The following is a 55,391-nucleotide window of genomic DNA, read 5'->3' as shown; positions in this document are numbered from 1 at the left end:
TCGTCCGGGTAGGCCTCGCTGGCCACCGTGGCCAGCCCGACGATGCCCGGCACCTTGGTGTTGGAGTGGTAGAACATCACCCCGTCGCCGACCTTCATCCCATCGCGCATGAAGTTGCGCGCCTGGTAGTTGCGCACGCCGTTCCAGGGCTCACGGCCCACGCGCTGCAGATCGTCGATGGAAAAGGCGTCCGGTTCGGACTTCATCAGCCAGTAGCGCTTGCGTGCGGTCATGCGGAGTCTTTGATTACGGTAGGTGCCGACCGTTGGTCGGTACGCAGACAAGGGTGGAGACGTCGGTGCAGATCGCATCCACCGCGACGTCCCAGGATTGCACCGGCAGGTCATCGACCTGCTGGACCGAGAAGCCGACCCCGACCAGCCACGGCGGCGCCGGGCGCTGGTGGCGGAATGCGAAGCTGCGATCATACCAGCCGCCTCCCATGCCCAGCCGGCGACCCAGTGCGTCGAAACCCACCAGCGGCGCCACGACCAGCGCCATCTGCTCCGGTGCGAGCGTGTCGTCCAGCGCGAGATCGGGTTCGGGGATGCCGAAGCGGTTGGTGGTCAGTGCCTGCCCGGGGCGCCAGGGCGCGAAGCGCAGCGTCTTCTCGTGCAGGACCGGCAGGCAGTAGGTCAGGCCGGCGGGCAACTGCATCTGCCAGCGGTGCAGCGCGATCTCACCATCCATCGCCCAATAGCCGGCGACATGGCCCTGCGTGGGCGCGAAAGGAAGGGCGAGCAGGCCATCGGCCAACTGTTCGGCGGCGGCCAGGCGCACGGCGGCGGGGAGATCACGGCGGCGTTGGCGCAGCTGCTGGCGCAGTGCGGAGCGCGGGTCGGTCATGCCTGGGTCCGGAGCGTGCGGGGGAAGCGGATAAAACAAGAGCGACGTCCCAAGGGAACGCCGCTCTTGCTGGAATATTGCATTCTCCGCCGTGACGATGCATGCGAAACGACCTTGAACCCGGGGTTCAAGTGGGTACGCTGGGGTTCCATCGGGCTTCCCGCTACAAGGCGGACTTGCACTCCCGGCGCCGTCGCGCACCCGTGGTCGTAATTAAGGGACAAGGCGAATGTTTGCACACGCCGTCGTTCACAGCAGAGAACGCGACGAGGATTATAGCCCTCTTGTGCGATTCGACCAGTCCGTTCGTCGGTCGAATTGCACATCAATTCAGATCGATGAAGACCGCGCGATGCACGTGTGCAATCAATCACCGCGTGGAACCGGTCGCGTGGATCAACCCGCGCTGTCGAAAGCCCGATCCAGGCGGCGATTGAGATCGCTCAGGGTCTGCTGCAGAGCAATGGCCTGCCGGGCGTGCTCATCACGCAGCTGCTGCAGCTCGTGGGCCAGGTTCAGCGCGGCCAGCACCGCGACGCGGTCGACCGCGGCCATCCGGTTGCTGCCGCGGATCTCGCGCATCTTGGCATCCAGCAGCCGGGCAGCGGCGGTCAGGCTCTCGCGTTCCTCGGCCCCCACCCCCACCGTGTATTCACGATCCAGGATGCGGACACTGACCGGTTCGGTCTGGCTCATGTGTGCTGCTCCAGGGACTTGAGGCGGGTGATCATCGCTTCGACCCGGGAGCGGGCCTGTTCGTTCTTGGCCAGCAGCTGGGAGCGCTCGGCCACCAGCTGCTCCTGCTGATGGCGCAGGCTGCGGTTCTCGTCGGCCAGGCGTTCGTTGCGCTCAAGCAACGCCTCGACGCGGGCGGCGAAGGCCTGCAACTGGGCGATGGCGTCGGCGGGTTCCATGTCCGGCACCATAGGCAAGGGCGGACGGGGCGGTCAAGCGAATAATGACGGGGCCTGCTGGCAGTCGGCCCGCCGGTGCCGGGGCGGGGCCCGGGGCGGGCCATGGCAACCCGGTGGACACAGGTGGATTGCTACACTGTGGCGCTCACAAACCGTAGCCCCAAGATGACCGAACTCCCGAGTGTCGACGACGTAAACCAGGCCAGCCAGGCCCTGGGCCTGGGCGCCAGCGCCGCTGAACTGCACGGCGGCCTCTGCGGCTGGCTGTCCGCCGGCGGTGCGCCGGTGCGTGAATGGCCGGCCCGCGTGCTGGCCGATGACAACCTGCCGACCCCGGCCGAAGGTGACGCCCTGGCGCGCCTGCTCGATGCCAGCGTAGCGCAGATGGAAGACCGCGATTTCGCCTTCGAGCTGCTGCTGAGCGATGCCAGCGATACCGCCGCGCAGGCCGATGCGCTGTTCACCTGGGCGCGTGCGTTCCTGGGCGGCTTCGGGCTGGGCTCGGGCCAGAACCGGCCGGCCTTGTCCGAAGAGGGCGATGAAGCCCTGACCGATCTGGCCAAGCTGGCCCAGGCCTCCAGCGAAGACTTCGAAAGCGGCAACGACGACGATGAAGACGCGCTGGCCGAGATCGAGGAGTTCATCCGCGTGGCGGTGCTGCTGCTGCACGGCGACTGTGTGATGGCCGCGCGCCACCGGCAGCGCTTGAACTGAGATGGATATCCGGCAGCTGACCGGCATCTCCGCCGCCGAATACACCCGCCGCCGCCAGCAATTGATGGAGATGGCCGGCGATGACGCGATCCTGGTGCTGCCGGCCGCATCCGAGCGGGTGCGCAGCCTGGATACGCATTATCCATTCCGCCAGGACTCGGATTTCTGGTACCTGAGCGGCTTCCCGGAACCGGAGGCCGTGCTGGTGCTGATCCCGGGCCGTCGCCATGGCGAGGTGATCCTGTTCTGCCGCGAGCGCGACGCCGACCGCGAAGCCTGGGATGGCGCGCGCGCCGGCCAGGAAGGCGCGGTTTCGCAGTACGGCATGGACGATGCGTACCCGATCGACGATCTGGACGACATCCTGCCCGGCCTGCTGGAAGGGCGCTCGCGGGTGTACTACCACTTCGGCCGCGATGCCGAGTTCGATCTCAAGCTGATCGGCTGGGTCAACCGGGTGCGCTCGCAGGTGCGGCATGGCGCGCAGCCGCCGCATGAATTCCTGGAGCTGGGCCACCTGCTGCACGAACAGCGGCTGTTCAAATCGACCGCGGAAATCGCCGTGATGCAGCGCGCTGCCGACATCAGCGTGCAGGCGCACCGTGCGGCGATGCACGTGGCGCGGCCGGGCATCCATGAGTACGAACTGCAGGCCGATCTGGAGCGTGTGTTCCGTGCCAATGATGCCTGTGCGGCCTACAGCAGCATCGTCGGTGCCGGTACCAACGGCTGCATCCTGCATTACCGCGACAACAACGCGCGCGCGCACGATGGCGATCTGGTCCTGATCGATGCCGGCGCCGAGTACCGCGGCTACGCCAGTGATATCACCCGGACCTTCCCGGTCAACGGCCGCTTCACCGCCGAGCAGCGCGCGCTGCATGATCTGGTCGGTGCGGCGCAGGCTGCGGCACTGGCCCAGGCCCGCCCGGGCACTGCGTACGAGGCTGGCCATCTGGCCGCGGTGGAGACCTTGACCGAGGGCCTGCTGCGGCTCGGCCTGCTCAAGGGCACGCTGGAAGAGAACATCGCCGAAGCGCATTACCAGCGCTTCTACCGGCACAAGACCGGGCACTGGCTGGGCCTGGACGTGCATGACGTAGGCGACTACCGCTTGGCAGGGGACTCGCGGATGCTGGAGCCGGGCATGGTGTTCACCATCGAGCCCGGCCTGTATGTCTCACCGGACGACCGCAGCGTGGAAGCGCGCTGGCGCGGCATCGGGATTCGCACCGAAGACGACGTGCTGATCACCGAGGACGGCCATCAGGTGCTGACCGCAGCGTTGGCGCGCAGTGCCGATGAGATCGAAGAAGAAATGGCCAGGCGCTGATCCGCGCCAGGGTAGCGCCACCCCATGGGGTGGCTCTACGCGGATACCGGGGCGGCGATCAGCGGCCGGCGGCTGCAGGTACCGACCGTGGGTCGGCACCCGCATCGCCGCTCAGCTGGCGGCCGCAAACACCGGGCGGGTCAGGTTGTCCGCATCGCCCTCGGTGCACAGCACCTCGTCCTCGATCCGCACACCGCCATACGGGCGGAAGAAATCCACGCGCTCCCAGTTGATGCTGGCGCCATTGCCGGCCTGCTTCACTTCGTCCAGCAGCATGTCGATGAAGTACACGCCCGGTTCGATCGTGACCACCATGCCCGGCTCCAGCACGCGGGTCATGCGCAGGTACGGGTGACCCTGCGGGCGCTCGATGCGGCCACCGCGGTCGCTGGCGGCAAAGCCGGCCACGTCATGCACCTGCAGCCCGATCAGATGGCCCAGGCCGTGCGGGAAGAAGGCCGCGCTCACGCCGGTGGCCAACGCCGCTTCCGGCGAGACGTTGAGCACGCCGAAGTCCTTGAGGATGCCCATGAGCGACAGGTGTGCGTCGATGTGCAGCTGCTTGTAGTCCACGCCGGCACGCACAGCGGCGCCCATCTGCTGCTGGGCCGCATCCACGGCATCGATCAGCGCCTGGAATTCGTCATGGCCGCTGGCCGCATAGGTGCGCGTGATGTCGCTGGCATAGCCGTGGGCACTGGCACCGGCGTCGATCAGGAAGCTGCGCAGTGGGGTCGGCGCGCTGCGGCCCAGATCGGTGTAGTGCAGCACGGCCGCATGTTCGTTGAGGCCGATGATGTTGCCGTAGGGCAACTCATTGGCGTCCTGGCCGACCGCACGGCAGTACGCCATGTGGATCTCGAATTCGCTGGCGCCAGCGCGGAAGGCGGCTTCGGCGGCACGGTGGCCGCGCACGCCCAGCCGCTGCGCTTCGCGCATCAGGGCGATTTCATACGGCGTTTTGTAGCCGCGCTGCCAGTCCAGGTAATCGATGACCGGTGCGGGATTGTTCGGCACGAAGGCGCCCAGTGCACTGCGCGGTTCACCGAGGATCGCGCAACGCGCCGCATCCTTGGGCAGCAGCGCCAGCGCCTCGTCGGGCGTGCGGATGATCTGGATATCGACATGCTCCACCCACCAGCCATTCGGCGCACCCGGCACCACGTGCCAGTAATCGAAGGGCTGATGGAAGATCAGGGTCGGGCGCTTGCCGGGGGTGTACACCAGCCAGCTGTTGGGCAGCTTGGTCAGCGGCAGCCAGGCCTTGAAGTTCGGGTTCACCGCATACGGGTAATCGCGATCATCAAAGGCCTGGTAATGCAGGGTGCCACTGGGAATCACCAGATGATCGAAGCCGCCACGGGCCAGCGCTTCATCGGCGCGCTGGCGCATCACGCTGGCATGGTGGGAATACAGGGCGCCGAGGTCTGGCTGGTTCATGGCATGAAGCTCGCTGGCAGTGCGGAATGCAGCCCTAGATTCTGCCGCAATCCGCCAGCGGGCGCTGTGCCGGAACCGGCGCTCAGACTGCCGAAGTTTCCTCGGCGATCCACTGCCGCAGCTGCTCGCGTGATTCGCGGGGCAAGGTCAGGAAGCGGAAGCCCACCCAGGCCTGGCCCGGTGCATGGGTCTGCTCGCTCCAGAGCAGGTGCACGCCGACGTCGATCAGCAGCGGCTGACCCTGCGGGCCGGGAATGGTGAACTGCAGCTGGTACAGCGCATCGTCCTGCATCGGCACCGAGGCCAGCATCAGCATGCCGGTTTCGGAGACATTGCCGAGCCGGCCGATCACGGTCTCGGCCATCAGGTCGGTGACGGGCACCAGCTCGGTCACCTGGCGGCGCGGCGCGCGGCGGGTATCGGGTGTGGTCATTCGGTGCTCTCCGCAGGCGTGCCGGCCAGCGAGCGCAGGGTGCGCAGGGTGGCCTGCCACGCACGGTCAATCAGCCTGCCCTTGTCTTCGGTGACGATCCGCACCTGGCCATGGGCCATCAACCGCGACAGGGCATCCAGCGAGTACTCACCCACCTTCTGCCCACGTTGATTGACGAACAGCGCGTTGTCGGTGATCAGGCTGTACCAGGACAACCGCTGCCGGCGCACGTCGCCCTGCTGGTTGGTGGTGAACTCGAACCAGGTCCCGAAGGGCAGGGTGCGCAGCTGGCGATAGCAGTCGTCCTCGGCGGTGCTGCGCGCGAGCGGGGCGACCTTGCGCGGATCACTGGCATCGGCCTGCTCGCCCAGCCGCGTGCGGGCGCGCAGGCGGGCGGTGAGCTCGGTGCGTGAACTGCTGTCATCCTCGCCGCCGGGCGTGGACAGGCGCCGCGCGATCGCGGCCGCCTCGTCCTGGTGGTAGCCGACCTGCAGCAGAGCGGACTCGACCTGCTGCCCCAGCACATCATCACGCTCGGCCATGCCCGGCGCCAGGCAGGTCACCTCGGCGATCCGGGCAGTTTCCTGCTGGCGCTGCTGCCACTGCGGCGAGGTCTCGCCGTTGCGCAGCAGGGTGAGCGTGAGCACGTCCGACCACGCCTGTTTCAGCAGCGCCTGCACGAAGCGCGGGGGCGCGGCCTGTGCGCACAACTGCTCGATGCTGGTGCTGGCCTGCTGCTTGGCCGCCTCCAGCCGCTCCTTGCCGCGGGCGGCTTCGACATGCCGCCGCTCGGCCAGTTCGGCCTTGTGGGCCAGCGTGCGGAAGTGCTGCTGGATCTCCTCGTTGGCGGTGTCGAAGACCGCCACATCGCCGTCGTACTCGTTGACCACCTGGTCGACGGCGTGGCCGAGCTTCTGCACCAGCTGCGGGTCCACGTCTTCCTCGCCCAGCCAGTTGGCGCCGGCCTCGGCCACCGCATTGAGCAGTTCGCGCGCCGGGTGCTGGTCGCGCACGAAAAAGGCCGGGTCGGACAGGGCCGCGCGGGCGACCGGCACCTGCAGCCGGGTCAGCAGGTCGGCGGCCACGGCCTCGGGCCGCACCTCGCGCTGGATCTGCCCGTAGAGCATGTCGAGCAGATCGAAAGTGTCGCTGTCCTTGACCGTCAATGACGCCTGCGCGCCATGTTCGGCACGGACCTGGGCGAGCAGCGCGTTGTGCAGATCGGCCATGCTGCGGCGGGCGCCGCCGGGGGCGACCGCTTGGCCCTGCAGCCTGGCCAGCGTGGCGTGCACGGCGTCGGCCGGTACCGCCAGCGCGGGAGGCGCCTCGGGCGCCAGGAAGGCGTTTTCCGTGGGGGTGGCAACGGGCTGGGCCGAGGCGCCGACGGCTTGCGCGGCCAGCGCTGCGCCGCCAGGTACCGCGCCGGCCGCATGTGCCTGCCGGGCAGCGCCCAACAGCTGGTGCAGCGCTGACATTGCCGGTGCACCGAGGTCGGCCGCAGCGGGGCTGGTGGGGGCGCTCGGCGCTGACACGGACGCCGATGCCGTTGGCGGTGCCGCCGCCGCGTCACCGATGGGTGCGGTGCCGTCCGGCGCGGCGGACGCCGTGGCCAGTGCCATGGCTTGCTCGGTCATCGCTGCCCAGCCGGTACTCGGCGCGCTGCCGTTCCAGCCGGTCAGGGGCCGCGCCGCCGCGCCGCCGCGTGCGCCGGGCAGGCCACGCTCGGGACCGGTGATGATCCGGCGCGTGGTTGCCGAGCGGGCGAGATAGGGGGTGTACACCAGCCCTGGAAGCACGCCTTCGTGCGCGAGCAGGATGTTGGCGCGTTCGAGCAGTTCACCCAGCCGCTCCAGCAATTGACGGTCGAACACGCGGTACAGCGCCAGCTGTGTTTCCAGGCCCAGCGCGAAGTCTTCACCCAGTTCGCGCACGATCCGGCACAGCGCCTGCGGCCCGAACGGCAGGTCATCGACATCGAAGGCCGGTCCGGCGGCGAGCACCCCGAAGCGCTGGCCGAGCAACTGCAGGGCGGTGGCCGAGCGCTGGGCTTCGCGGCGGATGATGTCCACCAGCACGATGTCGCGGTCCACGTCGGTGTCGTTGACCAGGGTCAGCGCGGTAGCCGAAACGGATACCTCGGTCGGGACGATGCGCTGGGTGTGGCGGGGGCCGCGCAGGCTGGCCAGGCTCACCGCCACCGCCTCCAGGAAGCGGGGGCCGAACTGCGCGTTGACTTCATGCAGCTGGCGCGCCTGCGCGAAGATGTCCGCCTGGATCTGGCTGTTGCGCGCGCGCTCGGCATCGCGGAACAGCTCGCGCTCGAGCTCCACGATGGTCAGCTTGAGCGGCGCGGTGAGGGTCTGCACTGCCAGCCCGTGCAACGCGGCCAGCAGGCGGCGCACGCGCGGCGGCGCGGCCACGTCCGCAAAGCGGGTCATGTCGGGCTGGGACGACGAAGGTGCGGGCGCAGACATCCGATGTTCTTCCAGCTCCCCTGAGAACACGGAATCTAACGGTTTCGCCCGGTCCCTGCCAGAAGCGACACGGTTCGGGGTTCCCGGCGCCGGCCAGCGGCCGGCATTACCGTCCGGGCAGGCGCCGCCTGCTCAAGGCAGGAACAGCTCGACCACGTCGTTGGTGAAGCGCCGGCCCAGTTCGGTAGGGATGACCTCATCGCCGGTCACGGTCATCCAGCTCTTGGCCACGGCAATGCGCAGCGGCTCGGCGATCCGCGCCCGGTCCAGGCCGGTACGCGATTCAAAATCCTTCAGGCTGAAGCCTTCATGCAGGCGCAGCAGGTTGAGCATGTACTCGAACGGCAGGCGCTCGGCGCTGATCACATCGTCGCCGCCGATCGAGGCTGCGGTCCCGGCAGTGTCCATGAAGGTCTGCGGATGCTTGTGCTTCCAGCGGCGCAGCACGTGTTCTTCGGCGCCGCTGCTGATCTTGCCGTGTGCACCGGCACCGATCCCCAGGTAATCGCCGAAGCGCCAGTAATTGAGGTTGTGCTGGCTCTGTCGGCCGGGTTTTGCGTAGGCGCTGACCTCGTACTGCGCATAGCCGGCCTCGGCCAGCATCTGCTGGCAGTGTTCCTGGATGTCCCATGCCGAATCTTCGTCGGGGATACCCTGCGGCGGCCGCGCGAAGAACACGGTGTTCGGCTCCAGGGTGAGCTGGTAATGCGACATATGCGTGGGCTGCAGCGCGAAGGCGCGCTCCAGGTCATGCTCGGCCTGGGCCAGCGTCTGCTGCGGCAGCGCGTACATCAGATCGATGTTGAAGTTGTCGTAGCCGGCGTCCTGCGCCAGCTTCACCGCCCGCTCGGCCTCGCCACTGTCGTGGATGCGGCCCAGGCGCTTGAGCGCCTCGTCGTTGAAGGTCTGGATGCCGAAGCTGATCCGGTTCACACCGGCGGCGCGGTAACGGTCGAAACGACCATGCTCGGCGGTGCCCGGGTTGGTCTCCAGCGTCACTTCCAGGTTCGGCGCGAAGCGCAGCCGGGCCGAGGCGGCCTGCAGGAAGCGGTCGATCGCCTCCGGCGGGAACAGGCTCGGCGTGCCGCCACCGAAGAACACACTGCTCACCACCCGGCCCCAGACCAGCGGCAGGTCCTGATCGAGATCGCGGATCAACGCGTCGATGTAAGCCTCGAACGGCAGCTCACCCTTGGCCGCATGCGAGTTGAAATCGCAGTACGGGCATTTGCGGACGCACCACGGCAGATGCACGTACAGCGCCAGCGGCGGCGTCACCAGCCGCGGTGCGTGGTCGTGATCACCCGTGCAGGTTTCGCCGGGCAGGTGGGAACAGTGGTCGTGTGCCATCACAGCAGGGCGGGCAGCTTCTGCTTGAGCAGCTGCAGGGCTTTGGCGCGGTGGCTCATCGCGTTCTTCAGGTCCGGTGCCATTTCAGCCGCGGTCTGCGCCAGCACCGGGTCCAGGAACAGCGGGTTGTAGCCGAAGCCGTGGCTGCCACGCAGCTCATCGAGGATCACGCCTTCCCAGCTGCCTTCGCAGATCAGCGGCTGCGGATCATCGGCATGGCGCAGCAGCACGATCACTGCATAGAAGCGGGCCGTGCGGCGTTCGGCCGGCACCTCGCGCAGCGCCTCCAGCAGCTTGGCGTTGTTGGCGGCATCGTTGGTCGGGCTGCCGGCATAGCGCGCGCTGTACAGGCCGGGTGCGCCGTCGAGCGCATCCACGATCAGGCCCGAATCGTCGGCCAGCGCGGGCAGGCCGGTGCTCTGGCAGGCATGGCGCGCTTTGATCAGGGCGTTCTCGACGAAGGTCAGGCCGGTTTCCGGCACGTCGCTGACACCCAGCTCGCCCTGCGCCACGATCTCCAGCGGCAGGCCGCCGAGCATGGCCTGCAGTTCCTTCAGTTTGCCGGCGTTGCCGCTGGCCAGTACCAGTTTCATTGCTTGGGCTCCAGCAGATCCCACGTGTTGCCGTACAGATCGCCGAACACCGCGACCGTCGCGTAGACCTCCTCGCGTGGGGTTTCGAGGAAGACCACGCCCCGCGCGGTCATCGCCGCGTGGTCGCGCCAGAAATCATCGGTGTTCAGGAAGAAGCCGACCCGGCCACCGGTCTGGTTGCCGATCCGCGCGCGCTGCTCGTCGTTGCTGGCACGCGCCAGCAGCAGGGCCGCCGCGCTGGCGTCGGCCGGCCCGACCACCACCCAGCGCTTGTCGCCCTGGTCGATGTCCTGGAGCAGGCTGAAGCCCAGCGCGCCGGTGTACCAGGCGATCGCCTCGTCGTAGTCGGCCACCACCAGGGTGGTCAGGGCGATGCGACGGTTCATGCCTGGGCCAGGGCTGCCTGCTGCGCAGCGAACAGATCCTTGATGCCCTTTTCGGCCAGGACCAGCAGCGCATCCAGCTCATCGCGGCGGAAGGCATGGCCTTCGGCGGTGCCCTGCAGTTCGATGAAGCCGCCGCCGTCGTTCATCACGACGTTCATATCGGTATCGCAGTCGCTGTCTTCGGCGTAATCCAGATCCAGCACCGGGGTGCCGCGGTACACGCCAACCGACACCGCCGCGACCGCGCCGAAGATCGGGTTGCGCTTGATGTCGCCGCGCTTGATCAGGAAGTTCACCGCATCCACCAGGGCCACGTAGGCGCCGGTGATCGCCGCGGTGCGGGTGCCGCCGTCGGCCTGCAGCACATCGCAATCGAGCGTGATCGTGCGCTCGCCGAGCGCGCCGCGGTCGATGCAGGCGCGCAGGGTGCGGCCGATCAGGCGCTGGATCTCCAGCGTGCGGCCACCCTGCTTGCCGCGGGCGGCTTCGCGGTCGTTACGGGTGTGGGTCGAACGCGGCAGCATGCCGTACTCAGCGGTCACCCAGCCTTCGCCCTTGCCACGCAGGAAGCCCGGCACGCGGTTTTCCACGCTGGCCGTGCACAGCACGCGGGTCTCGCCGAAGCTGACCAGGACCGAGCCCTCGGCGTGGCGGGTGAAGGCGCGCTCGATGCGCACTTCGCGCAGCTGGTCGGCCTGGCGGCCACTGGGACGGGAATCAGTCATGCTCAAGTTCCGGTAAGACGAGGGATGCGGGGCCACGCCCGGGCCGGGGACCGGCGGGCGAGGAGGCTCTAAGGAGACCGCTAGGGTACCATTTGCACTTTGAGAGCACCGGAAACCCGCATGATTCGAAGCATGACCGCCTATGCCAACGGCGAGCGCGCCACCCGCTGGGGCACGCTGGCCTGTGAGCTGCGCTCGGTCAACCACCGGTTCCTGGAGGTCGGCGTCCGCCTGCCCGAAGAACTGCGTGCGTTGGAGCCGCACCTGCGCGAGCGCGTCGCTTCCCGCTGCAGCCGCGGCAAGATCGATCTGGTCATGCGCCTGCGCGCGCCGGAGGTCACCGGTGCACTGGTGGTCAACGATGCGCTGCTGGGCCAGCTCGGCGAGCTGGCGACCCGGTTGTCCTCGGGCTTCCCGAGCCTGCAGGTGAGCTTCACCGAACTGCTGCAGATGCCGGGCGTGATGCAGGGCGAGGCCGTGGATGCCGCCGCGCTGCATGCCGAGGCCCTGGCACTGCTGGATACGGCCCTGGACGGCTTCGTGGCCGCGCGTGAGCGTGAAGGCGACAAGCTGGCCACCGCGATCCAGGAGCGCGTGGACAGCATCGAGCGCATCGCCGCCGAGGTCACCACCCTGATCCCGCTGATCCGCGAGGGCCAGCGCACCAAGCTGGCCGCCCGCCTGGCCGACCTGCCGCACCCGGTCGATCCCGGCCGGGCCGAGCAGGAACTGGTCATGTGGCTGCAGAAGCTGGACGTGGATGAGGAACTGGATCGCTTGGGCAGCCATATTGCCGAGATCCGCCGCGTCTTCAAGCAGCGTGAGCCGGTCGGCCGCCGCCTGGACTTCCTGCTGCAGGAGTTCAACCGCGAGGCCAATACGCTGGGCTCCAAATCGGTGGACAGCCGCACCTCCAATGCCGCCGTCGAGCTGAAGGTGCTGATCGACCAGATCCGCGAACAGGTGCAGAACATCGAATGAGCAGCCAGATCCCGGCCGTCGGCGCGCCTGCGCGCGGCACCCTGTACATCGTGGCCGCGCCCTCCGGGGCCGGCAAGAGCAGCATCGTCAACGCCACCCTGGCCCGCGACCCGCAGATCGCCCTGTCGATCTCGTTCACCTCGCGCGCCACGCGCCCGGGTGAGATCAATGGCGAGCACTACCACTTCGTCAGCGCCGAGGAATTCGAGCGGATGATCGCCGCCGGTGACTTCTTCGAGCATGCCTGGGTGCATGGCGACTGGAAGGGCACCGCACGGCAGTCGGTCGAGCCACAGCTGTCGGCCGGCCAGGACGTGCTGCTGGAGATCGATTGGCAGGGCGCCCAGCAGGTCCGCCAGCTGGTGCCGGGCACGGTCACCGTGTTCATCCTGCCGCCGTCCAAGCAGGCGCTGCAGGACCGGATGCGCAAGCGCGGGCAGGACAGCGAGGCGGTGATCGCCCAGCGCCTGGCCGCCGCGCGTGAAGAAATGCTGCACTTCAACGACTTCGACTACGTGATCGTCAACGAGGTCTTCGAGACCGCGGTGGACGAGCTGTGTGCCATTTTCACGGCCAGCCGCCTGCGCCGGGAAGCCCAGAAGGTCCGCCACGCGGGCCTCATCCAGGCACTGCTGACCCAGGATCCGGCCACAACCGACTGATTCTCAACGGGGTGCTAGCCGGTTGGCTTGATTTTGTCCAGCCCTGGCCGGTACAATCCGTCCCCTTTCCCTCATTCGATTGAGCAGCCCTCACCGGCTGCCGGGAGCCCGCATGGCCCGCATCACCGTAGAAGATTGTCTGGAAGTCGTGAACAACCGTTTCGAACTGGTCATGATGGCGTCCAAGCGCGCCCGTCAGCTGGCCAATGGCGTCCAGGCCACCCTGGACAACAGCGAAACCGAAGACAAGCCGACCGTGCTGGCGCTGCGCGAAATTGCCGCCCGCAAGATCGACAACGCCCTGATCGACGAAGTCGAGAAGGCCGAGCGCGAGCGTGCCGAGCGTGAAGCACTGGAATGGGCCGCTGCCGAAGTCGTCGCCGACGAAGACATGTCCAAGAACGACGACTGATCGCCTCGCGCGTCCGTTGTTGTTGCTGCGAACAGCCCGCCTTTTGGCGGGCTGTTTCGTTTGTGCCGCCAGTCGCTGTGGTGAGGGCGTGTTGTTGCAGGTGAAACTCCCTGTTCAGGATTTGCCGATATCACGCCGCTGGCATAGTCTTTGAGCATGAACCCAGGCCCCACTGCCAAGGTCGCCACGCCCGCCGGCGCGGCCGTACCCGACTATGTCCTCCAGCTTGAGCGCGCAGCGCACTATCTGCCGCCCGACCAACTGCCACTACTGCGCCGCGCCTGGGAAGTAGGCGCCGCCGCGCATGCCGGCCAGACCCGCAAGTCGGGCGAACCCTACATTACCCATCCGGTCGCCGTGGCCCAGGTGCTGGCCGAGCTCGGCCTGGACGTGGAGGCGCTGATCGCTGCGATCCTGCACGACACCATCGAAGACACGCCGCTGACCCGCGAGGAGCTGGCCGCCGAGTTCGGCGAAGCCGTGGCCGAGCTGGTCGATGGCGTGACCAAGCTGGACAAGCTGAAGTTCCGTGATCGCCAGGAAGCGGCGGCGGAGAGTTTCCGCAAGATGCTGCTGGCGATGTCGCGCGATCTGCGCGTGATCATGATCAAGCTGGCCGACCGCCTGCACAACATGCGTACGCTGGGTGCGCAGAGCCGCGAGGCACGTGGCCGCATCGCCCGCGAAACGCTGGAAATCTACGCCCCGATCGCGCAGCGGCTGGGCATGAGCCTGGTCAAGAGCGAGCTGCAGAACCTGGGCTTCAAGGCGCTGTACCCGTGGCGCCACGCGATCCTGGAAAAACACATCCGCAGCCAGCCGGTGGTGCGCCGCGAGGCGATGGCGCAGGTGGAAGTGCAGTTGAGCCAGCGCCTGGCCAAGGAAGGGCTGGAGCACCGCCTGGTCAGCCGCATCAAGACCCCGTGGAGCATCTACAACAAGATGCACGACGAGAACAAATCCTTCGACCAGGTCATGGATGTGTTCGGCTTCCGCCTGGTCGTGCGCAACGTGCCCAGCGCCTACCACGCGCTCGGCGCGGTGCATGCCACCTTCAAGCCGCTGGATGGGCGCTTCCGCGATTTCATCGCGATCCCCAAGGCCAACGGCTACCAGTCGCTGCACACGGTGCTGTTCGGGCCGTATGGCTCGCCGATCGAGGTGCAGATCCGTACCGAGGAGATGGACCTGATCGCCGAGCGCGGCGTGGCCGCGCACTGGACCTACAAGTTCGGTGGCGACTCGCCCAACAGCGCACAGAGCCGTGCACATGCGTGGATCGTGGAGTTGATCGATTCCCAGCGTGCCGCCGGCTCCTCGCTGGAATTCCTGGACAACGTCAAGGTGGATCTGTTCCCGGACGAGGTCTATCTGTTCACGCCCAAGGGCAAGATCCTGGCGCTGCCGCGCAATTCCACGGCGCTGGATTTCGCCTATGCGGTGCATACCGATGTGGGCAACATGGCGGTGGCCTCGCGGGTGGACAAGAAGCTCGTCCCGCTGCGCACCAAGCTGGTCAGTGGGCAGACGGTGGAAGTGATCACCGCGCGTTCGGCCACGCCCAAGCCGCAGTGGCTGGAGTTCGTGGTCAGTTCCAAGGCGCGCACGGCGATCCGTCATCAGCTCAAGCAGCTCGAGCACGAGGACGCGGTGCAGTTGGGCCATCGGATGCTGGACCGCGCGCTGGAGGCGATGGACAGCTCGCTGGAGCGGTTGCCGAAGGGGCGGCTGGATGCGTTCCTGGCCGAGCACCGGTATCCGCGCCTGGAGGCCCTGCTGGCCGAAGTGGCGCTGGGCAACTGGATGCCGAACCAGGCCGCGCAGGCGCTGATGGCGTATGCGGAGCTGCGCGGTGGGGCGCATTCCAAGCATTCGCAGGAAAAGATCCTGATCAATGGCAGCGAGCGCGGGGTAGTGAGCTTCGCGAACTGTTGTCAGCCGATTCCGGGCGACGACATCATGGGCTACCACACGGCCGGCAAGGGCATCGTGGTGCACCGTCTGGACTGCCCGAACCTGGCCGAGCTGCGCAAGTCGCCGGAGCGCTGGGTGCCGATCGGGTGGGATACGACGGTATCCGGGGATTACGACACCTCGTTGATCGTGGAAGTGGAGAACGGGACCGGCGTGCTGGCGCAGTTGGCGGCGGCGATCGCGCAGAGCCATTCGAACATCGAGCGGGTGGATTATCTGGACCGCGATTTCAATGCGGCGGTGCTGGCGTTCAATATCCAGGTGCGCGATCGCAACCATCTGGCGGAAGTGATGCGGCGTCTGCGGCGGTTGTCGGTGGTGCAGTCGGTCAGGCGCCAGTAACGCGCGAGCTGCTACCCGCCAACGGCGGTTCACGTGCGCCTTCTTCCTGCGTGGGGGATGTGACGGGCAGGCCGGGGCAGGACCCGCTGCAAGTACGTCCCTGTAAGCTCGTGTGTTGCCATCCATGGCAACACACGGTCCTGCCCCGGCCCACCCGTCACCTCCCTGTCAGGGCGTGCGGGGGTGCGGAGAGAGGTGGCGTGGCTACCGCGAACGGATGGGTCATTGGCGCTGCGCGGTTGGGGGGCGTCCACGCATGGCGTGGCGCTACCCTTGGGGGCGCTACAATTGTGTTCCCCCTTTTGAATCGTGGAGCTTCCATGTCCCGTCAGATCATTACCAGTGCCAAGGCCCCGGCGGCCATCGGTCCGTATTCGCAGGCTGTGCGTGCGGGCAATACCGTGTACTTCTCGGGCCAGATTCCGCTGGATCCGGCCACCGGTGACATCGTGGGTGTGGGCGATATCGAGGCGCAGGCGCGTCGTGCGTTCGACAACCTGAAGGCCGTGGCCGAAGAGGCCGGTGGTTCGTTGGATCAGATCGTCCGTCTGGGCCTGTACCTGACCGATCTGGGCGAGTTCGCCAAGGTCAATGCGGTCATGCAGGATTACTTCAAGGCGCCGTTCCCGGCACGTTCGACCATCGAAGTGGCGGGTCTGCCGAAGGCGGCCAACTTCGAAGTCGATGCGGTGATGGTGCTCGACCAGGCCTGACGTGGCGCGGTCACGGGCTCCTGCACCGGCGCTGGCCGCAGCCGGGGAGGCATCGTTGTCGATGCTCTCCGGTATCGGGCCGGCGGTGGCGATCAAGCTGGCCGCCCGTGGCCTGTCGTCGCTGCAGGATCTGTGGCTGCATCTGCCACTGCGCTATGAAGACCGTACCCGGCTGACCACCATTGCCCAGTTGCAGCCGGGGGTGGCGGCGCAGGTGGAGGGGCGGGTGAGCGCGGTGGAGCGCGGGTTCCGCTATCGGCCGGTGCTCAAGGTCGCGATCGAGGATGATTCGTACGGCACGCTGGTGCTGCGTTTCTTCCACTTCCGCGCCCAGCAGGTCGCGCAGTTTGCCGTGGGCACGCGCATCCGCTGCTACGGCACCGCCAAGCCTGGCCATCACGGGCTGGAGATCGTCCACCCCAGTTACCGGGTGATGGGCGGCAATGAAGATGACGAGCTGGGCGACAGCCTCGATCCGGTCTATCCGGCGGTCGAGGGGGTTGGCCCCGCCACGATGCGTAAATTCATCGGCCTGGCGCTGGACAGGCTGCCGGAAGAATCCACGCTGGAACTGCTGCCGGCCGGGTGGTTGTCCGGGCTGGGGTTGCCCTCGCTGCGCAGTGCGCTGCTGACCGTGCACCGCCCACCGCCGGACGCCGATCTGGTGGCGCTGGCCGCGGGCCGGCATCCGGCGCAGCGCCGGTTGGCTATTGAAGAGCTGCTGGCACACCACCTGAGTCTGCGCCGTCAGCGCATGGCGTTGCAGGCGCATCACGCGCCCTCGCTGCGCGGTCAGGGTGCCTTGGTGGCGCAGTTGCGCGACAGCCTGCCGTTCCAGCTGACCGGTGCGCAGCAGCGCGTGTTCGAGCAGATCCGCAAGGACCTGGCCAAGGCGCATCCGATGCTTCGGCTGGTGCAGGGCGATGTCGGCTCGGGCAAGACCGTGGTGGCCGCGTTGGCGGCGATGCTGGCGGTGGAGCGGGGCAAGCAGGTCGCATTGGCCGCACCCACCGAGCTGCTCGCCGAGCAGCATATGAACAATCTGCGCGCCTGGCTGGAGCCGCTGGGCGTGCGCACGGCGTGGCTGGCTGGCAAGGTCACCGGCAAGGCGCGCACCAAGGTGTTGGCCGAGGTCGCCTCGGGCCAGGCGCAGGTGGTGGTCGGTACGCACGCGCTGATGCAGGACAGTGTGGTGTTCAAGGATCTGGCACTGGCGATCGTCGATGAGCAGCACCGTTTCGGCGTGCACCAGCGGCTGGCGCTGCGCGACAAGGGGGCGGGTGGGCGCAGTGTGCCGCACCAGCTGGTGATGACGGCGACGCCGATTCCGCGCACCCTGGCGATGTCCGAGTACGCTGATCTGGATGTCTCGGCGATCGACGAACTGCCGCCCGGGCGCACGCCGGTGCAGACCGTTGCGCTCAACAATGATCGCCGGCCGGAGTTGATCGAGCGTATCGCCGTCGCGTGCCGCGAAGGCCAGCAGGTGTACTGGGTCTGCACGCTGATCGAGGAAAGCGAAGAGCTCGATGCCACGCCCGCGCAGGCCACGTTCGAATCGCTGCAGGCGCTGCTGCCGGGCGTGCGCGTGGGGCTGGTGCACGGGCGGCTGAAGGCGAGTGAGAAACTCGCCACGATGGTCGCCTTCAAGGCCGGCGAGATCGATCTGCTGGTGGCCACCACGGTGATTGAAGTGGGCGTGGACGTGCCCAATGCCTCGTTGATGATCATCGAGAATGCCGAGCGCCTCGGCCTGGCCCAGCTGCACCAGCTGCGCGGCCGGGTGGGGCGCGGCTCGGCCGTATCGCGTTGCGTGCTGCTGTACCAGGCGCCGTTGTCGAACATGGCGCGCGAGCGGCTGGAAACGATGCGGCAGACCAACGATGGCTTCCTGATCGCCGAGAAGGATCTGGAGCTGCGTGGCCCGGGCGAATTGCTGGGCACGCGGCAGACCGGCCTGGCCGGGTTCCGGATGGCCGATCTGGCCCGCGATGCGGATCTGCTGCCAGGCGTGCACGCGCTTGCCGAGCGGCTGCTGGCGGAGGCGCCTGACGTGGCCGATCAGGTGGTGCGACGCTGGATCGGCGCAGCCGTGCGGTACGCGTCGGCATAACGCGTTCCCCACAACGCCGATTACCCACATTCAAGGCCAGCCGGCTTTGTGGCCAACGTGAGGCGTGGGAGGGCACCGCCTTGTATTTGTCATGACAGGGTGCGAAAGTCCCTTGCCGATTATCAAGACGGCAACGATGAGCAAGAAGATTCCGCTGTTGATCGACACCGACCCCGGTGTCGATGATGCCCTGGCCCTGTTGATGGCCTTCGCCGATGAGCGCCACGATATCGTTGGCCTGACCATCGCCGCCGGCAACGTAGGCCTGGACCACACGGTCCGCAATGCCCTGAAACTGTGCGAAGTGGCTGGCCGCGACGATGTGCCGGTCTACGCCGGTACCGCCGACCCGCTGCTGCACCCCTCTGTCGATGCCGCCCATGTACACGGCGCCGATGGCTTTGGTGATGTGAACCTGCCGGCCGCCAAGCGCCAGGCCGAGGCCGAACACGCTGCGCTGGCGATCCTGCGCCTGTCGCACGAATACGCCGGTGAGCTGTTCCTGGTCGCGCTCGGCCCGCTGACCAACCTGGCGCTGGCCCTGAAGCTCGACCCGACCCTGCCGCAGCGCGTGAAGCGCTTCCTGGTCATGGGCGGGGCGGTGACCTGCCACGGCAACATCACCCCGGCCGCCGAGTTCAACATCGCCTTCGATCCGGAGGCGGCGCACATCGTGTTCACCGGCTTCCCGCACATCGAAGTGGCCGATTGGGAGGCCACCGTCGCCCACGGCCTGCTGCATGCCGACGTCGAGCAGTGGCTGGCGGCGGACAGCGACAAGGCCCGTTTCTACGAGCTTATCTCGCGCCAGACCCGCCTGTGGTCCGAAGACAGCCGTGGCGAGCGCTGGTACGCCGCCGATGCCCTGGCGATGGCCTGGGCGCTGCAGCCGGAAGGCGCGCTGCGGGTCGAATCGCGTCCGCTGAACGTGGAACTGGCCGGCGTGCACAGCCGGGGTGCTACCATTGTCGACTGGAACCGCCAGACCGGGCAGCCTGACAACACTCAGCTGCTGATGGCCTACGACCAGGGTCGCTTCGAGGCCCAGGTGAGGGCGGCACTCGGCGTCTGATGACGCCGCTGCGGCGGACCTTTCGCACGGTTGATGGACCCGGCTTGCCCTTTGCGGCGGCCGGGACTATAATGCCGCTCTTGACCACCAGCCCTTATTACGGTGCGCGCCCATGAAGGCCGATATTCATCCTGCTTACCGCGACGTGGTTTTCCACGACGTTACCTCTGATTTCAAGATCCTGACCCGTTCGACCATGTCCACCAAGGACACGATCAAGTGGGAAGACGGCAACGAGTATCCGCTCGTCAAGGTTGAAATCTCCTCGGCTTCGCATCCGTTCTACACGGGCAAGCACAAGGTGATCGACACCAGCGGCCGTATCGACAAGTTCCAGAAGCGTTTCGGCAAGCCGGCGCCGACCGCGGCCTGATCTGTCGACGCAGCTGCTTGAAAACAACGGTCGCCTCGGCGGCCGTTGTTTTTTGTTGTCCCCGGTTTGCTGAACGCCAGGTGAGGCCTGCATGCCCCGCCGACGGAACGCTGTGTCCGTGCGTTGGCGCGAGCCCTTGCGCGCGCTGGCACAGCGCCTGCGGTGCGGCCTGGAAGCTGCGTCTACGACTTCCGTCCTAGGGCGTCGAAAATGTTGCTGTGCGATAATGGCGGGATCCACGATAACGATCGTGGACTTCCTTCACGTGCCTGACCCATGCGCTTGGGCGGGCGCCTTCCCTCGAGGAGCGCACACAGTGTCCGATCTTGATCAGGTCACGCTCAACGCCGGCGACACGTCGGTTGTTCTGCCAGTCATCAAACCCACGCTCGGCAACGATTGCGTCGATATTTCGAAGCTGACCAAGGAAACCGGTCTCTTCACGTACGACTCCGGCTTCACCGCCACCGCCAGCTGCAAGTCCGCCATCACCTATATCGACGGTGACAAGGGCGTGCTGCTGTATCGCGGCTATCCCATCGAGCAGCTCTCGGAAAAGTCGAGCTACGTCGAAGTGGCCTACCTGCTGATCAACGGCGAGCGTCCGAGCGCCGAGCAGCTGAAGGCCTTCACCGACGAGCTGGCGGCCGAAGCCGATGTGGATCCGTCGATCAACACGCTGATCGGCAGCTTCGCCAAGGATGCCCATCCGATGGCCATCCTGACCGCCGCCATCGCGCAGCTGTCGGGCATCTACCACGCCTCGCTGGACCTGTCCGACGCCGAACAGCGTCGCCACGCCGCGGTGCGCCTGATCGCCAAGGTGCCGACCCTGTCGGCCCTGATCTACCGCCACGGCAAGGGCCTGCCGGCCAACAAGCCGGACACCTCGCTGGATTACGTCAGCCGCTTCCTGAAGCAGACCTTCGAGTCCGCCGATGGCCAGTACGAGCTGAACCAGGACGTGGTCAAGGCACTGGATCTGCTGTTCATCCTGCACGCCGACCATGAGCAGAACGCCTCGACCTCGACCGTGCGTCTGGTCGGTTCGACCGGCGCCAACCCGTACGCATCTGTCGCCGCGGGCGTCACCGCGCTGTGGGGTCCGGCCCACGGCGGTGCCAACGAAGCCGTGCTGAAGATGCTGGAAGAGATCGGTTCGGCCGACAACGTCGAGTCCGCCGTGCTCAAGGCCAAGGACAAGACCTCCGGCTTCCGCCTGATGGGCTTCGGCCACCGCGTGTACAAGAACTTCGACCCGCGCGCCAAGGTCATCGGTGAGATGACCGGCAAGGTGCTCAAGCAGCTGGGCGTGCAGGATCCGCTGCTGGACGTGGCCGTCAAGCTGGAGCAGGCCGCGCTGCAGGACGACTACTTTGTCGCCCGCAAGCTGTACCCGAACGTCGATTTCTACAGCGGCATCATCTACAAGGCGCTGCAGATCCCGACCGAAATGTTCACCGTCATGTTCGCCCTGGGCCGTACCTCCGGCTGGGTGGCACATTGGCTGGAACAGCAGGTCGATCCGGAAATGAAGATCGGCCGTCCGCGCCAGGTCTACACCGGCAGCGACGTGCGCGACTACCAGGGCTGATCGCCCCGGCAGGTTGTGATGAAAACGTCCCGCACTGCGGGGCGTTTTTTTTTGGGGTGCCGGACACCTCTTTTCATACTTCTTGCATGGGCCTCACTTCGATCGAGGTACAACCTTGGCGGTCATCCTCACGCCCATGGAGTCCCTCATGAATCGTTTGATCGCCGTTGTCCTCATCGCCGCACCGCTGAGCCTGGCCAGCGCCGGCGCACATGCCCAGTACACCGGCCCTGGCGCGACCAGTGCGGTCACCACCGTCGCCGAAGCACGCGACCAGCGCGATGACCAGCCCGTCGTGCTGCAGGGCACGCTGATCGCCAAGATCGGCCACGAACGCTATCGCTTCAAGGATGCCACCGGCGAGATCGACGTCGAGATCGATGACAAGGATCTGCCTGACCGGCAGCCCGTCAGCGCGACGACCGTGGTGGAGTTGCAGGGAGAAGTCGATACCCATCGCTTCAAGCCCACCGATATCGATGTGGAGCACGTGCGGATCATCGGCACGCGCTGATCTGCCTGCACCGTCGAACGCCCCGCAGTGCGGGGCGTTCTGCGTTCATCGTCCGGCGGCCCTCAGCGTGTTTCCACATAGCGGCTGGGCGGTTCCCCCAGCACGCGACGGAACGCCGACGAGAACGCACTTGGGCTGGCGTATCCCAGATCCAGTGCGATCCGGGTGACCGGCTGCCCGGCACCCAGGCGTTCGATCGCGGCGAGCAGGCAGACCTGCTGGCGCCATTCGGCAAACCCCACCCCGGTGTCCGCGCGGAACTGGCGGGTGAACGTGCGTCGGCTCATGCCCGCCTCGGCGGCGACCTCATCGAGCGAGGCGGCGATCGAGGGCGCATCGAAGAGCCGCTGGCAGGCGCGCGCCAGGCGCGGGTCGCGGAGCAGCGGTGCATGCAGTGACAGCCGTGGCATCGCAGCGATCTCCGCGACCAGCAACTGCATCAGCCGGCCGGCACGCCCCTCCAGGTCGTACAGTGCCGGCAGATCGACCGCATCGTCCATCAGGTGCCGCAGCAGCGCCGATACGGCATGCACGCCGCAGCGGGCCGGCAACTGGACCGCCGCCACTTCTTCGGCCGCTACGAAGACATTGAGCATCGTGACCGGGCCACGCATCGCCATGGCGTGCGCGACGCCTGCCGGCACCCAGCAGGCACGCTGTGGTGGCACCAGCCAGTGTCCTTCGGGTGTGGTGAGGCTGATGGTGCCGCGCGAGGCAAACGCGAACTGACCGCGCCGATGCGCGTGATCGGGGAAGACGGATCCGGCGGCGTAGTCGTTGGCGGTGACCACCACGGCGCGCGGCAGATCTTCAAAGGGATCGAGCAGGGTATTGCGCATGGCCCGGATTCTATCGCCATCGGCCTGGCATCGACGGCGGGCCACGCGCCGCCGCCCTAACATCGCGGCCCAACCTCACGTTTCCATGGTGCCGCCATGACCACTACCTTTCATCGCGTCGGCACTGGCGCCCATCCTGTCCTGGTCCTGCACGGCTGGTTTGGCGACGCCCATGCCTTCGAACCGATCGAGCCGTGGCTGTGCGGCGAGGCCTTCAGCTACATCTTCATGGATTGCCGCGGCTACGGTGGCATGCGCGGGGCGACCGGTGACTACACGATCGACGAGATCGCCAATGACGCACTGACCTTGGCCGACACGCTCGGCATCGAGACCTTCAGCCTGGTCGGGCATTCGATGGGCGGCATGGCCATCGAGCGGATCGCGGTGCTCGCCCCGGATCGCGTGCGCGCGCTGGTCGCCGTCGCGCCCGTGCCGTGCGGTGGCATTGCCTACGATTCCCCGACCCGGCAGTTGCTTGAAGCGGCCGCAGGCAGCGTGAGCATCCGCCGGGGCATCATCGATCGCAGCACCGGTGGGCGGTTGCCCGCCGCGTGGCTGGACTGGAAGGCGCAGTACTCGATGGCGCACGCCTCGCCGGAGGCATTCGCGGCGTACTTCCCGGCCTGGGCGGACACCGATTTCAGCGCGGAAATTGCGGACCGGCATCCGGTGAAGGTGCTGGTCGGCGAGCACGATCCTGTGTTCAACGCGGCATTGATGGGCAGGACCTACCTGCGCCGCTATCGGCAGGCGACCGTGGAGGTGCTGGAAAATGCGGGTCACTACCCGATGAACGAAACGCCGCTGGCCCTGGTCGCGGCGATCGAGCGCTTTCTGATTCCGTTCGCCGAGGCCTGAAGGAGGCCGCGCGTACTCTCAGCGGCTGCCCAGATAGCCCTCGATCTCGCTGTCGGCCAGCAGCTCCCGGACCTGTGCAGCCGACGCACGCCGCATCGGCTTCTCATCGATCGCCGACAGCGGCGGTTGGCGCAGGCCGTCATACGGCAGTACCGCGATGTCGAAGGTCAGGTCTTCGGCGCTGAACACCCAGACCGGGGCGTCCAGGCTGCGCTCGCGGTCCAGCCGCAACCGGCGCGTCCGTGATTCGGCCGGAATGCCGTGCTCATCGAGGTAGCGCTGCACGGCATCGGCATCGTCGCTGTGCACCTGCAGCTGCACGGGGCTGTTGGCGTCGGCGGTGCCGTCCAGTACGGGGCCACACAGGCGGGGTGAGAAACCCTGCAGAAAGTCCATCGCACGCAGGGCGGCCTCGCGGCGCTGGCGCAACTGCGCGCCATGGTCGGCACCGGCGAACAGGCGCTGGTACTCGCGCAGGGCGTCTTCGATCTCGGTGTTGCGGGGCAGGGAGGCATCGTCATGGATGCCGAGCCGGGTGGCCGCCTTGAGCTTGGCTTGGTGATAGTCGCGGATGCCGCCCTCGGCCATCAGCCGGGCGGCTTCGTGCGCCAGCTGGTGGCGGCGCTCACGGGTCTGCGTGGCTGCATGCTGGCGGGCTCGATGCATGACCGGTACTCCTTGGCGACCTGCACGGCAATGTACACCGGCGATGTGACAGGCGGGTAGAGTCGCGCCACAGGCCGACGCCGGGGGACATTCGCCGGCAAGGGCATCGCGGCCCAGCGCCCGACTCCCTGGCCGCCGCGCCTGCAAAGATGCAGAGCGCGCTCCATGCTTGCCATGCTGATGGAAAAGAACCAAAAAAAGGCCGGGCAATGCCCGGCCTGTATTCCATCGCGGCGCCGGGCGTAGCCGGCGCATGCGGTCAGAAGATATCGAACGCGGCGTCGTCGGCCTGTGGCGCATGGCTGTTGAAGTCGTACTCCTCCAGCTTCTCCATGTCCTCCACCTTGACCCACTCGGTCGCGCCGTTGAGCGTGGCCTGGACCATGCCCGAGGGCGGCTCGTTCTGCGCGATCGGGGTGTCCTTCAGCGCCACGCGCATGTACTCGATCCAGATCGGCAGGGCAGCGCGGCCGCCGTACTCGCGGTAGCCGAGCGAGCGGAAGTCGTCGCGGCCGACCCATACGGTGGTCGCGTAGGGGCCACCGAAACCGGAGAACCACGCATCGCGGTGATCGTTGGTCGAGCCGGTCTTGCCGCCCACGTCCTCGCGGCCGAGCACCTTGGCCGCGGTGCCGGTGCCGCGCTGGACCACGTCGCGCATCATGGAGTTGAGCTGATACGCGGTGCGCGCATCGATCGCGCGCGGGGCGACCTTGGCATCCGGGTTCACCGCTACCGGCGTTTCGGCGGCGGCGGTGGACGTGGCCTGCTGCGGCTTGGCCGGCGCGGCATTGGCCGCCGGTGCGGAGCCGAAGTTGAAGCCATCCACCACCTGGCTGACCGGCACGCCGCTGGTGCCGGCGCAGTCGCGGCAGGCGATGGCCGGGTTCTCCTTGAACACTTCCACGCCGTCGCGGTCGGTCACCCGGTCGATCAGCCAGGTGTCCACGCGCGAGCCGCCGTTGGCGAACACCGCGTAACCACGCGCCACCGAGAGCGGGGTCAGCGAGGCGGTGCCCAGCGACATCGACAGGTTCGGCGGCAGCTCGGCCTCGGCGAAGCCGAACTCGCTGATGTACTTGCGCGCGTAATCCACGCCCATGCCATCGAGCAGCCGCACCGAGACCAGGTTGCGCGACTGCACCAGCGCTTCACGCAGGCGCATCGGGCCGCGGAAGCCGCCGCCGTCGTTCTGCGGCGACCAGGTCTTGCCGCGGCGGTCGCGGAACACGACCGGGGCATCGAGCACGATCGAGGCCGGGTTGAAGCCCTTGTCGAAGGCGGCCGCGTAGATGAAGGGCTTGAAGCTCGAGCCCGGCTGGCGACGCGCCTGGGTGGCACGGTTGAACTTGTTGCCGGAGAAGCTGAAGCCGCCCACCAGTGCCTTCAGTGCGCCGTTTTCAGCGTCCAGTGAGACCAGCGCGGCCTGGCCGCGCGGGATCTGGTCGAGCAGCCACTCGCCTTCCTTCTCGCCGGCGCGCACGCGCACGATGTCGCCGCGGGTGACCAGCTTGGCCGGGGTCTTGTTGGTCCAGCGGGCAGCGCTGGCCGGCAACACCACTTCGCTGCGGTTGCCCAGCACTACGGTCGCGCTGCCATCGGCGGCGGTGGCTGCCACGATCGCCGGCAGCAGGCCGGTCTGGGCCGGAATGCCGGCCAGCTTGGTGGCCAGCGCGGCGGCATCGGCGTCGGCCGGCACCTCCACGTGCTGCTCCACGCCATGCCAGCCGTGGCGGTGGTCGTATGCCAGCAGGCCATCGCGCACCGACAGGTTGGCCGCGGTCTGCAGCTCGGCGTTGATCGTGGTGGTCACGTGGTAACCCTTGTTGACCACGTCGCCGCCGAAGCGGGCGATCATTTCCTGGCGCACCAGTTCGGCCACGTAAGGCGCTTCGACCTGCACCGGCGGCTCATGCGCGGTGGCGTGCATCGGCACGGCCTTGGCCGCGTCGGCCTCGGCCTGGGAGATGAAGCCCAGGCTGGCCATGCGCTGCAGCACATAGAAGTCACGGCGCTCGCGGGCACGCTCGGGGTTGCTGATCGGGTTGCCCGAGGAAGGGAACTTGGGGATGCCGGCCAGCGAGGCCATCTCATCCAGGTCCAGCTCGCCCAGCTTCTTGCCGTAATAGAACTCGGCCGCGGCGGCCACGCCATACGCGCGGTTACCGAAGAAGCTCTTGTTGAGGTAGAGCTCGAAGATCTCGTCCTTGCTCAGCTCGCTCTCGATCTTGCGTGCCAGCAGGATCTCGGCCAGCTTGCGGGTGTAGCTGTATTCCGAGCTCAGGAAGAACTGGCGGGCGACCTGCTGGGTGATGGTCGAGCCACCGGGCACGCGCCTGTCACTGGTGGTGGCCAGCAGCCAGACCGCGCGGCCGATGCCCTTGTAGTCCACGCCGCCATGCTCGTAGAAGCGGGCATCCTCGGTGGCGAGGAACGCCTGCTTGAGGCGCTCGGGGACGTCCTTCATGGTGATGGGGGTGCGCCGGGTTTCCCCGAACACCGCCATCAGCTTGCCATCGCTGGCATAGACGTACATGGGCTCCTGCATCTCCACGTCGCGCAGGGTCTGCACGTCCGGGAGCTTGGAGGAGACGGCGTAATACAGGCCGCCGGCAACCGCAGCGCCGATCAATGCCAGGACCAGGAACGCGACCAGCATCCAGCGCAGCCAACGGCGAAGACGTGTCATCAGTGACAGATTCCGATTGCGAATTTCGTGGTCGCAGAGTATAGATTACGCAAGGGAACGGCTGGGGGTGTTCCCGGGGAGAGCAGTCGATCACCGTCTGGGGACGCGTGAAACGAGCCGTAGTGCTCGTTTTACAGCTTGACGGTTGCGATTTGCAAAAAAAACGTTATTAATGCGCGGTCGCAGGTTCTGCGTCCAAGTGCCCATCGGCAGGGGAGAAACCGTGGGGCTTATCCCAAAAAGCCAGTCGCCTCTTATCGGCGTCGATATCAGCTCGACTGCAGTAAAGCTGTTGCAGTTATCCCGCAGCGGCAATCGTTTCCGCGTGGAACATTACGCCGTGGAACCACTTCCGCCGAATGCGGTGGTGGAAAAGAACATCGTGGAGGTTGAAGCGGTCGGGGAGGCCATTCGACGCGCCGTGAACCGCTCTGGAACCAAGGCACGGCATGCCGCCGCGGCCGTGGCCGGCTCTGCCGTGATCACCAAGCTGATCCCGATGCCCGCCGATCTGGACGAGAACGACATGGAAGCCCAGGTCGAGCTCGAGGCGGTCAACTACATCCCGTACCCGATCGAGGAAGTGAACCTCGATTTCGAGGTGCTGGGTGCGATTCCGAACAATCCGGAAATGGTCCAGGTGCTGTTGGCCGCCTCGCGTTCAGAGAACGTCGAGCTGCGCCAGTCGGCGCTGGAACTGGGCGGGCTGGTGGCACGGGTCATGGACGTGGAGGCCTTTGCGGTCGAGAACGCCTTTGCCCTGGTCGCCAGCGAGCTGCCGGTGGCCAGTGATGGCGTGGTCGCGCTGGTGGACATCGGCGCCACCATGACCACCCTGAACGTCCTGCGCGGTGGCCGCAGCCTGTACAGCCGCGAGCAGGTATTCGGCGGCAAGCAGCTGACCGACGAAGTGATGCGCCGGTATGGGCTGACCTACGAAGAGGCCGGGCTGGCCAAGCGCCAGGGCGGGTTGCCGGAAAGCTACGAGATGGAAGTGCTGGAGCCGTTCAAGGAAGCCACGGTCCAGCAGATCAGCCGTCTGCTGCAGTTCTTCTATGCAGGCAGCGAGTTCAACCGGGTCGATCACATCGTGCTCGCCGGCGGTTGCGCGGCCCTGACCGGCCTGCCGGACATGGTGGAAGAGCAGCTGGGCGTGGCCACCGTGGTGGCCAACCCGCTGGCACAGATGACGCTCGGCCCGAAGGTGCAGGCACACGCCCTGGCCCAGGATGCCCCGGCGCTGATGATCGCCACCGGTCTGGCGCTGAGGAGCTTTGACTGATGGCGCGCATCAATTTACTGCCCTGGCGCGCCGAACGGCGCAAGCAACGCCAGCGCGACTTCTACGCCATGCTCGGTGCCGCCGCCATCGGTGGGTTGCTGCTCTCGCTGTTGATCTGGTTCTACTACGACCGTCAGGTCAGCGGGCAGAGCGATCGCAACACCTTCCTGCAGGCCGAGATCGAGAAGGTCAAGGAGCAGAACAAGGAAATCGAACGCCTGGACCGCCAGAAGGACCGCCTGCTGGCGCGCAAGGCCGTGATCGAGGAACTGCAGGCCAAGCGCTCGCAGATGGTGCACCTGTTCGATGCGCTGGTCCGGACCATCCCCGACGGGGTGGTGCTGACCACGCTCAAGCAGGAGGGCGACGTGCTCACCCTGGAAGGCCGCACCCAGTCCAATGCCCGTGTCAGTGCCTACATGCGCAACCTGGAAAGCTCGGGCTGGATGACCAATCCGGAGCTGTCGATCATCGAGGCCAAGGCGCCGGAGCGTGACAAGGCCGGTGCCGCCAGCAGCCCGGTGGCGGACATCAAGTCGCTGCCGTACATGTTCGTGGTCAAGGTCAATCTGCCGGCCCAGAGCAGCGTTACCGAGCTGGCCGCCGATGGCAGCGTGATCGAGCCGACCGCCGATCCGGCACCGCCGGGCGCTACCCCGGTTCCGCCGGTGGCCCCGTTGTCGCCGGCCCCGGCGCCCAACGCACCGGCCTCGCCCGATGCCGCTGATCCGGCCCCGCCGGCCGGCAACAGCCGCATCGTGCCGCCCACGCCCTCCGCGCAACCTGCACAACCGGCGGCGCCGGCCCCGGCCCAGAAGGGGGCCGCCGCATGAGCCAGAAGATCAACCTCAAAGAGCTGGACTTCAACAACATCGGCAATTGGCCGCAGAAGGCCAAGGTCGTGTTCTGCGCGCTGTTGGCGCTGTTCATCGTGATCATGGCCTGGTTCCTGCTGATCAGCGGCAAGCGCGATGAGCTGGCGTCGCTGGAAAGCACCGAGACCCAGCTGCGCACCGAGTTCGAAAAGGAACAGGGCCGCGCGGTCAATCTGGAGCCGCTCAAGCAGCAGCTGACCCAGATGGAACAGGTGCTGCAGCAGATGCTGCGCCAGCTGCCCAGCAAGACCGAGATGCCCGATCTGATCATCGACATCTCCCAGACCGCGTTGTCCAGTGGCCTGTCCAACGAGTTGTTCCAGCCCGGTGCGGAGCAGCCCAAGGAGTTTTACGCTGAAAAGCCGATCGCCCTGCGCATGGTGGGCAGTTACCACCAGTTCGGCGCGTTCGTCAGTGGTGTGGCCTCGTTGCCGCGCGTGGTCATCCTGACCATGCACGACATCAACCTGAAGCCGAAGGATCCCAAGACCGGCATCACCGCCCGCAGCGGTGCGCTGGAGTTGTCCGGAACGGTCAAGACCTACCGGTACCTGGATGATGTGGAGATGGAAGCCCAGGAGAAGGCCGCCGCCGAGAAAGAAAAGGCTGCGAAGGGAGGCCGGAAATGAGCCCTCTGACGTCGACCGCACGGGTAGGTGGTCTGTTGATGGTCGTGCTGCTGGCCGGCTGCGCACGCGGCGTGACCAGTACGCCCGGCGATGCACCGAACCTGGAGAAGTGGGTGGCCGACGTGCGTGCGCGTCCGGCGCCGCCGCTTGAGCCGCTGCCGGTGATGCAGCAGTTCGAGACGTTTGAATATTCCGCGCAGGGGATGCGCGACCCGTTCACCGACGCCTGGACCAATCCGCAAGGGGGATCGGGGCTGCGTCCGGATCCGAACCGCCGCAAGGAGCCGCTGGAAGATTTCCCGCTGGACAGCCTGGACATGGTGGGTTCGATCGGCCGTGGGGGCGGACTCGTCGTGCTGGTGATGGCACCGGACAAGGTCACCTATCGGGTGCGTCCGGGCGTCTATCTGGGGCAGAGCGACGGGCGGGTGACCGGGGTCTTCGAGGACCGGATTGAGCTGATTGAACTGGTGCCGGATGGCGCGGGTGGCTGGCTGGAACGGCCGGCAACGCTCGCGCTTGAAGATCAATGAATGATTATGGGGATAGCACGATGACCTTTTCCAACGCCATGCGGCTGCGTTCCGTCCGGCGCCAGAAGTTGCTCCACCTGTGCGCGCTGGGAGTCGCGCTCATGGTGGCCAACGGCACGCTGATGGCGGCCACGCCCAGCGGCGCAGTGCCCAAGCCGGCGGCCACCACCGCGCCGGCGACCGCGCCGGCCTCGCTGTCGGTGTCCAAGATCGACTTCAAGCGCGGCGACGATGGCGCCGGCCGGCTGATCCTGCAGTTCGATGGCCAGGGCGCGAGCCCGGATCTGCGCAGCCAGGGCAACAGCGTCGTCATCGACGTCGGCAACGCGCGCCTGCCGGAAAACCTGCAGAAGTCGATCAACGTGACCGACTTCGCCACGCCCGTGCAGCGCATCGATCCCAAGCCGTATGGCGGCGGCACGCAGCTGGTGCTCAACACCAACACCGCGTTCGAGTCGCTGGCCTACCAGAGCGGCAACGAATACGTGGTCGAGATCAGCCCGCGCCAGGCCACCCCGGCGACCGGCGCGGTCACCGCCACCTCGGTCAGCCAGGCCGCGGCGGCCCTGGGCCAGCGCGGCTACAGCGGCAAGCCGGTCACCTTCAACTTCCAGGACGTGCCGGTACGCACCGTGCTGCAGCTGGTGGCGGAGGAATCCAACCTCAACGTGGTCGCCTCCGACAGCGTGCAGGGCAACGTGACCCTGCGCCTGATCAACGTGCCGTGGGACCAGGCGCTGGACATCGTGCTGCGGGCCAAGGGCTTGGACAAGCGCCGCGATGGCGGCGTGATCTGGGTGGCACCGCAGCCGGAACTGGCCAAGTTCGAGCAGGACAAGGAAGACGCGCGCATCGCGATCGAGAACCGCGAGGATCTGGTCACCGATTACGTGCAGATCAACTACCACAACGCCGGGGCGATCTTCAAAGCGCTGACCGAAGCCAAGGGCATCGGCGGCGGCAGCGGTGGCAGTGGTGGCAGCTCGCAGGAAGACAGCGGGTTCCTGTCCTCGCGCGGCCGTATCGTGGCCGACGAGCGCACCAACACCCTGATGATCAGCGACATTCCGAAGAAGATCGCGCGCATGCGTGAGCTGATCAGCGTGATCGACCGTCCGGTCGACCAGGTGCTGATCGAAAGCCGGATCGTGATCGCCACCGATACCTTCGCGCGTGAACTCGGCGCCAAGTTCGGCATCAGTGGCAGCCGCCAGGACGTGTTCTTCGGGGCCAACACCGATCAGAACCACAACAACATCAACGACCGCGGTACCAAGGACACCGAGTACCAGAAGGCGATCAACGAGTGGGTGGCCGGTGGCCGCACCGGCGCGATCCCGGTGCGTGGCGCGACCAAGTTCGCCGAAGGCCTGAACTGGAACCTGCCGGTGGCGGCGATCAACAACCCGGGTTCGCTGGCGCTGTCGATCCTCAATGCCGGTTATCTGCTGGATGTGGAGCTCTCGGCGATGCAGGCCGAATCGCGCGGCGAAGTCATCTCCAACCCGCGCGTGGTGACCACCAACCAGCGCGAAGCGGTGATCAAGCAGGGTAAGGAAATCGGCTACGTCACCATCAGCGGTGGTGGTGCGGCCGGCGCCGCGGCCCAGCCCAATGTCCAGTTCAAGGAAGTGGTGCTGGAGCTGAAGGTCACCCCGACCATCACCAACGACAACCGTGTGTTCCTCAACATGGCGGTCAAGAAGGATGAAGTGGAGAGCTACATCCTGCTGGCAGGCTACGGCCAGGTCCCGACCATCAACCGCCGCGAAGTGAACACCGCGGTGCTGGTGGACGACGGCCAGACCGTGGTGATCGGTGGCGTGTACGAGTTCACCGACCGCACCAGCATCAACAAGGTGCCGTTCCTGGGCGACGTGCCGTTCCTGGGCAATCTGTTCAAGAAGCGCAGCCGCAACAAGGACAAGGCCGAACTGCTGGTGTTCGTGACCCCGAAGGTGCTGCGCGTGGCCAAGGCCAATCCGGCCGTCAACTGAGCCGCACCGCTGCTGCAATGACGAAAGGGCCGCCACGTGCGGCCCTTTCTGCGTTCAGCCAATCTTGATGTTGTAACCGGCGCTGTCCTGCCATCATGGCGATGGAACCTCTGCCCACCGTGGAGGTCACATGGATGCCATGAATCTGCCGCCCCCCATGCCCGATACCCCCACGCCCGCTCCGGTGGAGCACGACCGCCTGCACGAGGCCTTCCGCGCGCTGCGTGACGGCCTGTCCTCCGAGATCGTCGGCCAGAGCGCGCTCGTCGAGCGCCTGCTGACCGCATTGCTGGCCGATGGCCACCTGCTGGTCGAGGGCGCCCCCGGCTTGGCCAAGACCACCGCGATCCGTGCGCTGGCCGCCCGGCTCGATGCGGATTTCTCACGCGTGCAGTTCACCCCGGACCTGCTCCCGGCCGATCTGACCGGTACCGAGATCTGGCGCCCGCAGGAAGGTCGCTTTGAATTCGTGCCCGGTCCGATCTTCCATCCGATCCTGCTTGCCGACGAAATCAACCGTGCCCCGGCCAAAGTGCAGTCCGCGCTGCTTGAAGCGATGGGCGAGCGCCAGGTGACCGTCGGCCGCCATACCTATCCGCTGCCGTCGCTGTTCCTGGTGATGGCCACGCAGAACCCGATCGAGCAGGAGGGCACCTTCCCGCTGCCCGAAGCCCAGCTCGACCGCTTCCTGATGCATGTAAGGATCGGTTATCCGGATTCGGAGGCGGAAACCGAAATCCTGCGCCTGGCCCGCGAGCGTGCGCGCGAAGCGCTGTCCACCCCGGCCGCCGCGCCGGCCCGCATGCCGTTGAGCGATGTGTTCGCCGCTCGCAAGGCGGTGCTGTCGCTGCATGTCGCGCCCGCGCTGGAGCGCTATCTCATCGAGATCGTGCTGGCCTCGCGCGATGCCGCGCGTTACGACCCGGCGCTGGCCCGGCGCATCGCCTGGGGCGCGAGCCCCCGTGGCTCCATCGCGCTGGAGCGCTGTGCACGCGCCCGGGCCTGGCTGGCCGGCCGCGACTTCGTCACCCCGGAAGATGTGCGCAACGTCGCGCCCGACGTGCTGCGGCACCGCGTGCTGCCCAGCTATGAAGCCACCGCCGAAGGCTGGGATGGCGAGCGCCTGGTCGCCGAGCTGCTGGCCCGCGTGCCGGCGCCCTGAGCGCGATGGATACGCCCGTGCATACGGCTACGCCGCTGGAAGGTGATGGCCTGCGGCCGAGCCTGGCCGAGCTGGTGGCGCTGCGCCGCAGTGCGCACCGCGCGCCGCCGGCACGGCGTGGCCGGCTGGGTCACGCCGGCAGTGCGCCGTCGCCCGCGCGCGGGCGTGGGATGGAATACGCCGAGTCCCGCGACTATGTGCCGGGCGATGACGCGCGGCATATCGACTGGCGCGTCACCGCGCGTACCGGGCGTGCGCATACCAAACTCTTCCAGGCCGAGCGCGAACGCTTGACGCTGCTGGTCGCCGATACCGATCCGGTGCTGTATTTCGGCACCCGGGTCCGCTTCAAATCCGTGCAGGCCGCGCGCGTCGGTGCGGTGGCGGCGTGGCTGGCGCAGCGCCAGGGTGACCGCCTGGCTGCGGTGCGTGGCAGCACCCAGGAGCCGCCGATCGCACCGGCCGGGGGCACCCGCGGTGTATTGCGCGTGCTTGACGCCCTGACCCGCTGGTATGCCGAGCCGCCTGCCGAAGACGCCGGCCTGGATCGCGCGCTGGAGCAGGCGGCACGTCTGCTGCGCCCCGGTGCCCGGGTGGTGGTGCTGGCCGATCCGGCGCGCGCCGCCACGATCAGCAGTGCACGCTGGGCCGCGTTGGCCATGCACCACGAGGTGGTGGTGATGCTGCTGGTCGATCCGCTGGAGCTGGCACCGCCGGCCGATGCGCTGCCGTTCCTTTCGCAGGGGCGCCGCGTGCTGCTGGATCTGCGCAGCGCCGCGGTGCGTGAGCACTGGCGCGAACGCTTCGTTGCGCCCCTGGAAGCGCTGCAGAGCCGCTTGGCGGCCCGCCGCATCCAGGTGCATGTGGTGGCCACCGACGATGCCAGCGACAGCTGGCTCAGCCCCTTGCCGACGGCGGTGGTGGCATGAGCGCCGCCGCCTCGCTGCCGCTGCGCGATGTGCAGCTGCCGCCGTCACCGCCTTGGTGGCCGCCCGCGCCGGGCTGGTGGCTGGTGTTCGGCGCGATCGTGCTGGTGGTGGCGGGAATCTGGGTCTGGTATTGGCGCCGGCGGCGTGCGCGCCAGCGCTGGCTGGATCTGTTCGATGCACAGGTCGCCCAGGCCGGTTCGCCGGTGCGGGAGGTGGCGGCGATCGCCGAGCTGTTGCGCCGCGCGGCACGTCAGTACCAGCCCGGGGCGGAACGTCTGCAGGGCAACGCGTGGCTGGCGTTCCTGGATGAGAAAAACAGCCGGGCGTTTTCCGAGGGCGATGGTGCGCTGCTGCTCGATGGTGGCTATCGACCGAGCGTGGATGCCGAGGCGGTGCAGCGGCTGCGCGTGCTGGCCCGCCGCCGCTATCTGTCGCTGCTGACGGAGCGCGGCCGATGATCGCGATGACAGTGCCCACGTGGTTGAGCTGGGTGGACAGCCTGGCGTGGCCGTGGATGTTGTGGGCGCTGCCCTTGCCGATCCTGATGCGCTGGTGGCCCTCGCGGCCCGGTGAAGGTGCCGCGTTGCGGGTGCCGTATGCGGCCGATCAGCTGCAATCGCTCGGGGCTGCCTCGGGCGGTGCCGGGCCACGACTGGGGCGCGCGCTGCTGTGGCTGGCGTGGGCGTGCCTGTGCGTGGCCGCCGCGCGACCGCAGCAGCTGGGCGAAGCGGTGACGCCGCCACAGCAGGGCCGGCAGATGATGCTTGCGGTGGACGTCTCCGGCAGCATGAGCGAAGCGGACATGATGCTTGGCAATCAGGTGGTCGAGCGGCTGACCGCGGCCAAGGCCGTGCTCGCCGATTTCCTCGACCGCCGTGTGGGTGATCGTGTCGGCCTGCTGATCTTCGGTGAGCGTGCCTATACGCTGACCCCGTTGACGGCCGACCTCACCAGCGTGCGTGACCAGCTGCGCGACAGCGTGGTCGGCCTGGCCGGGCGCGAGACCGCGATCGGCGATGCGATCGCGCTGGCAGTCAAACGCCTGCGCGAACAGCCGGAAGGGCAGCGCGTGCTGATCCTGCTCACCGACGGGGTCAGCAATGCCGGCGTGCTTGAACCGCTGCGCGCGGCCGAGCTGGCCCAGGCCGAAGGTGTGCGCGTCTATACGGTGGCCTTCGGCGGCGACGGGGGCATCAGCCTGTTTGGCGTGCAGATCGCCCCCGGCGAAGACCCGGTCGACGAAGCGACTCTGAACAAGATTGCCGAGCTCACCGGCGGGCGCTCGTTCCGTGCGCGCAATACCGATGAGCTGGCCGGCATCTATGCCGAGCTGGAACGGCTGGAGCCGGTCAAATCGGCCGGCCCGGCGGTGCGGCCGCGGATCGAACGCTACGCCCCGCCGCTGGCGCTGGCGTTGCTGCTGGCCGGCTTGGCGTGGCTGTTGCCGAGGCGCTGGACATGAGCGCGAGCTGGAACGCCCTGCATTTTGTCCGCCCCGATGCCTTGTGGGCGCTGCTCGTGCTGCCGCTGCTGGTGGCGATCTGGTGGCTGCGTCGCCATCGCGCCAATGTCTGGCGCCAGACGGTGGATGCGCATCTGCTGCGCCATCTCCTGGTCGGCCGCGACCGTCGCGCCTGGGGCGGGTTGATCCTGCTGTTGCTCGGCACGGCGATCGCCATCGTGGCGCTGGCCGGTCCTTCGTGGCGACAGATCGCGCAGCCGCTGTGGCAGACGCCGTCGCCGCTGGTGGTCGCGCTGGATCTCTCTTCGCGGGTGACCGCGACCGATCTGCCACCGTCGCGTCTGCTGCAGGCGCGCGCCAAGCTGGCCACGCTGCTGCGCGAGCGCCAGGGCGGCGAAGTCGCGCTGCTTGTGTACGCCGACGACGCGTATACCGTGGCCCCGCTGACCGACGACATGGCCAATGTCGCGCTGTATCTGGATGCGCTGGCACCGGAGGTGATGCCGCGCGATGGCCAGCGTGCCGACCGTGCGCTGGAGACGGCGGTGAAGCTGCTGCAGCAATCCGGCGCACGCGGTGGCGACATTCTCCTGCTGACCGATCGCGCCGATGCGGATGCCGAACAGGCCGCTGCCTCGGCACGCGCGCAGGGCTTCGTGGTCTCCGTGCTCGGGCTGGGTACGCCGCAGGGCGCGGCCTACCGCAACGGCGAGGGTCAGATCGTGCCGGCGCGCTTGGAGGAGGGCACGCTGCGGGGTGTCGCCAGCCGTGGCGGCGGCCGCTATGCGCGTATCGCCTCCGATGACAAGGATCTCGCGGCGCTCGACGTATTGACCCCGCGGGTCAGTGCCGATGACAGCCGCGAAGGGCAGGGCCGCACGTGGCGCGATGAAGGGTTCTGGCTGTTGCCACCGCTGATGCTGCTGGCCCTGTTCGCCTTCCGGCGGCGCGGCGCGTTGGCGGTGCTGGTGATGATGGCGGCGCTGCCGATGGCGCTGCCGACGACGGCCCACGCCGCCGAGGGAACGTGGTGGCAACGCGCCGACCAGATCGATCAGCAACGCCTGTCCACCGGCGTGGATGCCTACCGCAAGGGCGACTTCAAGGCGGCGCAGCAGCAGTTCGAGGGCATCGATACGGATGCCGGCTGGTACAACCTGGGCAACGCGCTGGCGAAACAGGGCCAGTACGATGCCGCCATCGAGGCCTACGACCGTGCGCTGAAACAGCATCCGGGCATGGCCGATGCGGTCGCCAACCGCGCCGCCGTCGATGCCGCCCGCAAGCGCAGGCCGCCACAGAACAACGATCAGAACAACGATCAGAAGGACGGAAAAAAGCCGCCCTCCGACCAGCCCGATCCCAGCAAGAACCCGGGTCAAGGCAAGGATGGGGACGCGTCGCCGCCGCAGGACAAGGGCGAACAGGGGCAGTCACCGCCGTCCGCATCCGCTGATGCAAAGGATGGCCAATCCAAGGGCGGCAAGTCGCCGCAGGCCGCCGACAGCCAGGCGCAGGCCGAGGCTGACGCGGCCCAGCGCGAGCGCATGCAGCAGGCGATGCAGCACCAGGGGCAGAACGACGGCAACGACAAGGCGCAGGGCCAGGTCAGCGGCACCCCGCAGCAGCGCGAGCAGCAGCAGGCGGTCGAGGCCTGGATGCGGCGGGTACCGGATGACCCCGGCAGCCTGCTGCGGGCCAAGTTCCAGCTGGAAAACGAACGCAGGAAACGGGAAGGGCGATGACACATTCCACGATACAGCGCTGGTTGCGCGCAGGGCTTGCCCTGCTGCTGTGCGCGAGCATGGCCGCGCACGCGCAGACCCGCGCCTGGCTCGACCGCGAGCAGATCACCGACAGCGATACCGTCACCCTCAACATCGAATCCGATGCGGGCGGCGGCGCGCCGGATTATGGCCCGCTGCGGACCGACTTCGATCTCAGCAGCCAGACCAGCAGCCGCCAGGTGCAGTGGAGCAATGGCGCGATGACCGCGCGCGCGCTGTATGCCGTCGCGCTCAGCCCGAAGCGCACCGGCACCCTGCAGATACCTGCCCTGCAGGTAGGTAGCAGCCGCACCCAGCCGCTGACCCTGCAGGTCGGCGCCAGCAGCGCGTCCGCCCCCGCGGCGGCCAGTGGTGATGCTGCGGCCTTCCTCGAAACCGAGGTCGACGATCCCACGCCCTATGTGCAGCAGAGTGTCGGCGTGGTAGTGCGCCTGTTCTACGCCGCGCAACTGCTCAGTGGCGAACTGGTGCTCGATACACCGGCCGGCGCCTCGCTGCAGCGGGTGGGCGATGACCGCACCCTGGTGCGCGAGGTCAATGGGCGCCGCTACAACGTGGTGGAACGGCGCTTCCTGCTGATTCCCGAGCGCAGCGGGCCGCTGGTGCTGCCGGCGGCACAGTTCAACGGGCGCAGCGCGGGCGGCTTCTTCAATGACATGTTCGGCGGCGATGGCCGCCTGCGTGCCGCATCGGCCGAGCGCACGCTGCAGGTCCAGGCGCAACCCGCCTCTGCACCGCAACCGTGGCTGCCGCTGCACGGGCTGCGCCTGCGCTACACCGCAGCGCCCACCACCGGCCGTGCCGGTGAGGCGGCCACGATCGTGGTGGAGGCCGTGGCCGAGGGCGCGACCAAGGCGCAGTTCCCTGAACTGCCCGTGCCCGATGTCGGCCCCGGCGCGCAGGTGTTTGCCGAGCCGCCGCAGTTCGATGAAACCTTCAACGGCACCACCCCGCAGCTCAAGCTGACCCGGCGGTTTGCGATCGTGCCGCGTCAGGCCGGGCCGATGACCGTGCCGGGGCTGCGCATGGCGTGGTGGGATGTGGCGGCCGGGCAGCCGCGCAATGCCAGCCTGCCGGACCTGCAGCTGGACATCGCCGCCGGTGTGGCCGGCAGTACCGCGCCGGCGCTGCCGGTGGACACCACCTCGGCGCTGCCGGGCGAACCGGCGGCGGCCTCCACCGATCTGCAGCTGGCGACGGCGCAGGGCGCACCGCGGCCGTGGGGCTGGATCGCACTGTCGGCGGGCCTGGCCGTGCTGTGGCTGCTGACCCTGCTCTGGGGCTGGCGCCGTCGCGGTCGTCGTGTCGCCGTGCGCGATGCCGAAGCGGGCGTGCCCGCTGCTTCGTCCGGAAGCCCGTACACCCGTGCCGAACTGCGCCGGGCGATGGAAGCCGGCGGCCTGGACGAGATCATCGCCGTGCTGGCTGGCATGGGCGGTGTGCAGACCTTCGAGCAGGTGCTGGAGCGCCTCGACAACGCACAGCAGCGCGAGACGTTGATCCAGATGCAGGCGGTCCGCTGGGGCGGGCAGGGCGGTGATGTGGGCCAGGCAAGGCAGGCGCTGCGGCGCGCCTTTCATGACGGACCGCACTGGCGGGCCCGTGCGGGCACGCAGAACAATGGCCTCGCGCCGTTGTACCCATCCGCGCATTCATAAAAAGGCGTGTCGGTCAGGGCGGCCGGCTTTGCTAAGCTGATTTCATTTTTTCGAGGAACGCCGCTCCATGACTGAGGCCGCAACGACCCGGCAGAAACTGCCTTTGCACTGGAAAATGGGCATTGGCTTCATCATCGGCCTGGTCCTCGGGCTGACCGTCCATGCCCTCGGTGGCAGCATCGACGGCCTGCATACCGGTGCCAAGTGGGTGATGGATTACATCACCACCCCGGCCTCGGGCCTGTTCCTCAATCTGATCTTCATGCTGATCGTGCCGCTGATCTTCTCGGCGCTGATCATGGGCGTGTCGGAGATGGGCGACATCCGCGCCCTTGGCCGCATCGGCTGGAAGACGCTGGCGTACACCATCGTGCTGTCCGGCATCGCCGTGGGCATCGGCCTGGTGCTGGTCAACGTGCTCAAGCCCGGCGTGGGCGTGGACCCGGTCGTGGCCGCGCAGATGCTGGCCGAGAACGCCGAACGCAGCAAGGAAATCGTCGCCGGTATCCATGGCACGCCGAAGGGCATGGACATGCTGCTGTCGATCGTGCCGGGCAACGTGGTCGAGGCGGCCTCCAGCAACAGCGCGATCCTGTCGCTGATGTTCTTCGCGCTGATGTTCGGCATCGGCATGGTGCTTTCGCCTGAAGAGAAGGTGGCCCCGCTGCGTCGTGCCATCGAAGGCATCTTCGAAGTCTCGATGACGCTGATCAATCTGGTCATCCGCCTGGCCCCGTACGCGGTGGCCTGCTTCATGTTCAACCTGGCCGCCCTGTTCGGCTTCGAGCTGATCATCCGCCTGGGCGCCTACGTGGGCGTGGTGGTGCTGGCGCTGGGCCTGCACATGGTGGTGACCTACGGCGTGGCCGTGTGGCTCTCCGGGCGCTCGCCGCTGGCGTTCTTCCGCGACACCCAGGAGGCCACCGTGATGGCCTTCTCCACCGCCTCCAGCAACGCCACCCTGCCGACCGCGCTGCGCGTGGCCGACCAGATGGGCCTGCCGCAGAAGGTCTCGCGCTTCGTGCTGACCGTGGGCGCCACCGCCAACCAGAACGGCACCGCACTGTTCGAGGGCGTGACGGTCATATTCCTGGCGCAGTTCTTCGGCGTGGACCTGAGCATCGGCCAGCAGTTCATGGTCATGGCCGTCTGCATCCTGGGCGGCATCGGCACCGCCGGCGTGCCCTCCGGCTCGCTGCCGGTGGTGGCGATGATCTGCGCCATGGTCGGCGTGAACCCGCTGGGCATCGGCCTGATCCTGGGCGTGAACCACTTCCTGGACATGTGCCGTACCGCGCTGAACGTCACCGGCGATCTGGCCCTGACCACCCTGGTGGCCAAGGGCGAGGTGGACGATGGTCCGGTCGTGGCCGCGGTGGCCCCGGCCCCGGCACCCGCCCCGCGCGACTAAGCCCGCGCAGGCCTGCAGGTTCCCGACGCCCCGCCTTGTGCGGGGCGTTGTCGTTAAGGGCCTGGCCTGTCTCCGGCCTGACCCCGCCGATCACCTGTGGGACAATGGGCTGCCCGCAGCTCCGCGGGAGCCTCCCGACTCCGACAGAACCATGACGCAGCCTACCCGCCGCCAGTTGGCCAATGCCATCCGCTTCCTTGCCGCTGATGCGGTCGAAACCGCCAAGTCCGGTCACCCCGGCATGCCGATGGGCATGGCCGACATCGCCGAAGTGCTCTGGAACGACTATCTCCGTCACAACCCGAAGAATCCCAAGTGGTTCAACCGCGACCGCTTCGTGCTGTCCAACGGCCACGGCTCGATGCTGCAGTACGCGCTGCTGCACCTGAGCGGCTACGACCTGCCGATCGAGCAGCTCAAGCAGTTCCGCCAGCTGGGCAGCAAGACCGCCGGCCACCCGGAGCACCATGAAACCCCCGGCGTGGAGACGACCACCGGTCCGCTGGGTCAGGGTCTGGCCAACGCCGTGGGCTTCGCCCTGGCTGAGAAGCTGCTGGCACAGCGCTACAACCGCCCGGAACACGAGATCGTCGACCACCGCACCTGGGTGTTCCTGGGCGATGGCTGCCTGATGGAAGGCATCTCGCATGAAGCCGCCTCGCTGGCCGGCACCTGGGGCCTGTCCAAGCTGGTCTGCTTCTGGGACGATAACCACATCTCCATCGACGGCAACACCGATGGCTGGTTCACCGACAACACCCCCGAGCGTTTCGAAGCCTATGGCTGGAACGTGGTGCGCGGCGTCGATGGCCACGATCCGGACAGCATCAAGGCCGCCATCGACAGCGCGCTGTCGCAGTTCGACAAGCCGACCTTGATCTGCTGCCGCACCACGATCGGCTTCGGTTCACCGAACAAGGCCGGCAAGGAATCCAGCCACGGCGCCCCGCTGGGCAAGGATGAGCTGGAAGCGACCCGCAAGCAGCTGGGCTGGCCGTACGGCCCGTTCGAGATTCCGGAAGAAATCTACGCCGGCTGGCGTGCCGGCGGTACCGGCACCCTGCGCCAGGCCGAGTGGGAACAGCAGTTCGACAAGTACGCCGCGCAGTTCCCGGCCGAAGCCGATGAGCTGATCCGTCGTTCGCACGGCGAGCTGCCGGCCGATTTCATCGCCAAGGCCGATGCCTACATCGCCCAGGTCCAGGCCGATGGCCAGACCATCGCCTCGCGCAAGGCCTCGCAGCTGGCGATCGAAGCGTTCGCGCCGCTGCTGCCGGAACTGGTGGGCGGTTCGGCCGATCTGGCGCATTCCAACCTGACCCTGTGGAAGGCCAGCAAGTCGGTCGCCACCGATGACCCGAACGCCAACTACGTGTACTACGGTGTGCGCGAGTTCGGCATGACCGCGATCGCCAACGGCCTGGCCCTGCATGGCGGGTTCATTCCGTTCGACGCCACCTTCCTGGTGTTCAGCGATTACGCCCGCAACGGCGTGCGCATGAGCGCGCTGATCCCGGCCCACGCGATCCACGTGTACACGCACGATTCGATCGGCCTCGGCGAAGACGGCCCGACCCACCAGCCGGTGGAGCATCTGGCCTCGCTGCGCTATATCCCGAACAACGATGTGTGGCGCCCGTGCGATGCGGTCGAATCGGCGGTCAGCTGGAAGGCCGCGATCACCCGCAAGGACGGCCCGAGCTGCCTGGTGTTCAGCCGCCAGAACCTGCCGCACCAGCCGCGCAGCACCGAGCAGGTCGCCCAGATCGCGCGCGGCGGGTATGTGCTGGCCGATGCGGAAGGTGGCGTGCCGGACGTGATCCTGATCGGCACCGGTTCGGAAGTGGGCCTGGCCGTGACCGCCAAGGCGGAACTGGATGCCGCCGGCATCAAGACCCGCGTGGTGTCGATGCCGTCGACCGATGTCTTCGAGCGTCAGGACGCGGCGTACCGTGAGTCGGTGCTGCCCAACGCCGTGCGCAACCGCGTGGCCGTGGAAGCCGGTGTCACCGGCTTCTGGCGCCAGTACGTGGGCCTGGACGGTGCGGTGGTGGGTATCGACACCTTCGGTGCGTCGGCCCCGGCGGAGGCGCTGTACAAGCACTTCGGCATCACCGCCGAGCACGTCGTGGCTGCGGCCAAGGCGCAGCTGGCGAACTGATGGTGGCGCCGGGCGCTGCCCGGTAGCTGCAACGCGAAAGGCCGGGGATCTCCCCGGCCTTTCGCGTGTTGAAGGGCAAACACCACGCCCTCCTTGATCGAGGGTAGATCCACGCATGGCGTGGATCTACACATCACCCGGCCGCAGTGCGCGCCAACCCCAGCCGCAGCAACCGCGCCTCGATGCGTTCGCCGAACGTCGTCGGCGCCTCCAGCCCCATCCGCTGCAGATAGGCCTGATCGCCATCGCCGGCGGGTTGCGTCACCGCTGACAGCACCGTGCGCAGCTTGGCCATCGGTGTCTGGGTGTTCTGCTTGAGCCAGCCCAAAGCTTTGACGAGATGCTGCTCGACCTCGGTGAAATCACTGCCCAGCGGATAGTCCGGCAGCAGGCCGGACTGGCGGAACGGTGCCAGCGCGGCACTGACGGCGGCGGCCGTGTTGCGCTGCCCATCGCCGGCCGCGGTGAAACCAGTCGCCAGCTTCTTCGAGGCCTTCGCCTTGTCCAGCAACGCGGCCTGGAACTGTGCATCGGTGATCGCCGCCATGGCGATCACGCAGTCCTCGTCGGTCATGTTGCGCAGGTCGGCGATGCCGTACTCGTTGATGTAGAGGTCGCGCAGATGCCGTGGGATCGTGGCGTGCCCGTAGTTCCAGCGCACGTTGGAGTGCAGGACGCCCTTGTCCTCGCGGGTGGCGCGGAAGATCAGCGCGCTGCGTGCACCGGGCAGGGCATGCGCCATCGCCACGAAGTTGTACTGGCCGCCCACGCCGGAGACCACGCGGCCGTCTTCCAGCGCATCGGAGACGGCGGCGCCGAGCGCGGTGGCCATCATGCAGGAGTTGAAGAAGCGCGCATCGCGGCGCTGCATGCGCTCCAGCGTTTCATCGCCGCCGTAGAGCTGGTTGATCTCGCTGATGCGGCGCATGCCGATCGCGCTGCGTTCCTCATCGGGCAGGTCGCGCAGCCACTGGTAGAACTCCGGCGAGCCCAGGTAGAACGCGCCGTGCAGGTACTCGCCCTCGGCCTCGAGCGTGGCGTAGTCGGTGGTCCACGCGGTGCCGTTCTCGATCCGCTGCAACAAGGCCAGATCGTCATGCACCTTGCGCCGGATCACCCCGGTCTGGACCAGCCGGCGGAAGCCTTCGTTGAGCATTTCGCTGCAGCCATACAGACCGATCTCGAACGGCTCCAGGCCACCGCACTCCAGCACGGTCGGGTGGTTGGCCAGACCGGGATCCAGCGCCTGCAGAATCTGGCGGTAACGCGCATTGTCGGTATGCCGCAGCACCAGCGCATGGCTGAGCGCATCGGCCAGCGTGCCGATGCCGATCTGCAGCGTGCCGCCATCGCGCACCAGCGTGCTGGCGTACAGGCCGATCGCGTAGTCGGCATCGCTGACCGGTTGGCGGGGCAGGCCGAACAGCGCCGGGTAGGGCCCCGGGGGCGTGATCACCAGATCGAAGAACGACACATCCACCGTGGCCGAGCCGGCCAGATAGGGCAGCTGCGGATCGATCTCGGCGATCATCAGCGGGCGTGGCAGCCCGCGCGCGACCATCGCATCCAGTGTGTCCTGGGTGATGTCGTTGTTGCACGACAGCGACAGGCGCCGATCATTCGCGCGCATCGCCACTTTCTGCACGATTGCATGCGGCGCGCGCTGCGCCACCGCATCGGCGGCGTGCGTGTAGTTCAGGCTGGTGTAGCTGCGCTGGGCCTGCGAGGAATTCAACAATGCGCCGGACTGCATGTAGAACTCTTCCACCTGCACATGCGACGGCAGCTGGTCGCGCACCATTGCATCGGCGTAGGCCAGCCGCGGGAAGTCCTCCCCGAAATGACGCTCGGCGAACGGCTTCATGAAGCGTGCTTCCAGCCCGGCACCGCCGCGCGGCGGGTTCAGTGACAGCGCGGTATACAGCTGCAGCGGCCGCGAGGCGTCGTTTTCCACACGGGCATACAGGGCGTTGAGCAGCCGGTGCGGCTTGCCCAGGGCGAGTGGGGCGCCAATGCGCAGGGGGCCATCGACCCGCTGCAGCAGCCAGTCGACGGCGGCGTCCAGGTCGGTCAGGTGTTCGGTCATGCGGCGCTATCCTGCGAAATCATGCGGGTCATTACAGCATTTCCGGTTTGAACAGACGGCGACGCGAGACTTCATCGAATGGTCGGTAGCGTCTCATCGAGGGCTCCGTGGGGCATGCGCCGATGCTGGCAGCGGCTGCATGAACCGGCTGTCGAAGGGTTGACACCGGTGCTGATTACGGGCGTAATCGAATCGTCGATTACGGATGTAAATGATGAGCCAGATCAGTGAAGCCGAAGCCGTGGTGATGGAGGTGCTGTGGCGCAGCCACCCGCTGGGCGCCGACGAGGTGGTCGCCGCGCTGGCCAGCCGGGACTGGGCCGAACCCACCATCAAGACCCTGCTCAACCGGCTGCTGACCAAGGGCGCGATCAGCGCCGGCCGTGAGGGGCGCCGGTATCTGTACTCGCCGGTGCTGCAGCGCCAGGCCTGGGTGGCCGAGCAGAGCGAAGGCTTCCTGGGCCGTGTCTTCGACGGCCGCATCGCGCCACTGGTGGCGCATTTCAGCCAGCGCGGCGAGCTCAGCGCGCAGGACATCGCCGAACTGAAGCAGCTGATCCAGGCGCTGGACCATGACTGAGCTGCTCGATGGACTGCTGCAGGCCAGCGTATGGCTGTCGGTGGCGACGCTGGTAGTGGCCGCCGCCAGGCCCCTGCTGCTGCGCCTGGGGGGCGCAGCGCTGGCCTACCGCAGCTGGTGGTTGCTGCCGCTGATGCTGGTTGTCCCGTACCTGCCGGTGCCGCCGCTGACGATCACCGAGACCGCCCCGATGATGGTCATGGCCTCGGCCCTGCGCGCGCCGGCCGTGCCCACCGACGCCTCGCAGTGGCCGCTGCTGCTGTTGACGGTGTGGCTGCTGGGCGCGGTGGCGATGGCTGGCATCAGTTGGCGCGCGCAGCGCCGCTTCGAGCATGCCCTGGGCGCGCTGCAGCCGCGCACGGATGGCAGCTGGCAGGCCAGTGGCGACCCGGGCCTGCCGGCGCTGGTCGGCCTGTGGCGGCCGCGGATCGTGGTGGGCCCGGACTTCGAGCAGCGCTTCAGCCCCGCCGAGCAGGACCTGATCCTGCGTCACGAACAGAGCCATCGCCGCCATGGCGATCCCTGGGCGAACGCCGCGCTGGCCGCGCTGCGGTGCGTGTTCTGGTTCCACCCGTTGCTGCCGTGGGCGGCGCGCCGCTTCCTGCGTGACCAGGAACTGGCCTGCGACGCGCGCACGGTCGATCCGCATCCGGCCCTGCGCCGGCTCTACGCCAACGCGCTGCTCAAGGCGCAGTTGGTCCACCCGGTTGCACCGATGGCCTGCCACTGGCGCAGCCAACCGATGTTGAAGGAGCGTATTGCCATGTTGAAGGAACACAAGCGGAAGGCATTGCCGTGGATGACCGGCCAGGTGCTGGTGGTCGGGCTGTGTGTCGGGCTCTGCACGGTGGCCTGGGCCAGCCAGGGCGGCGCGGGTGCCGAGCCGGCGCAGGCCAAAGCGGCAACGAGCGATGTGGGCGCGCAGGCCCGTGACCTGACGCCGCCGACGTATCCCAAGGCGGCGTTCGATCAGGGCATTTCCGGCAGCGTGATGTTGCGCGTGGAGGTCGATGCGGCTGGCAAGCCGGGCGATGTCCGGGTACTCAGTTCGACACCGGCCGGCGTGTTCGACGAGGCCTCGATCGCTGCAGCCAAGCAATGGACGTTCGAACCGGCGCGCCGGAATGGACAGGCCGTTGCCTCGGCGTTGAAGATTCCGATGACATTCGAACTCGATGCGTCGGACCCGACGCTGTGAAGCGGGGGCCGCTGGCCGTGGTCCTGTCGATGCTGGTGGCCGGCTGTGCCAGTCACCCCTCGTCGACCACGGTGGACACGCGTGCCGAGAACGTGGATCACCAGCGTCTGGATCCGAACGTCGGCGCTCAGGGGAGCGGAAAGGTGGAGACGTATCAGCTGGGGCCGACCGAAGGTTACCGGATGCCGCAGCTCAATGCGGGGCCGGACCCGGCTGTCGGTGATCGCGATCCGCGCCGCGCGCTGGCACCGACGACGGTGTGCCTGCAACTGGTGATCGATGCGGAAGGCAAGGTCGAACGCAGTCTGCCAGTGATCGATCGCAGTGACTGTGCCGCCGGCAATGCGCCGGAGAACGCGCCCCTCATGCAGGCTGCCCAGGAAGCGGTGGCGATGTGGCGCTTTGTGCCCGCGGCCGTCTGTCATTTCACTCCGCAGCGCGTGCCGACGGATCGGGGCAACTGCGAGGGCGCCGAGCGCATCGAACCGGTGCCGGTGAGTCTGCTGTATGGCTTCACGTTCGAGATCGTGAAAGGGCAACACGTGGTGCGCCGGCAAGGACGCTGAACAGGTAAGGCGTAGTGTGCCAACCGGGCAACAGGGGGGGCCGGCCAGCGCCGGCGCTACCTTTCCGGACCGCCCTGGATGTTGGCCTTGACCGAGGGCTGCATCAGTTTCGGCTCGGGCAGAGTGGCATCACGGGCTTGGCGCGTGGCGACAAACTCGGCTTCGCTGACGCCGTCATGCAGGTGGATGTTGTGCGCGCGCTGCGCGCCGATCGTGGTCTGATTGGCGACCTCGCGGCCCCCTGGGCCGTAGTCATGACAGATGAACACACGGGTCGCATCGGGCAATGCCAACATCCGTTGGATCGAGCGGTACAGCTGCGCCGCGTCACCGCCCGGGAAGTCGCAGCGAGCGGTGCCGCCGTCGGGCATGAACAGCGAGTCGCCGGTGAACAGCGCATCGCCGATGCGATAGGCGACGCTGTCGCTGGTGTGCCCCGGCACTGCGATCACTTCGGCGTCGATATCACCGAGGGTGAAGCGCTCGCCGTCAGCGAACAGATGGTCGAACTGCGAGCCATCGGTCGGCACATCCAGCGCGTAGCGTGGCGCGAAGGTGCGCTGCACCTGCACGATGCCCTGGCCCATCGCCAGCGTCGCATCCGGCCACTGGGATTTCAGCCAGCGCCCGGCGCTGACATGGTCGGCGTGGGCATGGGTGTCCAGCAGCCAGCGCACCTGCAGGCCGTGCCCGCGCACATGCGCAAGCAACGGCTGCAGCGGCCCGGCGCCGAGTGCATCGGTGTCCGGGTCGTAATCCAGCACCGGGTCGATCACCGCCGCCTGCAACGTCGCCGGATCATGCACCACGTAGCTGAAGGTGTGGCTGTCCGGGTGGAAGAAACTGGCGACGTGCAGTGACATGGTGCAGACCTCAGCGTTTGCCCAGGGTGTCGTTGAGCAGCACGGCCAAGCGTTCACCGGCCACGCGCAGCTCGCGCTCGGCGACCGGGCGGTAGGTCGCCGCATAGCTGGGGCCCAGCGTACGCTTGTCCGGGTAAACGCCAGGTGCAATGGCGATCCGGCAGCTGGCTTCGGCCCACTGCGCGGCGTCGACAGTGATGTTGGAGCGCTTGCCGAATGCGGGCTTGGGCAGGGCGAGGAGGCGCTTGAGGTACTGGTCGTCATCCAGCGTCTGCTCGTTCAGCATGCCGCTGTCCCACAGCGAGTGCAGGTTGGTACCGCGGTTGTTGAACTGCACCTGGAAATCGTTGCCACCCTTGTCGTGGCCGTAGCCGGCATGCATCGGCTGGTGGATGTCGCCGGCGAAATGCACGACGAACTTCAGCGCCTGCGCGCGCTCTGCATCGGACTTGCTGCGGTCGCCGAGAATCGCGGTCTGTACCTTCAGCGCCTCGACCACGCAGTTGCCGTTCTTGCAGTGCTTCTGCACTTCATAGTGGCAATCGTCTTCGCCGATGTTGACGTAATGCCAGCCGGCCGAGCGCTTGCCCAGGTCCGGATCCTTGGCGCGCAGCTGATCGGCCCAAGGGGCGATGGCGTGCAGTGTCGGGTCCGGCTCGGCGGCGAGCAGACGGTCAACCTCGGCTTGGGTCTGCGGGGTCAGCCGGGTCTCGGCGATCCGCGCCACCAGGCGGTGGCCCTGTGCGCCCCAGGCCAGGGCATCGGTGGAAACGAAGGTGAGGGCCAGCGCGAGGGCGGTGGCCGGGAGCAGGGAAGGCATGTTCATCCGCGGCATTCTAGCGGGCCGGCCGCGCGCGGGCTTGCCGGGATCTGGCCGGCTGCAGCGTCCGGCGGCTTGCGCTAGGCTCGCCGGGTCCCCGCATCGGGCGGAATCCGGAGGTCCCCATGGCCCACATCGTTGGCCTGATCGGCGGCATGAGCTGGGAAAGCTCGGCCCACTATTACCGCCTGATCAACGCGCACGTGCGCGACACCTTGGGCGGCCTGCACTCGGGCCGGATCCTGCTGTGGTCGTTCGATTTCGCCGAGATCGAGGCACTGCAGCATGCCGGCGACTGGGACACCGCCACCCAGCGGATGATCGATGCGGCCCAGCGCCTGCAGGGCGCGGGTGCGACGGCCATCGTGATCTGCACCAACACCATGCATCGCATGGCCGACGCGGTGCAGGCGGCGATCCCGATTCCCCTGCTGCACATCGCCGATCCCACGGCCGAGGCGATCAAGGCCGCCGGGCTGCAACGGGTGGGGTTGCTGGGCACGGCGTTCACCATGGAGCAGGATTTCTACACGGGGCGGCTCACGCAGGCGCATGGCCTGGAGGTGCTGATTCCCGAGGCCGATGACCGCGCGGCGGTGCATCGGATCATCTATGGCGAGCTGGTGCAGGGGCAGGTGCTGCCGGCCTCGCGCGAGACCTACCGGGCGGTGATGCAGCGACTGGTGGACCGCGGTGCGCAGGGCATCATCCTGGGCTGCACGGAGATCATGCTGCTGGTCGGCGCGCAGGATGCAACGGTGCCGGTGTTCGATACGACCACGCTGCATGCGCAGGCGGCGGGGCGGCATCTGTTGGCCGAATGAGCCAAAAAAAACCCCGGCCGAAGCCGGGGAAACTGTCTTGCTGCGAGGGTGTTGCCTTGTTGGGTTCTGATCCGCCGATCAGAACTTGAATACGTACGACACGCCGTAGGCGAGCGGGTCGATGTTGACGGTGCCGATCTTTTCACCGTTGAGCTTCACCTTGCTGTCGATGTCCATCCAGCGCACATCAACGCGCAGCGAGCCCTTGTCGTTGATCGCGAAATCCAGGCCGGCATGGGCGGCCAGGCCCCAGGAGTCTTCCATCTTCAGCGTGCTGCCAGCCAACGCGCCGCCGGTCTTCTCGCTGAAGAACGTGGTGTAGTTGATGCCGGCGCCCAGGAACGGGGACACCTTGCCCTTGCTGTTGAAGTGATACTGCAGCGACACCACCGGCGGCAGGTGCTTGGTGCTGCCCACGTTGCCCAGGCCGGCGATGTTGATGTCGTGCTTGAACGGCAGCGCGGCCAGGAGCTCGATGCCCAGGTTGTCGGCGATGAAGTACTCACCGGTGATGGTCGGCTTGATGTCGTTGTCCACATCGACCTTCAGCGTGCCGCCGGCCAGCGAGCCGTTGTTGGACTTCGGGGCAACCTGGTGCACGCCGGCACCGATCGTCCAGTCACCCTTGGACTGGGCCATGGCGGGGGCGGCGGCCAGCGCCAGGGCGGCGGCCAGGCTGGAGAGCAGGAGGGGGGAGGTCTTGCGCATGAGACGGTCTCGTGGCGGGTTGGAATGGCGCCAGTTTTCCCGTCCATGCGCCTGCGCGCCTTGATCCGGATCAATCCGGGTATTTACCGTTGTAACCGGTTCCCATTCGTCTTCCCCGGGCCGGGCCGGTTCCGGCCCTGCTAGAATGAACGCCCCTTTCCATCGGCGCCGCACCGTCGCGGCTGCAGGAGCTTGTGAACATGGCAATCAAGGTTGGCATCAACGGTTTCGGTCGCATCGGACGCAACGTACTGCGCTCGGCCGTGCTGAACTTCGGCAATGACATCGAAATCGTCGCCATCAACGATCTGCTGGAGCCGGACTACCTGGCGTACATGCTGAAGTACGACTCCGTGCATGGCCGCTTCAAGGCCGATGTGGAAGTCTCCGGCAACGACCTGCTGGTCAACGGCAAGAAGATCCGCCTGACCCAGGAACGCGACCCGGCCAACCTGAAGTGGGACGAAGTCGGCGTGGACGTCGTCATCGAATCCACCGGCCTGTTCCTGACCAAGGAAACCGCGCAAAAGCACATCGACGCGGGCGCCAAGAAGGTGATCCTGTCGGCACCGTCGAAGGACGACACCCCGATGTTCGTGTTCGGCGTGAACGACAAGACCTACGCCGGCCAGGCGATCGTCTCCAACGCGTCGTGCACCACCAACTGCCTGGCCCCGCTGGCCAAGGTCATCAACGACAAGTGGGGCATCAAGCGTGGCCTGATGACCACCGTGCACGCCGCGACCGCCACCCAGAAGACCGTCGATGGCCCGTCCAACAAGGACTGGCGCGGTGGCCGTGGCATCCTGGAAAACATCATTCCGTCCTCCACCGGTGCGGCCAAGGCCGTCGGCGTGGTGATCCCGGAATTGAACAAGAAGCTGACCGGCATGAGCTTCCGCGTGCCGACCTCGGACGTGTCGGTGGTCGATCTGACCGTCGAGCTGGAGAAGGAAGCCACCTACGCCGAGATCTGCGCTGAAGTGAAGGCGCAGAGCGAAGGCGCGCTGAAGGGCATCCTGGGCTACACCGAAGACAAGGTCGTGGCAACCGACTTCCGCGGTGAAACCCACACTTCGGTGTTCGACGCCGATGCCGGCATCGCGCTGGACAGCACCTTCGTCAAGCTGGTGTCGTGGTACGACAACGAATGGGGCTACTCCAACAAGTGCCTGGAAATGGTCAAGGTCGTCGCGGCGTAAGCCAGCGCTGCCCTGCGTCATTCCACAGACCCCGGCCCCGTGCCGGGGTCTGTCGTTTCAGGGGCGCCCGTCAGGGCGTGATCCCGCGTGTGCCGCCGATCCTTTAGCATGGCCCGCGTGCCCTGGCACTGCGCCTGCCGGGTGCAGCCGGGGCGACCTCTTGAGGATGGCCTGGAATGGAAGCTCTGATTGTCCTGCTGGTGCTGGTACTGCTGGCGATCCCGCTGCTGCTGATCGTGGCGCTGGTGATGATCGCCGGCCTGCGCCGCCGCGTCGCCGCGCTGGAGCAACGCGCGGCAGGCTCGGCCTGGGACGCCACGCCGGCACCCGCCGCGCCCGAACGGCCGCTGCGCTGGGCCGACATTGCGTCGGTCGACACCGTGTCCCCGCCGTTGGATGCCGCGCCGCGCACACCGGACGCGTCACCCATTGCGGTGACTGCCCCCGCTGCGCGCGTTGCGCCACTGGACGAACCGGCGCAGCCGCCCCCGCTGCCGCCCCGGTCTGCACCACCGCCGGCACCTGCCGCACCGCAGGGACCGGGCATCGGCGAGCGCATCATCGGCACCCTCAAACAGTGGTTCACCGAGGGCAATGTGCCGGTCAAGATCGGCATGCTGGTGCTGCTGGCCGGTGTGGCCGCGCTGCTCAAGTACGCCAGCGACCAGGGCTGGTTGAACGCACCGATCGAGCTGCGCCTGGCCGCCATCGCGCTGGCGGCGCTGGCCGGGCTGGTGTTCGGCTGGGTGCAGCGCGATACCCGGCACCTGTTCGCGCTGGCGCTGCAGGGCGGGGCGATCGGCATCCTGCTGCTGACCATTTTCGCCGCGTTCAAGCGCTATGACCTGATCCCCGCCGCGCCGGCGTTCGCGCTCAGCGTGCTGCTGATCGCCGGCATGGGCGTGCTGGCGGTGGTGCAGAACTCGCGCACGCTGGCCGTGCTCGGCATCCTGGCCGGCTTCATGGCGCCGATCTGGCTGTCCACCGGCAGCGGCAATCATGTCGCGCTGTTCTCGTATTACGCGGTGCTCAACGCGGCGATCCTGGCGATTGCCTGGTGGCGACCGTGGCGCGCGCTGAACCTGCTCGGCTTTGCCTTCACCTTTGGCATCGGTACCGCCTGGGGCGTGCTCCAGTACAGCCCGGACAAGTTCGCCAGCACCGAGCCGTTCCTGCTGCTGTTCTTCGCCTTCTACCTGCTGATTCCGATCCTCTATGCGCGCCGGCAGCGTGCGGAGAAACGCGATCTGATCGATGGCAGCCTGGTGTTCGGTACGCCGCTGATCGCGTTCTCGTTGCAGGCCGGTCTGCTGCACGACGATCGCCTGCTGCTGGCGTTGTGCTCGCTGGCACTGGCCGCGTTGTATGCGGGATTGGCGTGGGTGCTGATCAAGCGCGAGCGCTATGCCGCACTGGGTCAGTCGCATGCGGTGCTCGCGGTGGGCTTTGCGACGCTGGCGGTGCCGCTGGCGCTGTCTGCACGGGCCACCGCCAGCGTGTTCGCTCTGGAAGGGGCGGCCCTGGCCTGGCTGGGGCTGCGACAGCAGCGCTGGCTGCCGCAGGTCACCGGTGCGTTGTTGACCCTGGGCGCCGCGTTCGGCTTCGTGGTCGGTGCCGATTACTGGCATCTGGACGCCACGGCCATCGCCAACCCGACCTTCATGAGCGGCCTGCTGCTGGCGGTGGCTGGTTTCGCGGCGGCCTTCAGCTATCGCCGCGCGCAGCAGCAGTCGCCGGCCATCGTGTACTACCTGTGGGGCTTGCTGTGGTGGCTGGGCAGTATCAGCCACGAGATCCTGCGCTTCGTCGCCCACCGCAGCGAGCCCGATGCGCTGCTGATCGCCGCGGCCGTCACCGGTTGGCTGGCCGCCGAGATGCATCGGCGCTGGCCGGCACGCGCACTGGTGCTCACCACGCTGGCGATGGTGCTGGCTGCGTTCCCGTTGGCGCTGTGGCAGGCCGATGTGCATGACCAGCCGTTCGCCGGTTATGGCGCACTGGCCTGGGCGGTGTTCGCGCTGCTGGGCGTGCGCAGCCTGTGGTGTCTGCGCGCAGGCGACGACCGCACGTCGCTGGCGGCGCAGTTCCTGTGGTGGTTGCTGTGGCCGTCCGTGGTGTCGCTGGCCTGCCTGTGGCTGGCCGACCGTTTCGCGCTGGCACAGGGTTGGGGCCTGGCCCTGATGCTGTTGCCGTGGCTGCTCGTCACCGCCGTGGCGCTGTTGCGCTGGCGCTGGCTGACGGTGCCGCTTGGCGAACGCTTCGATCCGATGCGCACGCCGCTGCAGGGCACGTTGTTCGCGGTGCTTGGCGTGAGCTGGGCGGGCCTGTTGCTGGTCCCGGCCGGCGCAGCACCGCTGCCGTGGCTGCCGCTGCTCAACCCGGTGGAACTGGCGCAGCTCGCCGTTCTGGTGCTCGCTGCGCGCTGGCTGTGGTCTGCGCAGGCGCCGGATGGCCTGCGTGCGATGCGCATACCGGTGCTGGCGATTGCCGGCTTCGTCGCCCTGACCAGCATCACCCTGCACGCCGTGCATCACTGGGGCGGGGTGCCGTGGAACCAACGCTTGTGGTCTTCGACCCTCGCCCAGACCAGCCTGACCGTGGTGTGGAGCGTGCTCGGCGTGATCAGCTGGGTGTGGGGCTCGCGCCGCGGGCAACGCGTGCTGTGGCTGGTCGGCGCGGTGCTGATGGGCGTGGTGCTGGCCAAGCTGGTGCTGATCGACCGCCAGCACCTGGGCAACCTGTTGGGCATTTCTTCTTTCATCGCCTATGGCCTGCTGTGCACGGTCGTGGGCTATCTGGCACCGGCGCCGCCGCGCGCGCCGGACCCGGCCGTGGAGCCGCAGTCTTGATGACCTTTCGCCCGCTGATCCTCCTCACCGCGCTGGCGCTTCCGGCGCTGGCCAAGGCCCAGGCCGCCGATGACCGCCAGGCCTATCGCCAGCAATGGCCGCTGCAGCTCGCGCAGCCGCAGGCCGGTGCCTACCGGCTGACGCTCGACGATGGCGTCTACCGCACCGCGGTGTCGCCACGCCTGGCCGACGTGCAGGTGTTCAACGCACAAGGTCAGGCACTGCCTTCGGCGCTGCTGGCTGCCGATCAGCCACTGGCGCAGGCGCCACAATGGCAGACGCTGTCCTGGTTCCCATTGCCGCCGATGGCCGGTACCTCCGGCGATGATCTGCAGCTGCTGACCGAGCGCAATACCGACGGCAGCGTGCGCCGGGTGGAAGCGCGGCTGGGACGCGGTGGCGCGGCCGGGCAACCGGCCGGCTGGCTGATCGACGCCAGCGCGCTGAAGACCGGCGTGCAGGCGCTGCGCCTGGACTGGCAGACACAGTCGCCACTGCAGGCGCGCGTTCGCGTGGAGATGAGCAACGATCTGCGCGATTGGCTGCGCATCGCCGACGATGTGCCGCTGGTGGACCTGCAGCACGAAGGCCGCCGCCTGCAGCAGCGCCGCATCGAGATCGCGCGCCAGGCCAAGTACTTCCGGATCCTGCCGATCGGCGCCGATGCCTTGCCGGCGCTGTCCACGGTGCAGGCCGAGTTGGCGCCGGCCGCGCAGGCGATCGCGTGGCGCTGGCAGTCGCTGACCGGTACCGCCGGCAAACCCGGCGAGTTCGAGTATCAGCTGGACGGGCGCTT

51 protein-coding genes and 1 other RNA gene (2 of these 52 cut by a window edge) are annotated in these 55,391 nt (G+C 67.5%); 33 read left to right on the top strand and 19 right to left on the bottom strand.

Annotated features, from left to right (window positions below; genetic code table 11):
• From ACW6W5_RS10900 to ACW6W5_RS10880, 5 genes are all read right to left on the bottom strand, one after another.
• Positions 1–233 carry the start of an EVE domain-containing protein gene (locus tag ACW6W5_RS10900; RefSeq protein WP_121039481.1) on the bottom strand. The gene continues 244 nt to the left of window position 1, outside the view, so only the first 233 of its 477 coding nucleotides appear in the window; its start codon is at positions 231–233; its stop codon lies off the left edge, out of view.
• Positions 234–246: 13 nt separating this feature from the next.
• A complete protein-coding gene (locus ACW6W5_RS10895) occupies positions 247–846 on the bottom strand; it encodes a 5-formyltetrahydrofolate cyclo-ligase (RefSeq protein WP_152152557.1) in 600 nt (199 codons plus the stop codon).
• A 79-nt stretch (positions 847–925) separates the two neighbouring features.
• Positions 926–1,110: non-coding RNA, 6S RNA (gene ssrS, locus ACW6W5_RS10890), on the bottom strand.
• Positions 1,111–1,242: 132 nt separating this feature from the next.
• Entirely contained in the window at positions 1,243–1,542 is a 300-nt protein-coding gene (locus ACW6W5_RS10885; RefSeq protein ID WP_019183856.1) for a cell division protein ZapA, read from the bottom strand.
• Complete coding sequence (locus ACW6W5_RS10880) at positions 1,539–1,760, bottom strand: TIGR02449 family protein (RefSeq protein WP_121041210.1); 222 nt, start codon at positions 1,758–1,760, stop codon at positions 1,539–1,541. The genes ACW6W5_RS10885 and ACW6W5_RS10880 overlap by 4 nt, the downstream gene beginning before the upstream one ends.
• Positions 1,761–1,925: 165 nt before the next feature.
• Between ACW6W5_RS10880 and ACW6W5_RS10875 the strand changes: the two genes are divergently transcribed.
• Together ACW6W5_RS10875 and ACW6W5_RS10870 are read left to right on the top strand one after the other, a co-directional pair.
• Complete coding sequence (locus ACW6W5_RS10875; RefSeq protein WP_121039475.1) at positions 1,926–2,474, top strand: UPF0149 family protein; 549 nt, start codon at positions 1,926–1,928, stop codon at positions 2,472–2,474.
• 7 nt (positions 2,475–2,481) lie between these two features.
• Positions 2,482–3,807: an aminopeptidase P N-terminal domain-containing protein gene (locus ACW6W5_RS10870; RefSeq protein ID WP_152152605.1), complete on the top strand. Its 1,326-nt coding sequence runs from the start codon at positions 2,482–2,484 to the stop codon at positions 3,805–3,807.
• A 111-nt stretch (positions 3,808–3,918) separates the two neighbouring features.
• Here the strand turns inward: ACW6W5_RS10870 and pepQ are convergent, their stop codons facing one another.
• From pepQ to rph, 7 genes are all read right to left on the bottom strand, one after another.
• Positions 3,919–5,247: a Xaa-Pro dipeptidase gene (gene pepQ, locus ACW6W5_RS10865; protein ID WP_152152555.1), complete on the bottom strand. Its 1,329-nt coding sequence runs from the start codon at positions 5,245–5,247 to the stop codon at positions 3,919–3,921.
• An 82-nt stretch (positions 5,248–5,329) separates the two neighbouring features.
• Positions 5,330–5,680, bottom strand: a complete 351-nt coding sequence (locus ACW6W5_RS10860; protein WP_121039469.1) for a PilZ domain-containing protein — start codon at positions 5,678–5,680, stop codon at positions 5,330–5,332.
• Positions 5,677–8,154: a DUF1631 domain-containing protein gene (locus ACW6W5_RS10855; protein WP_152152552.1), complete on the bottom strand. Its 2,478-nt coding sequence runs from the start codon at positions 8,152–8,154 to the stop codon at positions 5,677–5,679. The genes ACW6W5_RS10860 and ACW6W5_RS10855 overlap by 4 nt, the downstream gene beginning before the upstream one ends.
• Positions 8,155–8,286: 132 nt before the next feature.
• Complete coding sequence (hemW, locus tag ACW6W5_RS10850) at positions 8,287–9,504, bottom strand: radical SAM family heme chaperone HemW (RefSeq protein ID WP_226956627.1); 1,218 nt, start codon at positions 9,502–9,504, stop codon at positions 8,287–8,289.
• The gene (rdgB, locus tag ACW6W5_RS10845; RefSeq protein WP_193222794.1) at positions 9,504–10,097 is read right to left on the bottom strand and encodes an RdgB/HAM1 family non-canonical purine NTP pyrophosphatase; all 594 of its coding nucleotides are present in this window, start codon (positions 10,095–10,097) and stop codon (positions 9,504–9,506) included. The genes hemW and rdgB overlap by 1 nt, the downstream gene beginning before the upstream one ends.
• On the bottom strand, positions 10,094–10,483 hold the full coding sequence (locus tag ACW6W5_RS10840; protein WP_152152548.1) for a VOC family protein: 390 nt from the start codon (positions 10,481–10,483) through the stop codon (positions 10,094–10,096). The genes rdgB and ACW6W5_RS10840 overlap by 4 nt, the downstream gene beginning before the upstream one ends.
• On the bottom strand, positions 10,480–11,208 hold the full coding sequence (rph, locus tag ACW6W5_RS10835; RefSeq protein ID WP_088432674.1) for a ribonuclease PH: 729 nt from the start codon (positions 11,206–11,208) through the stop codon (positions 10,480–10,482). Before rph ends, ACW6W5_RS10840 begins: the two co-directional genes overlap by 4 nt.
• Before the next feature lie 120 nt (positions 11,209–11,328).
• Between rph and ACW6W5_RS10830 the strand changes: the two genes are divergently transcribed.
• The 10 genes from ACW6W5_RS10830 to ACW6W5_RS10785 all read left to right on the top strand — a co-directional run bounded on the left by ACW6W5_RS10830 (position 11,329) and on the right by ACW6W5_RS10785 (position 21,958).
• The gene (locus ACW6W5_RS10830; protein WP_121039457.1) at positions 11,329–12,189 is read left to right on the top strand and encodes a YicC/YloC family endoribonuclease; all 861 of its coding nucleotides are present in this window, start codon (positions 11,329–11,331) and stop codon (positions 12,187–12,189) included.
• Positions 12,186–12,851, top strand: a complete 666-nt coding sequence (gene gmk, locus ACW6W5_RS10825; RefSeq protein WP_121039454.1) for a guanylate kinase — start codon at positions 12,186–12,188, stop codon at positions 12,849–12,851. The genes ACW6W5_RS10830 and gmk overlap by 4 nt, the downstream gene beginning before the upstream one ends.
• 112 nt (positions 12,852–12,963) lie before the next feature.
• Positions 12,964–13,263, top strand: coding sequence for a DNA-directed RNA polymerase subunit omega (rpoZ, locus tag ACW6W5_RS10820; protein WP_005410877.1), 300 nt, complete (start codon positions 12,964–12,966; stop codon positions 13,261–13,263).
• Positions 13,264–13,419: 156 nt separating this feature from the next.
• Positions 13,420–15,579, top strand: a complete 2,160-nt coding sequence (locus ACW6W5_RS10815) for a RelA/SpoT family protein (protein WP_121039451.1) — start codon at positions 13,420–13,422, stop codon at positions 15,577–15,579.
• Positions 15,580–15,899: 320 nt separating this feature from the next.
• Positions 15,900–16,292, top strand: a complete 393-nt coding sequence (locus tag ACW6W5_RS10810) for a RidA family protein (protein ID WP_121039448.1) — start codon at positions 15,900–15,902, stop codon at positions 16,290–16,292.
• Between the two features lies 1 nt (position 16,293).
• Positions 16,294–18,405 carry an ATP-dependent DNA helicase RecG gene (gene recG, locus ACW6W5_RS10805; protein WP_121039445.1) on the top strand — a complete coding sequence of 704 codons (2,112 nt, stop codon included), beginning with the start codon at positions 16,294–16,296 and terminating at the stop codon, positions 18,403–18,405.
• Between the two features lie 136 nt (positions 18,406–18,541).
• Positions 18,542–19,477: a nucleoside hydrolase gene (locus tag ACW6W5_RS10800; protein WP_088432679.1), complete on the top strand. Its 936-nt coding sequence runs from the start codon at positions 18,542–18,544 to the stop codon at positions 19,475–19,477.
• A 112-nt stretch (positions 19,478–19,589) separates the two neighbouring features.
• Positions 19,590–19,850 carry a type B 50S ribosomal protein L31 gene (locus tag ACW6W5_RS10795; RefSeq protein WP_019183873.1) on the top strand — a complete coding sequence of 87 codons (261 nt, stop codon included), beginning with the start codon at positions 19,590–19,592 and terminating at the stop codon, positions 19,848–19,850.
• 316 nt (positions 19,851–20,166) lie between these two features.
• A complete protein-coding gene (locus tag ACW6W5_RS10790; protein WP_121039442.1) occupies positions 20,167–21,444 on the top strand; it encodes a citrate synthase in 1,278 nt (425 codons plus the stop codon).
• Positions 21,445–21,592: 148 nt separating this feature from the next.
• On the top strand, positions 21,593–21,958 hold the full coding sequence (locus tag ACW6W5_RS10785) for a NirD/YgiW/YdeI family stress tolerance protein (protein ID WP_121039439.1): 366 nt from the start codon (positions 21,593–21,595) through the stop codon (positions 21,956–21,958).
• A gap of 62 nt (positions 21,959–22,020) precedes the next feature.
• Here the strand turns inward: ACW6W5_RS10785 and ACW6W5_RS10780 are convergent, their stop codons facing one another.
• Positions 22,021–22,797, bottom strand: coding sequence for an AraC family transcriptional regulator (locus ACW6W5_RS10780; RefSeq protein ID WP_152152546.1), 777 nt, complete (start codon positions 22,795–22,797; stop codon positions 22,021–22,023).
• A 96-nt stretch (positions 22,798–22,893) separates the two neighbouring features.
• On the opposite strand from ACW6W5_RS10780, the gene ACW6W5_RS10775 reads away from it, so the two are divergent.
• A complete protein-coding gene (locus tag ACW6W5_RS10775) occupies positions 22,894–23,658 on the top strand; it encodes an alpha/beta fold hydrolase (protein ID WP_152152544.1) in 765 nt (254 codons plus the stop codon).
• Between the two features lie 18 nt (positions 23,659–23,676).
• On the opposite strand, the gene ACW6W5_RS10770 is transcribed toward ACW6W5_RS10775, so the two are convergent.
• Both ACW6W5_RS10770 and ACW6W5_RS10765 read right to left on the bottom strand, forming a co-directional pair.
• Positions 23,677–24,324, bottom strand: a complete 648-nt coding sequence (locus ACW6W5_RS10770; protein ID WP_121039430.1) for a hypothetical protein — start codon at positions 24,322–24,324, stop codon at positions 23,677–23,679.
• A gap of 259 nt (positions 24,325–24,583) precedes the next feature.
• Positions 24,584–27,013: a penicillin-binding protein 1A gene (locus ACW6W5_RS10765; protein ID WP_152152542.1), complete on the bottom strand. Its 2,430-nt coding sequence runs from the start codon at positions 27,011–27,013 to the stop codon at positions 24,584–24,586.
• A 223-nt stretch (positions 27,014–27,236) separates the two neighbouring features.
• Here ACW6W5_RS10765 and ACW6W5_RS10760 point away from each other — a divergent pair, with 223 nt between their 5' ends.
• The 13 genes from ACW6W5_RS10760 (at position 27,237) to tkt (ending at position 42,899) form a co-directional block, all read left to right on the top strand.
• Positions 27,237–28,295: a pilus assembly protein PilM gene (locus tag ACW6W5_RS10760; protein ID WP_019183880.1), complete on the top strand. Its 1,059-nt coding sequence runs from the start codon at positions 27,237–27,239 to the stop codon at positions 28,293–28,295.
• Positions 28,295–29,128, top strand: coding sequence for a PilN domain-containing protein (locus tag ACW6W5_RS10755; RefSeq protein ID WP_121039424.1), 834 nt, complete (start codon positions 28,295–28,297; stop codon positions 29,126–29,128). The genes ACW6W5_RS10760 and ACW6W5_RS10755 overlap by 1 nt, the downstream gene beginning before the upstream one ends.
• A complete protein-coding gene (locus ACW6W5_RS10750; protein ID WP_121039421.1) occupies positions 29,125–29,799 on the top strand; it encodes a type IV pilus inner membrane component PilO in 675 nt (224 codons plus the stop codon). Before ACW6W5_RS10755 ends, ACW6W5_RS10750 begins: the two co-directional genes overlap by 4 nt.
• A gap of 38 nt (positions 29,800–29,837) precedes the next feature.
• Positions 29,838–30,332, top strand: coding sequence for a pilus assembly protein PilP (locus ACW6W5_RS10745; protein ID WP_226956626.1), 495 nt, complete (start codon positions 29,838–29,840; stop codon positions 30,330–30,332).
• A gap of 20 nt (positions 30,333–30,352) precedes the next feature.
• The gene (locus tag ACW6W5_RS10740) at positions 30,353–32,329 is read left to right on the top strand and encodes a type IV pilus secretin PilQ (RefSeq protein ID WP_121039415.1); all 1,977 of its coding nucleotides are present in this window, start codon (positions 30,353–30,355) and stop codon (positions 32,327–32,329) included.
• Between the two features lie 139 nt (positions 32,330–32,468).
• Entirely contained in the window at positions 32,469–33,491 is a 1,023-nt protein-coding gene (locus tag ACW6W5_RS10735) for an AAA family ATPase (RefSeq protein ID WP_121041204.1), read from the top strand.
• Between the two features lie 5 nt (positions 33,492–33,496).
• On the top strand, positions 33,497–34,420 hold the full coding sequence (locus tag ACW6W5_RS10730; RefSeq protein ID WP_152152540.1) for a DUF58 domain-containing protein: 924 nt from the start codon (positions 33,497–33,499) through the stop codon (positions 34,418–34,420).
• A complete protein-coding gene (locus ACW6W5_RS10725) occupies positions 34,417–34,878 on the top strand; it encodes a DUF4381 domain-containing protein (RefSeq protein ID WP_121039409.1) in 462 nt (153 codons plus the stop codon). Before ACW6W5_RS10730 ends, ACW6W5_RS10725 begins: the two co-directional genes overlap by 4 nt.
• Positions 34,879–34,883: 5 nt before the next feature.
• Complete coding sequence (locus ACW6W5_RS10720; RefSeq protein ID WP_121041202.1) at positions 34,884–35,882, top strand: vWA domain-containing protein; 999 nt, start codon at positions 34,884–34,886, stop codon at positions 35,880–35,882.
• The gene (locus ACW6W5_RS10715; RefSeq protein ID WP_152152538.1) at positions 35,879–37,627 is read left to right on the top strand and encodes a VWA domain-containing protein; all 1,749 of its coding nucleotides are present in this window, start codon (positions 35,879–35,881) and stop codon (positions 37,625–37,627) included. Before ACW6W5_RS10720 ends, ACW6W5_RS10715 begins: the two co-directional genes overlap by 4 nt.
• Complete coding sequence (locus tag ACW6W5_RS10710; RefSeq protein WP_152152536.1) at positions 37,624–39,327, top strand: BatD family protein; 1,704 nt, start codon at positions 37,624–37,626, stop codon at positions 39,325–39,327. Before ACW6W5_RS10715 ends, ACW6W5_RS10710 begins: the two co-directional genes overlap by 4 nt.
• Before the next feature lie 67 nt (positions 39,328–39,394).
• Positions 39,395–40,738, top strand: coding sequence for a dicarboxylate/amino acid:cation symporter (locus tag ACW6W5_RS10705; RefSeq protein ID WP_152152534.1), 1,344 nt, complete (start codon positions 39,395–39,397; stop codon positions 40,736–40,738).
• Between the two features lie 151 nt (positions 40,739–40,889).
• Positions 40,890–42,899: a transketolase gene (gene tkt / locus ACW6W5_RS10700; RefSeq protein WP_152152532.1), complete on the top strand. Its 2,010-nt coding sequence runs from the start codon at positions 40,890–40,892 to the stop codon at positions 42,897–42,899.
• Positions 42,900–43,032: 133 nt separating this feature from the next.
• On the opposite strand, the gene ACW6W5_RS10695 is transcribed toward tkt, so the two are convergent.
• Complete coding sequence (locus ACW6W5_RS10695; RefSeq protein ID WP_152152530.1) at positions 43,033–44,985, bottom strand: acetyl-CoA hydrolase/transferase C-terminal domain-containing protein; 1,953 nt, start codon at positions 44,983–44,985, stop codon at positions 43,033–43,035.
• A gap of 214 nt (positions 44,986–45,199) precedes the next feature.
• On the opposite strand from ACW6W5_RS10695, the gene ACW6W5_RS10690 reads away from it, so the two are divergent.
• Genes ACW6W5_RS10690 through ACW6W5_RS10680 form a run of 3 tightly spaced genes read left to right on the top strand, consistent with a single transcriptional unit; the run spans position 45,200 to position 47,329 of the window.
• Positions 45,200–45,565, top strand: coding sequence for a BlaI/MecI/CopY family transcriptional regulator (locus ACW6W5_RS10690; protein ID WP_121039391.1), 366 nt, complete (start codon positions 45,200–45,202; stop codon positions 45,563–45,565).
• Positions 45,558–46,763 (top strand): M56 family metallopeptidase, encoded by a 1,206-nt coding sequence (locus ACW6W5_RS10685; RefSeq protein ID WP_152152528.1) that lies wholly within the window; start codon positions 45,558–45,560, stop codon positions 46,761–46,763. The genes ACW6W5_RS10690 and ACW6W5_RS10685 overlap by 8 nt, the downstream gene beginning before the upstream one ends.
• Positions 46,760–47,329 carry a hypothetical protein gene (locus ACW6W5_RS10680; RefSeq protein WP_152152603.1) on the top strand — a complete coding sequence of 190 codons (570 nt, stop codon included), beginning with the start codon at positions 46,760–46,762 and terminating at the stop codon, positions 47,327–47,329. The genes ACW6W5_RS10685 and ACW6W5_RS10680 overlap by 4 nt, the downstream gene beginning before the upstream one ends.
• A 56-nt stretch (positions 47,330–47,385) precedes the next feature.
• Here the strand turns inward: ACW6W5_RS10680 and ACW6W5_RS10675 are convergent, their stop codons facing one another.
• Together ACW6W5_RS10675 and ACW6W5_RS10670 are read right to left on the bottom strand one after the other, a co-directional pair.
• On the bottom strand, positions 47,386–48,192 hold the full coding sequence (locus tag ACW6W5_RS10675) for an MBL fold metallo-hydrolase (RefSeq protein ID WP_152152526.1): 807 nt from the start codon (positions 48,190–48,192) through the stop codon (positions 47,386–47,388).
• A 10-nt stretch (positions 48,193–48,202) separates the two neighbouring features.
• A complete protein-coding gene (locus ACW6W5_RS10670; RefSeq protein ID WP_152152524.1) occupies positions 48,203–49,018 on the bottom strand; it encodes a S1/P1 nuclease in 816 nt (271 codons plus the stop codon).
• 119 nt (positions 49,019–49,137) lie between these two features.
• On the opposite strand from ACW6W5_RS10670, the gene ACW6W5_RS10665 reads away from it, so the two are divergent.
• On the top strand, positions 49,138–49,836 hold the full coding sequence (locus tag ACW6W5_RS10665) for an aspartate/glutamate racemase family protein (protein WP_152152522.1): 699 nt from the start codon (positions 49,138–49,140) through the stop codon (positions 49,834–49,836).
• Between the two features lie 78 nt (positions 49,837–49,914).
• Here ACW6W5_RS10665 and ACW6W5_RS10660 read toward each other — a convergent pair whose 3' ends face one another.
• Entirely contained in the window at positions 49,915–50,544 is a 630-nt protein-coding gene (locus tag ACW6W5_RS10660; protein ID WP_121039374.1) for an OmpW/AlkL family protein, read from the bottom strand.
• Between the two features lie 200 nt (positions 50,545–50,744).
• Here ACW6W5_RS10660 and gap point away from each other — a divergent pair, with 200 nt between their 5' ends.
• The 3 genes from gap to ACW6W5_RS10645 all read left to right on the top strand — a co-directional run.
• On the top strand, positions 50,745–51,746 hold the full coding sequence (gene gap / locus ACW6W5_RS10655) for a type I glyceraldehyde-3-phosphate dehydrogenase (RefSeq protein WP_121039371.1): 1,002 nt from the start codon (positions 50,745–50,747) through the stop codon (positions 51,744–51,746).
• Positions 51,747–51,922: 176 nt separating this feature from the next.
• Positions 51,923–54,595, top strand: a complete 2,673-nt coding sequence (locus ACW6W5_RS10650) for a DUF2339 domain-containing protein (protein WP_152152520.1) — start codon at positions 51,923–51,925, stop codon at positions 54,593–54,595.
• Positions 54,595–55,391 carry the 5' portion of a DUF3999 domain-containing protein gene (locus ACW6W5_RS10645; RefSeq protein WP_152152518.1) on the top strand. It continues 574 nt past the right edge of the window, so 797 of the gene's 1,371 nt are visible here — the first part of the coding sequence; the start codon lies at positions 54,595–54,597; its stop codon lies beyond the right edge, outside the window. Before ACW6W5_RS10650 ends, ACW6W5_RS10645 begins: the two co-directional genes overlap by 1 nt.

It is taken from the genome of Stenotrophomonas sp. IS26, from assembly GCF_054188265.1.
This window is presented reverse-complemented; position numbering and strand designations above follow the sequence as displayed.

What these genes read in the sequence shown, in the direction of transcription:
- ACW6W5_RS10895 (WP_152152557.1), bottom strand. Translation starts at nt 846, where the DNA reads ATGACCGACCCGCGCTCCGCACTGCGCCAGCAGCTGCGCCAACGCCGC.
- ACW6W5_RS10885 (WP_019183856.1), bottom strand. Translation starts at nt 1,542, where the DNA reads ATGAGCCAGACCGAACCGGTCAGTGTCCGCATCCTGGATCGTGAATAC.
- ACW6W5_RS10880 (WP_121041210.1), bottom strand. Translation starts at nt 1,760, where the DNA reads ATGGAACCCGCCGACGCCATCGCCCAGTTGCAGGCCTTCGCCGCCCGC.
- ACW6W5_RS10875 (WP_121039475.1), top strand. Translation starts at nt 1,926, where the DNA reads ATGACCGAACTCCCGAGTGTCGACGACGTAAACCAGGCCAGCCAGGCC.
- pepQ (WP_152152555.1), bottom strand. Translation starts at nt 5,247, where the DNA reads ATGAACCAGCCAGACCTCGGCGCCCTGTATTCCCACCATGCCAGCGTG.
- ACW6W5_RS10860 (WP_121039469.1), bottom strand. Translation starts at nt 5,680, where the DNA reads ATGACCACACCCGATACCCGCCGCGCGCCGCGCCGCCAGGTGACCGAG.
- ACW6W5_RS10855 (WP_152152552.1), bottom strand. Translation starts at nt 8,154, where the DNA reads ATGTCTGCGCCCGCACCTTCGTCGTCCCAGCCCGACATGACCCGCTTT.
- hemW (WP_226956627.1), bottom strand. Translation starts at nt 9,504, where the DNA reads ATGGCACACGACCACTGTTCCCACCTGCCCGGCGAAACCTGCACGGGT.
- rdgB (WP_193222794.1), bottom strand. Translation starts at nt 10,097, where the DNA reads ATGAAACTGGTACTGGCCAGCGGCAACGCCGGCAAACTGAAGGAACTG.
- ACW6W5_RS10840 (WP_152152548.1), bottom strand. Translation starts at nt 10,483, where the DNA reads ATGAACCGTCGCATCGCCCTGACCACCCTGGTGGTGGCCGACTACGAC.
- rph (WP_088432674.1), bottom strand. Translation starts at nt 11,208, where the DNA reads ATGACTGATTCCCGTCCCAGTGGCCGCCAGGCCGACCAGCTGCGCGAA.
- ACW6W5_RS10830 (WP_121039457.1), top strand. Translation starts at nt 11,329, where the DNA reads ATGATTCGAAGCATGACCGCCTATGCCAACGGCGAGCGCGCCACCCGC.
- gmk (WP_121039454.1), top strand. Translation starts at nt 12,186, where the DNA reads ATGAGCAGCCAGATCCCGGCCGTCGGCGCGCCTGCGCGCGGCACCCTG.
- rpoZ (WP_005410877.1), top strand. Translation starts at nt 12,964, where the DNA reads ATGGCCCGCATCACCGTAGAAGATTGTCTGGAAGTCGTGAACAACCGT.
- ACW6W5_RS10815 (WP_121039451.1), top strand. Translation starts at nt 13,420, where the DNA reads ATGAACCCAGGCCCCACTGCCAAGGTCGCCACGCCCGCCGGCGCGGCC.
- ACW6W5_RS10810 (WP_121039448.1), top strand. Translation starts at nt 15,900, where the DNA reads ATGTCCCGTCAGATCATTACCAGTGCCAAGGCCCCGGCGGCCATCGGT.
- ACW6W5_RS10800 (WP_088432679.1), top strand. Translation starts at nt 18,542, where the DNA reads ATGAGCAAGAAGATTCCGCTGTTGATCGACACCGACCCCGGTGTCGAT.
- ACW6W5_RS10795 (WP_019183873.1), top strand. Translation starts at nt 19,590, where the DNA reads ATGAAGGCCGATATTCATCCTGCTTACCGCGACGTGGTTTTCCACGAC.
- ACW6W5_RS10785 (WP_121039439.1), top strand. Translation starts at nt 21,593, where the DNA reads ATGAATCGTTTGATCGCCGTTGTCCTCATCGCCGCACCGCTGAGCCTG.
- ACW6W5_RS10780 (WP_152152546.1), bottom strand. Translation starts at nt 22,797, where the DNA reads ATGCGCAATACCCTGCTCGATCCCTTTGAAGATCTGCCGCGCGCCGTG.
- ACW6W5_RS10775 (WP_152152544.1), top strand. Translation starts at nt 22,894, where the DNA reads ATGACCACTACCTTTCATCGCGTCGGCACTGGCGCCCATCCTGTCCTG.
- ACW6W5_RS10770 (WP_121039430.1), bottom strand. Translation starts at nt 24,324, where the DNA reads ATGCATCGAGCCCGCCAGCATGCAGCCACGCAGACCCGTGAGCGCCGC.
- ACW6W5_RS10765 (WP_152152542.1), bottom strand. Translation starts at nt 27,013, where the DNA reads ATGACACGTCTTCGCCGTTGGCTGCGCTGGATGCTGGTCGCGTTCCTG.
- ACW6W5_RS10755 (WP_121039424.1), top strand. Translation starts at nt 28,295, where the DNA reads ATGGCGCGCATCAATTTACTGCCCTGGCGCGCCGAACGGCGCAAGCAA.
- ACW6W5_RS10750 (WP_121039421.1), top strand. Translation starts at nt 29,125, where the DNA reads ATGAGCCAGAAGATCAACCTCAAAGAGCTGGACTTCAACAACATCGGC.
- ACW6W5_RS10745 (WP_226956626.1), top strand. Translation starts at nt 29,838, where the DNA reads ATGGTCGTGCTGCTGGCCGGCTGCGCACGCGGCGTGACCAGTACGCCC.
- ACW6W5_RS10740 (WP_121039415.1), top strand. Translation starts at nt 30,353, where the DNA reads ATGACCTTTTCCAACGCCATGCGGCTGCGTTCCGTCCGGCGCCAGAAG.
- ACW6W5_RS10735 (WP_121041204.1), top strand. Translation starts at nt 32,469, where the DNA reads ATGAATCTGCCGCCCCCCATGCCCGATACCCCCACGCCCGCTCCGGTG.
- ACW6W5_RS10730 (WP_152152540.1), top strand. Translation starts at nt 33,497, where the DNA reads ATGGATACGCCCGTGCATACGGCTACGCCGCTGGAAGGTGATGGCCTG.
- ACW6W5_RS10725 (WP_121039409.1), top strand. Translation starts at nt 34,417, where the DNA reads ATGAGCGCCGCCGCCTCGCTGCCGCTGCGCGATGTGCAGCTGCCGCCG.
- ACW6W5_RS10720 (WP_121041202.1), top strand. Translation starts at nt 34,884, where the DNA reads ATGACAGTGCCCACGTGGTTGAGCTGGGTGGACAGCCTGGCGTGGCCG.
- ACW6W5_RS10715 (WP_152152538.1), top strand. Translation starts at nt 35,879, where the DNA reads ATGAGCGCGAGCTGGAACGCCCTGCATTTTGTCCGCCCCGATGCCTTG.
- ACW6W5_RS10710 (WP_152152536.1), top strand. Translation starts at nt 37,624, where the DNA reads ATGACACATTCCACGATACAGCGCTGGTTGCGCGCAGGGCTTGCCCTG.
- ACW6W5_RS10705 (WP_152152534.1), top strand. Translation starts at nt 39,395, where the DNA reads ATGACTGAGGCCGCAACGACCCGGCAGAAACTGCCTTTGCACTGGAAA.
- tkt (WP_152152532.1), top strand. Translation starts at nt 40,890, where the DNA reads ATGACGCAGCCTACCCGCCGCCAGTTGGCCAATGCCATCCGCTTCCTT.
- ACW6W5_RS10695 (WP_152152530.1), bottom strand. Translation starts at nt 44,985, where the DNA reads ATGACCGAACACCTGACCGACCTGGACGCCGCCGTCGACTGGCTGCTG.
- ACW6W5_RS10690 (WP_121039391.1), top strand. Translation starts at nt 45,200, where the DNA reads ATGAGCCAGATCAGTGAAGCCGAAGCCGTGGTGATGGAGGTGCTGTGG.
- ACW6W5_RS10685 (WP_152152528.1), top strand. Translation starts at nt 45,558, where the DNA reads ATGACTGAGCTGCTCGATGGACTGCTGCAGGCCAGCGTATGGCTGTCG.
- ACW6W5_RS10675 (WP_152152526.1), bottom strand. Translation starts at nt 48,192, where the DNA reads ATGTCACTGCACGTCGCCAGTTTCTTCCACCCGGACAGCCACACCTTC.
- ACW6W5_RS10670 (WP_152152524.1), bottom strand. Translation starts at nt 49,018, where the DNA reads ATGAACATGCCTTCCCTGCTCCCGGCCACCGCCCTCGCGCTGGCCCTC.
- ACW6W5_RS10665 (WP_152152522.1), top strand. Translation starts at nt 49,138, where the DNA reads ATGGCCCACATCGTTGGCCTGATCGGCGGCATGAGCTGGGAAAGCTCG.
- ACW6W5_RS10660 (WP_121039374.1), bottom strand. Translation starts at nt 50,544, where the DNA reads ATGCGCAAGACCTCCCCCCTCCTGCTCTCCAGCCTGGCCGCCGCCCTG.
- gap (WP_121039371.1), top strand. Translation starts at nt 50,745, where the DNA reads ATGGCAATCAAGGTTGGCATCAACGGTTTCGGTCGCATCGGACGCAAC.
- ACW6W5_RS10650 (WP_152152520.1), top strand. Translation starts at nt 51,923, where the DNA reads ATGGAAGCTCTGATTGTCCTGCTGGTGCTGGTACTGCTGGCGATCCCG.